A 57,671-nucleotide genomic window follows, 5' to 3' on the forward strand; every position below is an offset into this window, starting at 1 on the left:
CCGTACGAAGGCATAGGAGCGGGCCTCGTCCGGCACCGGCACGATGTTCTTGGCCGCGGAGTTGAACGCCACGGTGCGGCCGTCGGCGCTGATCAGCGGGTCGGTGGAGCCCGAGGTGGCGGGCGCGCCGTCGGCGGTGGTGTCGATCTGCCGCTGCTCGCCGGTGCGCAGGTCGGCGAGGTGGATGTCGGCCCAGTCGCGTTCGCCGCCGGGACCGCCGCCGCGGCGGCTGCGCTCCCGGTAGACGGCCTTGGCGCCGTCGGCGCTGATACGCACGGAGTCGTAGCCGCGCCCCTCCTTGGTGGGGACCCGGCTGACCCGGCGCGTCATCCCGGTCCTGCGGTCGCGTACGTAGATCCGGCTCATCTCCTCCTTCTCCGGCGGGACGGTGGACTGCCGGCCGACGTAGGCGACATAGCGGCCGTCGGCGCTGAGCGCGGGCGCCTCGCCGCCGGTGAAGCCCGCGTCCATGTCCAGGTCGGCGCGCTCCAGTCGCCCGGTGCGGATCTCGTGGACGTAGACGTGGTACTGGCCGTCCGTCTCGGCGTCGAAGGCGACGTACCGGCCGTCCGCGCTGATCGCGGCGAAGTCGGCGTTGCCGTGGCCGAGCGGGGCGTTGAGGCGGCGGGTGGTGCCGGTGCGGCGGTCGCGCAGGAAGACGTCGCGGACGAGGGTGCCGTCGTTGTCGTCGCCCGGCACGAGGTTGCCGGCCTCCGAGTCGAAGGCGACGTACCGGCCGTCGGCGCTGATCGCGGCGTTGAACGAGCCGCCGCCGACCGCCTCGGAGCCGTCGGGGGCGGTGTTCACCCGCTCGGTGCGCGGCCCCTGGCCACCGGCCGCCGCGGGCGGGCCGCCGGCCGCCACCGCCCCGACGAGCACGGCGGCCACGACGGCCCCCGCGGACGCGCGTCTGCCCCCGCCCCTGTCTCTTCTCCTGTCTCCGCCCCTGCCCACGCCCATGCTTCCCCCCGGAAACATCCGCCTCCGGCCCTGCGCCGGAGCGCGAGGGGATACAACCGCGTCTCCGGCGACAGGGTCAATGCGCTCTTTTCCGTACAACCGGTACGAGAGTCAGGGCGTCCGCTCAGCCCTCAAGGCACAGTCGGAGCGCCTGCCGGCGTCAACGCCTCGTCCAGGAACTCCGCCACGTGCCGCAGCACCTGCTCCCGGTCCAGCCCCGGCAGGCCGACGACGAGGTGCGTACCGAAGCCGTCCAGCAGCGCGCGCGTACGGGTGGCGAAGCGCTCCGCGTCCACCGCCCGCAGCTCGCCCTTCGAGGCGCCCTCGACCAGGAGCGCCACCAGATCGCGGTGCCAGGCCAGTTCCAGGTCGAGCTGGCGCTCGCGGGCCGCGTCGTCCGCGTTCTGCGAGCGGTTCCACACCTCCAGCCACAGGGCCCAGCGCGGGTCCCGGCGCCCATCGGGCAGGTACAGCTCCACCAGCGCGTCGAGCCGCTCGCGGGCCGGGACACGGCGGGCGAGCGTCGCCCGCCGCCGGGCGCCCAACTGCTCCTCGCTCCACTGAAGGGTCTGGAGCAGCAGCTCGTCCTTCGTACCGAAGTAGTAGAGGATGTGCCCGCTGCTCATGCCGACCTCGCGGCCCAGCCCGGCCATGGTCAGCCGTTCCAGGCCCGCTTCGGCGATGGTGGCCATCGCCGCGGCGAGGACCTGCTCGCGGGGCTGGGCGAGCCGCCGCCGGGGTCGGCGGACCGGTCCGGACACAGAAACCTCCGGGTACGTCACACGGTGCCCACCTTGGGCTGCTGCTGGGTGATGCAGTGGATGCCACCGCCAGCTGCAAAGATCGTACGGGCGTCGGCCTGCACCACCGCGCGCTCCGGGAACAGCCGCCGGAAGATCGCGGCTGCCTCCTCGTCGCGCGGGTCATCGAACGCGCACAGCACCACGCCGCCGTTGCACAGGTAGTGATTGATGTACGAATAATCCACCGGCTCGCCGTCCGTCTCCACCACGGTCGGCGCGGGCACCTCGACCACCTCCAGCCGTCGGCCGCGCGCGTCCGTAGAGGCACGCAGCAGCTTGACGATCTCCTCGCACACGGCGTGGTCGGGGTGGGCAGGGTCGGGCTGGGTGTGCGCGACGACGACGCCGGGGCGGGCGAAGGCCGCGACGATGTCCACGTGCCCACGGGTGCCGAAGCGCCCGTAGTCGGCGGTCAGTCCGCGCGGCAGCCAGACCGCCTTCGTGGTGCCGAGGCAGGCATGGACCTCCGCCTCGACCTCCTCCCGGGTACGGCCCGGATTGCGCCCGGGATCGAGTTGCACGGTCTCCGTCAGCAGAACGGTCCCCTCACCGTCCACGTGCAGCCCGCCGCCCTCGTTCACCAGCGACGAGCGGTACGCACGGGCCCCGGCCAGCCCGGCCACGTACCCACCGATCTGCGCGTCCCGCTCCCAGCGCGCCCAGTCCTGCCCGCCCCACCCGTTGAACACCCAGTCCACAGCGGCCAGTTGCCCGCCCCCGCCGGTCAGAAAGGTCGGCCCGACATCCCGCATCCAGGCGTCGTCCAGCGCCCGCTCGACGACCTCGATTCCCGCCCCGAGCAGCAGCCGCGCCCGGTCCGTCTGCCCGGGACTCGCCACCACCGTGACCGCCTCGAACCGCCGCACCGCCCGGGCCACACCGGCCCACGCCCGCCGGGCCCGCGCCAACTCCTCGCCGCCTTCCGCACCGAAGGTGGCATTGGGCCCCGGCCAGGCCATCCAGGTCCGCTCATGCGGAGCCCACTCGGCAGGCATACGGAAGCCGTCGGCGGCGGGGGTGGTCATGGGGTCCTCCGGGATGGGGGCGGGGAAGGCCGAGGGGCGGGGCGGCCCCCGTCCGGGCCGCCCCGCGGTTGGAGGCGCCGATCAAGCGGCGCTTTAGTGCGTCACTCTAAACGGGTGCTCGCGAGCAGCCAAGCATGTAGCCGCATTACTGCGCACACATTTAGTGCAAGCCTCAAACAGGTGCGGCCACATGCCCCCGGAACGCCGAACGGCCCGGGGAATGCCGAAACGGCCCGGGGAACGCCGAACGGCCGCCCGGTCAGCACCGGACGGCCGTTCCATGAAACGAGGCTCGGGTCAGCCGAGCGGATGCATCCACCCGTGCGTGTCCGCCGTAGCCCCCGTCTGGAGGTCCAGGAGGGCCTTGCGGAGCTTCATGGTGACCTCGCCGGGCTTGCCGTCGCCGACGGTCCAGGAGGCGGCCTCGGACTTGACCGAGCCGACGGGGGTGATGACGGCGGCGGTGCCGCAGGCGAAGGCCTCGGTCAGGGAGCCGTCCTCGGTGGCGGCCTTCCAGTCCTCGACGGAGATGCGGCCCTCGGCGGCCTCGTAGCCGAGGTCGGTGGCGATCTTCAGGAGGGAGTCGCGGGTGATGCCGGGGAGGAGGGAACCGGAGAGCTCCGGGGTGACAATCTTGTTCCCGTACACGAAGTACAGGTTCATGCCGCCCATTTCCTCGATCCAGCGGCGCTCGATCGCGTCCAGCCAGACGACCTGGTCGCAGCCGTGCTGGGCGGCCTGGGCCTGGGCGACGAGGGAGGCGGCGTAGTTGCCGCCGGTCTTGGCGGCGCCGGTGCCCCCGCGCACGGCGCGCACGTACTCCTGCGACAGCCAGACGGAGACCGGCTTGACGCCGCCGGTGAAGTAAGCGCCGGCCGGCGAGGCGATGACGATGAACAGGTACTCGTTGGCGGGCCGGACGCCCAGGCCGACCTCGCTCGCGATCATGAAGGGGCGCAGGTAGAGCGATTCCTCACCGGAGGCGGGCACCCAGTTCTTGTCCTGCCGGACCAGGGCGTCGCAGGCCTCGATGAAGGTCTCGACGGGCAGTTCGGGCATGCCCAGGCGGCGGGCGGAGGCCTGGAAGCGGCGGGCGTTGGCGTCCGGGCGGAAGGTGGCGACGGTGCCGTCGGGCTGGCGGTACGCCTTCAGGCCCTCGAAGATCGTCTGCGCGTAGTGCAGCGTCATGTTGGCCGGGTCCATGGACAGCGGCGCGTACGGCACCAGCTGGGCGTCGTGCCAGCCGCGGCCCTCCGTCCACTTGATCGTCACCATGTGGTCGGTGAAGTACCGGCCGAAGCCGGGGCTGGCCAGGATCTTCTCCCGCTCCGCGGCGGGCAGCGGGTGGGCGGAGGGCTTGAGCTCGATCGTGGGCGTCGTCATGGGTGCGTGTCCTTCACCGGTGAGGTTATGGGGCCGCGCTCACGAACTCCTTGCCGTTACAGGTCGTCCGGTACTCCCCTCGTACGGCGGCTCCACGTTCGATTATCGCTCCCGGGGTGCCGGGGAGGAAACGCCGTGCTGCGGAGGACGGGACGCCCCGGCTCCGGAATCGGACCCGTGTGCGCTGGCCAGGGGTCGATGGTCGCACCGAATCCGGCGGCAGCACAGTCGCGGGCATGGGTGACAGCGCCGGGGCGGCGGGGCCCCGGCGCTGTCGGCGGCCGGTCGCTCTCAGGACCGGCCGCTCTTGGGGTCGGTCGTTCTCAGGACCGGCCGCTCTTGGGGTCGGTCGCTTCCAGGGCCGGGGCCTCAGCCCGCCACCCGGGCGGCGAGGGCGTCGCCGATCTCGTCGGTGGTGCGGGGAGCCGTGCCGCGGGCTTCGAGGTCGGCGGCGACGGCGCTCTCGATGCGGGCCGCCTCGGCTTCGTACCCGAGGTGGCGCAGGAGGAGGGCGACGGACAGCACGGTGGCCGTCGGGTCGGCCTTGCCGGTGCCCGCGATGTCCGGCGCCGAGCCGTGCACCGGCTCGAACATGGACGGGAAGGCGCCGGTGGGGTTGATGTTGCCGGAGGCGGCCAGCCCGATGCCGCCGGTCACGGCGGCGGCGAGGTCGGTGAGGATGTCGCCGAAGAGGTTGTCGGTGACGATCACGTCGAACCGCTCGGGCTGGGTGACGAAGAAGATCGTCGCGGCGTCCACGTGCAGATAGTCGGTGGCGACCTGGGGGTACTCCTGGCCCACCGTGTCGAAGATCTTCTTCCACATGTGGCCGGCGTGCACCAGGACGTTGTTCTTGTGGACCAGCGTCAGCTTCTTGCGCGGCCGGGCGGCGGCCCGCTCGTACGCGTCCCGGACCACCCGCTCCACGCCGTACGCGGTGTTCAGGCTGACCTCGGTGGCGACCTCGTGCGGGGTGCCGGTGCGCAGGCTGCCGCCGTTGCCCGTGTACGGGCCCTCGGTGCCCTCGCGGACGACGACGAAGTCGATGTCGGGACGGCCGGCGAGCGGCGTCGCGGTGTTCGGGAAGAGCTTCGACGGGCGCAGGTTGACGTAGTGGTCGAAGGCGAAGCGCAGCTTCAGGAGCAGGCCGCGCTCCAGGACGCCGGAGGGCACGGACGGGTCGCCGATCGCGCCGAGCAGGATCGCGTCGTGCTCCTTGAGGGACTCCAGGTCCGCGTCCGGCAGCGTCTCGCCGGTGGCGTGCCACCGCCGCGCGCCGAGGTCGTACTCCTTGGTTTCCAGCTTGACGTCCTGCGGGAGGACCGCGCCGAGGACCTTCAGTCCTTGGGCGACGACCTCCTGGCCGATACCGTCACCGGGAATCACTGCGAGGCGAATGCTGCGAGACATGCCTGGACCCTACTCTTCGTCCCAGTGCTTGACACGTGCCGTCCGGGATACGGACACATGAGGAGCCGGTCACCCGCCGTTCACCCGCAGGGCCCCTACGCGTCGAACGGCGATGCGACGTTGCGCAGCATGGACACACCACGCGTGGGCATTCCCGAACCGCTGGCGAGCCGCCTGAGCATGCCCGAGCAGCACGAGTACCTCCGGACGAAGCTGACCCGCCGCGGACTGCTGCGCACCTCCGCCGCCACGGCGGGCGCCGTCGCGGGCGGCGGGCTGCTGGCGGGCCCCGCCCAGGCCGCCTCCCCCACCCTGCTCTCCTCCCCCGCCACCGGCGCGGTCCACGGCTCGCTCGTCGCGCCGTTCGGCCGGCACCTGGCGTTCGGCGCGGATCCTCGGCACCAGATGCGCGTCTCGTGGCAGGTGCCGTTCGCGGTCAAGCGGCCGTTCCTGCGCGTGGGGCTGCGGCCGTGGGACCTGAGCCGGAAGATCCAGGCCGAGGTACGGGACCTGCACACGCCGTCGCTGAGCAAGAAGCTGCCCGCGGTGGACCAGTACTACCTGCACGCGGCGCTGGACGGGCTGCGGCCGGGCACCACGTACTACTACGGCGTCGGCCACGACGGCTTCGACCCCGCCGACGCCCGGCACTTCGGCACCCTCGGCACGTTCCGCACCGCCCCGGCCCGCGCCGAGCGGTTCGTCTTCACCGCCTTCGGCGACCAGGGCGTCAGCTACCACGCGCTCGCCAACGACCAGCTCATCCTGGGCCAGAACCCGTCCTTCCACCTGCACGCGGGCGACATCTGCTACGCGGACCCGGACGGCAGCGGCACCGACCACGACACCTACGACGCGCGCCAGTGGGACCAGTTCCTGGCGCAGACCGAATCGGTGGCCAAGACGGTGCCGTGGATGGTGACGACCGGCAACCACGACATGGAGGCGTGGTACTCCCCCAACGGGTACGGCGGCCAGAACGCGCGCTGGACCCTGCCGGGCAACGGGCCGGACGCGCAGAACGCGCCGGGCGTCTACTCCTTCACGTACGGGAACGTCGCCGTCGTCGCGCTCGACGCCAACGACGTCTCGTACGAGATCCCCGCCAACCTCGGCGTGACCGGCGGCAGGCAGACGAAGTGGCTGGACCGCAGGCTCGGCGAGCTGCGCGCCACCCGGGGGATCGACTTCATCGTGGTGTTCTTCCACCACTGCGCCTTCTCCACCACCAACTCGCACGCCTCGGAGGGCGGGGTGCGCGACGCGTGGCTGCCGCTGTTCGAGAAGCACCAGGTGGACCTGGTGGTCAACGGCCACAACCACGTCTACGAGCGGACCGACGCGATCAAGGGCGGCCGGGTCTCCAAGAAGGTGCCGATCGGCGAGACGGTGGACTCCACGCGCGAGGGCATCGTGTACGTGACCGCCGGCGGCGCGGGCAAGTCGCTCTACGACTTCCCGGTGCCGGACAGCTACGAGGGCCACGTCGAGGACCTCGACCACGTGGACACCTACCACTGGGCCAAGGGCCGGGAGAAGGTCAAGGAGACGGTGCAGTGGTCGCAGGTGCGCTACACCGGCTACTCCTTCATCGCCGTCGAGGTCCTGCCGGGCCACCGGCCGCGGATGAAGGTCACCGCGCTCGCCGAGTCCGGTGCGAGCGTCGACCGCTTCGAGATCACGCGGCGCCGCTGAGCGCGGGCGCGGGCGGGTGCGGCCGCGCGCTCAGCGCGCCGCCGCACCCCCGCCCGCCGGGCGGCCCCGGGCTCAGTGCCCGGTCGAGCCGCCGTTGTCCCGGCGGTCGAGCGCCCGCTGGAGCGCGGCGGCGGCGTTCTTGCGGTCGGCCTCGTTGGTCGCACGGGCGGAGTGCCGGATCCTGCGGACAGCGGTCTTGGTCATGATGCGCCTCCAACGCCAAAGCCCCGAGAAATGAAACGGAAGCGTCCTTCCGGAAACGGCCGAAAAGCGCGGGGGCCTCGGCACAGCAGGGATCACCTGCCCACACAGCCGGGCCGCACCCGCCACCGCTCGATCGAGCGGAACGTTCGGCTTCTACAACGCTAAGCCAGCGAGGCCGTGCTGTCTGCACAATTACTTGGGCTTCCTACTATTTGAGACGGGCGATGGCCTGAGGTGCACGATCGGGTGATCGGTCGAGGTCGGGGCGCGGGCGGGGACACGACTCCGTAGCGTGACCGGCGTGCCTTGTGCCACGGGGCCAAGCGCGCCCACACTTGAGGAGGAGGTGCTACGCCATGACTGCTCTTGCCCATGAGACCCCCTGGGGCTTCGCCCCCGAACCGTCCGGCCAGGAGGTTCCCAGGCCGGATCTGGATGAGGTCCTGTGGCAGGCGTGGGAAGCCATGGAACTCCCCGAGGGCTTCCACGCTGAGATCATCGAGGGGTTCATCGAGGTGTCGCCGACAGGCTGTTACGCGCACAGCCAGATCGCCAACAAGCTGCGCCGCGCCGCGGACAAATATTTGGCCGACGGACCGTACGCGGGTCACCAGGACACTAATGTGATCCACGACCGCAAGGTCTGGATTCCCGACGTGATCATTGCTCTTGAGGATTTCGAAGCGCAGGACGTCATCGAACACGGAGTCGGCGTCAAAGCGTCCGCTGTCGAGGTGGCCGTCGAAGTGGTCTCCCCTGGCCACAACAGCGTCACGCGCGACCGCGTCCGCAAGCGCCGCGCCTACGCCCGTGCCGGCATCCCCGTCTATGTCCTCGTCGACGACCATGATCTCCGCGGCATCGTCACCGTGTTCACCTCCCCCATGCCCGAGAAGGGCGACTACGCCGCCGAACACCGCGTCCCCTACGGCACCGACATCACCATCCCCGAAGGCCCCGCCAAGGGCTTCGTCATCGGCGAGGCGATCACCGGCCCCCCACGCGCCGACCGCTGACCGCACGCCGACGGCCCGGCACCCCACCAATGGGGCGCCGGGCCGTCGGCGTACTACAGGGCTACAGATCAGCCCATGTGCGGGTACCGGTAGTCCGTCGGGGCGACCATCGTTTCCTTGATGGCGCGGGGGGACATCCAGCGGATGAGGTTGAACTTGGAGCCGGCCTTGTCGTTGGTGCCGGAGGCGCGGCCGCCGCCGAAGGGCTGCTGGCCGACGATGGAGCCGGTGGGGCGGTCGTTGAGGTAGAAGTTGCCGGCCGCGAAGCGCAGCTTCTCCGAGGCCTCGACGAGGACCTGGCGGTCCTGGGCCAGGACGGCGCCGGTCAGGGCGTACGCCGAGGCGGACTCCATCTGCTCCAGCATCGTGTCGAAGTCGGCGTCCTCGTAGACGTGAACGGCGATGATCGGGCCGAAGTACTCGGTCTTGAAGACCTCGTTCTCCGGGTCGGAGCAGACGATCACGGTCGGGCGCACGAAGTAGCCGACCGAGTCGTCGTACGTGCCGCCCGCGACGATCTCGCAGGTCGGGTCCTGCTTGGCGCGGTCGATCGCGGCCTTGTTCTTGGCGAAGGAGCGGTCGTCGATGACGGCGCCGATGAAGTTCGACAGGTCGGTGACGTCGCCCATGGTCAGGCCCTCGACCTCGGCGACCAGGTCGTCCTTGAAGCCGCCCTCCCACAGGGAGCGGGCGATGTAGGCGCGGGAGGCCGCGGAGCACTTCTGGCCCTGGTACTCGAAGGCGCCACGGGTGATGGCGGTCTTCAGGATCGCCGGGTCGGCGGTCGGGTGGGCGACGATGAAATCCTTGCCGCCGGTCTCGCCGACCAGGCGCGGGTAGGAGCGGTAGTTGGTGATGTTCTCGCCGACCGCCTTCCACAGGTACTGGAAGGTGGCGGTGGAGCCGGTGAAGTGGACGCCGGCCAGCTCCGGGTGCGGCAGCGCGACCTCGGAGACCTCCTTGCCGTCGCCGGTCACCAGGTTGATGACGCCCTTGGGCAGGCCGGCCTCCTCCAGGAGCTGCATCAGCAGGATCGCGGAGTGGGTCTGCGTCGGGGACGGCTTCCAGACGACGACGTTGCCCATGAGGGCGGGCGCGGTCGGCAGGTTGCCGGCGATGGCGGTGAAGTTGAAGGGCGTGATCGCGTAGACGAAGCCCTCCAGCGGGCGGTGGTCCAGGCGGTTCCAGACGCCGTTCGGCTGGATGGGCGGCTGCTCCTGGAGCAGCTCGCGCGCGAAGTGGACGTTGAAGCGCCAGAAGTCCACCAGCTCACAGGGCGCGTCGATCTCGGCCTGCTGGGCGGTCTTGGACTGGCCGAGCATCGTGGAGGCGGCGATGGTCTCGCGCCACGGGCCGGACAGCAGGTCGGCGGCCTTGAGCAGGATCGCGGCGCGGTCGTCGAAGGACATGGCGCGCCAGGCCGGGGCGGCGGCCAGGGCGGCGTCGATGGCGTCCTGGGCGTCCTGGCGGGTGGCGTTGGCGTAGGTGCCGAGGACCGCCGTGTGGTTGTGCGGCTGCACGACGTCGAACCGCTCGCCGCCGCCCATCCGCTTCTCGCCGTTGATGGTCATCGGCAGCTCGATGGGGTTCTCGGCCAGCTCCTTGAGCTTGGCCTCCAGGCGCGCCCGCTCGGGGGAACCCGGTGCGTAGCCGTGCACCGGCTCGTTGTACGGGGCGGGGACGTGGGTCACGGCGTCCATGTCGGCCGTCTCCTTCGGTCGGGGGTGTGCGGGTGCGTCAAGTTGTGGGGCGCCGGGCAGCGGGGGCGGCCCGGCGCGTGCGGTCCGGCCGGGGCCGGACGCCTGGCTCAGCCCTTGGTGACGAGCGAGCGCAGGAAGAACGCGAGGTTGGCGGGGCGCTCGGCGAGGCGCCGCATGAAGTAGCCGTACCAGTCCGTGCCGTACGGGATGTAGACGCGCATCCGGTGGCCTTCCGCGACCAGGCGCTGCTGCTCGGACTCGCGGATGCCGTAGAGCATCTGGAATTCGTACTCGGCGGGCTTGCGGCCGAAGCGGCGGGCCAGCTCCTGGCCTATCGCCACCATCCGCGGGTCGTGCGACCCGATCATCGGGTAGCCCTCGCCCGCCATCAGGATCTTCAGGCAGCGTACATATGCCTTGTCGACCTCCCGCTTGTCCTGGAACGCGACCGTCGCGGGCTCCTTGTAGGCGCCCTTGACCAGGCGCACACGGGAGCCTTCCCCGGCCAGCGCGTGGCAGTCGTCCTCGGTGCGGAACAGGTAGGACTGGAGCACCGCGCCGGTCTGCGGGAAGCGGGCGCGCAGCTCGCGGAGGATCGCCAGGGTGGAGTCGACCGTGGTGTGGTCCTCCATGTCCAAGGTAACCGTGGTGCCGGCCTCGGCGGCGGCCTCGACGACCGGGGTGACGTTCTTCAGCGCCAGGTCGTGGCCGCCGGGCAGCGCCTGCCCGAAGGCGGAGAGCTTGACCGACATCTCGGCGCGCTCGCCGAGGCCCAGGTCCTTCAGGGCGGCGGTCAGCTGGAGGTAGGCGTCGCGGTTGCGCAGCGCCTCGGCCGGGTCGGTGATGTCCTCGCCGAGGTGATCGAGGGTGACCTCCATGCCGCGGTCCGCCAGGGACCGGACGGCGGCCATGGACGCGTCCAGCCGCTCGCCGGCCACGAAACGGTCCACGACCGGGCGGGTGACCGGAGCGGCCGAAACGATACGGCGGATGCTGTCGCTGCGCGCTGCTGCGAGAAGCACGGGACCCAGCACGGGGCACCTCCACGATTCAGGATGACATTGCCGGACGGGCGCCGGGCAGGCGGGCGCGACGGCAAGATGAGCCACCTGAAACTTAAGGATCTCGCTACTTCCCGGCCATCGACAGCTGTCTGGCCTTCGTGGCCGGGATCTCAGACAGATGTATGAGAATGGAGGACGACCACAACGGCACCGGTGGACACCCGTCCACCGGTGGCCGCACGGACACCGGCGGCGCACGGCCCCGGGGAGCGAAGGAAAGGAGCCGCGCGGCGCATGCGGGGCGATTACCAACAGCTCGTGGACGAGATCTCGGCCGCCCTGGGCGCCCCGGCCACCCTTGAGGACCGCGATTTCGGGCTGATCGCCTTCGGCGCCCATGAAGGCGACGACGACCTGGTGATGGACCCGGTACGGACCCGGTCGATCCTCCAGCGCCGCTCGACGGCGGCCGTACGGGCCTGGTTCGAGGCGTTCGGCATCGCCCGCGCGACGACCCCGCTGCGCATCCCGCCGGACCCGGCGGCCGGGGTCTTCAAGGGCCGCATCTGCCTGCCCGTTCGCCACCGCGGCGTCGTCCACGGCTACGTCTGGCTGCTGGACGACGGCCACCTGACCGACCTGGAGCTGGGCGGCGGCGGAACGCCGCCGGACCCGCGCATCGAGCAGGCGATGGAGTCGGCCGCGGGCATCGGCGCCCTGCTGGCGGCGGAGGCGCGCGCGGGCGCCGAGCTGGGCGACCTGCTGCGCGCGCTGCTCCAGTCGCGGCCCGGGGAGCGGCCCTCCGCGGCGGCGGCGCTGCGCGACGGGCTGCGCTCCGCCGCGGACGCGTCCCTGGTGGTGGTCGCGGTGACGCCGTGGGACGTCCCGGAAGCCGATCAGGCGCCGCTGCCCAATCTGCCGGGGCTGCTCGCCGCCTGCGCGCTGCCCGCCGCGAACGGGGCGGCGGACGGCGCCGAGTCCCCGCACCTGGCGCTGTCCGCCGCCTCGTCCGCCCCGGCGGCACGCCGCGCCGCTCCCGCCCCGCCACCGCGCGCGACCGCCGACGCCCCGTCCCTGGCGGCTCTCGTACGGCTGCGCTCGCCGTCCTCCCTCGCCGCGGCGCACACGGTGGCCGAGCACCTGCTGCGCTCCCCGCGCGCGGGCGGTGGCCTGGCGCCGTCCGGGGCCGATTCCCGTACGTTGCCGGGCGCCGCCGGGCTCGGTAAGCCCGTACGGGAGTTGGCCGGATTGCCCATCGCCTGGCAGGAGGCGCTCGCCGCGGCGCGGGCCGCGCGCGCCGAGCCGCGGCTGGGCCCGGTGGCCGAATGGGACGCGATCGGCTCGTACCGCCTGCTGACCGGCCTGCCGCCGGCCGAACCGGACGCGACCGTCCGTCCCCTGCTGACGCCCGCGCACAGTGAACTCGCCCGTACTGCCGAGGTGTTCCTCGACTGCGCGGGCCAGGCGGGCCGCGCCGCCCAGGCGCTCGGCATCCACCGCCAGACGCTCTACTACCGGCTCGGCCGCGTCGAGAAGCTGACCGGTCTGGACCTGGACGAGGGCGGGGACCGGCTGCTGCTGCACATGGCGCTGAAGACGGCGCGCTTGTGACACCGGCTCCGGGGTGGCGGGCGCCGGAGCGGGCGGACCGCACGCGAATACGGGTTGTTGAGTACTGGACAGGCGGCGGGTCCGGACGCACGATGTGAGTCTGTGGGGTCCCGGACATCCGACGGGAGGCCGGCTGCCCGCGCAGGGTGCGGCCGCCGCCGGGAGAAGAACCGGAACCGGCGGCGACCGGCTACCGGGCGACGGGGCTCCTCTTCCCCCTCACCCGGCACTGACCGCCCTTCCTGGTGGGCCGGGGCGCGCGGGAGGGCCCCTGGCTGGACAGGCCGGGAAGGGCGGGGCCGGAGTCGCTTCGTTCGCTGCGTGGCGCGGATCTCCGGCCGATCGTGGGCGGGAACTGCTCGGCGACCTCTGGGTCTGGGAGATCCGGGCCCGGCGGCAGCTGCTGCCTGGTCCCGTACGGCGAGCCTAGAACCTGGCGGCGCGTCCGGACAAGTGGCGAACGGTCAAATACCGAACGCTATCGGCCGGTTGACCGGCGCGGCCGGACGGGGCGCGGACCGCCGGGCGGTCCGTCGCACCGCCGGGAACCGGCCGGTCCACCGCCGGGCCCGAACCGTCCCGGCCCCGGCACCGCCGTACCGGCACCGCCCGTCCCGGCCCCTCCCCCGGACCCCTCTCATCCGTCGCGCCGCCGCCGCGCCGACCGCGCTGTCCGGTACGCCCGCGAAGACCGGCGCCTCATCCGGCTGTCCGACCGCGGTACGCCGGTATCCGTAGGCGCCCGGCCCGTACCGCACGCGGCACACCCGTACCGTACGGAACCGGCCCGCCGCACACGCGGTGCGGCGGACCGGTTCCCTCCGTACGGCGGAACCGCCGGAAGCGGCGGCGCCTCGTGTGCCGGGCCTACCGGCCCGGCCCGGGCCCCATGCCGCGGCCCTGCTCCGGGCCGCCCCGGTCGCGGCGGCCGCGCCGACCGGTGCCCTTGCCGTCGTCGAACTCCACCTCTTCCCGGTGGACTTCGGTGTTGACCTCCTGCTGCTCGGTGACCCGCTCGGTCTCCAGCCGGATCCGCTCGACCGGCACGTTCTCCTTGCGTACGACGGCCTGCTCCTCGTAGAGCGTGACCTCGACCTCGCCGTCACCGAGCTTCTGCTGCCCGGTCCGGCCGGTGCGGCGCTCTTCGTCGCTGATCTTCTCGCGGACGATATGGGCCTCGTCGTGGCTGACCGGTACGGTGCGGTGCACCTCCTCGGTCGTCACATGCTTGCGCAGCCGCGCGTGACCGGCCTCGTGCGCCTCGGTGCCCAGCTCGACGCGCTCCTCGGAAATGATCATCTCCGGGTTCTGCTCCTTGGAGCGCGCGTCGGTGTCCCGGCCGCGGGACATGGCCATGGCACCCGCCCCGGCGCCCGCCAGCGGCCTGGACTCGGCCCGCTCCCGGCGGCGCTCCTCCGGCGGACGCATGCCGGGCGCCCCGGCGGCTCCGGCGGTGCCCATTCCGGCACCGGTGGTCGTCGTGGTGCGGCCAGGCACCGTGCCGGAGGGCGCTGTCCCAGGACGCGCTATCCCGTAGTGCCGGTACAGCCGCTCCTCCTCGCCCGGTTCCAGGTGGCCGTCCGCGTCGATCCGCGGCGCGTCCTTGATCTGGTCCTTGGTGTACGGGACCTGGCACTCGTCACCCACACGCCGGGCGCCGGCGAGCGGTACGAAGGTCTCCTTCATGCCGAACAGACCGGTGCGCACGGTGATCCACTCGGGCGCGTCGGTGGCGTCGTCCCGGTATATCTGCTGGATCGAGCCCACCTTGGTGCCCTGCTTGTCGACCACGTTCTTGCCGGTCAGATCCTGAGGGTTCTCACCCAGGGGTGCGTTCATGGCGTCGCTCTCCTTCCGCACGCGCCGGCAGGGGGCACGCGCACTTCCCATTGCGCGTCGCCCCGCGAAGCGCAGCGAGTCGGAAAACCCCCGCAGCACCGGTCCGGCGGCGTGTTTCCGGGGCGCCCGGCATCGCCCCGCGCTACGCCGAACGGGTGAATCGTTGCAGGATCACCCACCGGGCCCGACGCCCGTACGACAACGGGCCACGACGCCCGTACGACAACGGGTCACCACACCCGTACGCCAACAGGCCACGACGCCGGTACGGCACCGGGCCCGGACTCCCGCCGCAGCGGGGGTCCGGGCCCGGTGGTGCACGGTCCGGCCGTGGCGTCAGTCCGCGAGGTTGACCGCGCGCGCCGAGGTGGCGCCGATCTCCTCGGCGATCTCGCCCAGCACCGCCGTCGGGATCGTGTCGTCCACGGTCAGCGCGACCAGCGCCTCGCCGCCCGCGTCGGCCCGGGACACCTGCATGCCCGCGATGTTGATGCCCGCCTCGCCGAGGATCCGGCCGAGCGTGCCGACGACGCCGGGGCGGTCGCCGTAGCGCAGGAAGGCCATGTGGTCGGCGAGCGCGAGGTCGATGGAGTGCTCGCCGACCGCGACGATCTTCTGCTGGTTCTTGTTGCCGGCCAGGGTGCCGGAGATGGAGATCTCGTCGCCGCCGGCCAGGGTGCCGCGCACCGTGACCACGTTGCGGTGCTCGGCCGACTCGCTGCTGGTGGTCAGGCGCACCTCGACGCCGCGCTCCTGCGCGAACAGCGGGGCGTTCACATACGAGACGGTCTCGGCGACCACGTCCTCGAACACGCCCTTGAGCGCGGACAGTTCCAGCACCTTGACGTCGTGCTGGGTGATCTCGCCGTACACCTCGACGTCGAGGCGGACCGCGACCTCGCCGGCCAGCGCGGTGAAGATCCGGCCGAGGCGCTCGGCCAGCGGCAGCCCCGGCTTGACGTCCTCGGCGATCACGCCGCCCTGCACGTTGACCGCGTCCGGCACCAGCTCGCCGGCCAGCGCCAGGCGCACCGACTTGGCGACCGCGATGCCCGCCTTCTCCTGCGCCTCGCCGGTCGAGGCGCCCAGGTGCGGGGTGGCGACGACCTGGTCGAACTCGAACAGCGGGGAGTCCGTACAGGGCTCGGTGGCGTACACGTCCAGGCCGGCGCCGGCCACCCGGCCCTCCTTGAGGGCGCTGGCGAGCGCGGTCTCGTCCACGATGCCGCCGCGCGCGGCGTTGACGACGCGTACCGTCGGCTTGACCTTGCGCAGCGCGTCGTCGCCGATCAGGCCGATGGTCTCGGGGGTCTTGGGGAGGTGGACGGTGATGAAGTCCGAGACCTCCAGCAGCTCGTCCAGGGAGACCAGCTTGACGCCCATCTGCGCGGCGCGGGCGGGCTGCACGTACGGGTCGTAGGCGACGATCTTCATGCCGAAGGCGGACATCCGCTGCGCGACCAGCACGCCGATCCGGCCGAGGCCGACCACGCCGAGGACCTTCTCGGACAGCTCGACGCCGGTGTACTTGCTGCGCTTCCACTCCCCGTTCTTCAGGGCGGTGTTCGCCTGCGGGATGTTGCGGGCGGTGGCGATCAGCAGGCCGCAGGCCAGCTCGGCGGCGGTGACGATGTTGGAGGTCGGCGCGTTGACGACCATCACGCCGGCCTTGGTGGCGGCGGACACGTCGACGTTGTCCAGGCCGACGCCGGCGCGGGCGATGACCTTCAGCTTGCGGGCGGCGGCGATGGCCTCGGCGTCCACCTTGGTGGCGCTGCGTACGAGGATCGCGTCGACATCGGCGATGGCGGGCAGCAGCTCGGCGCGGTCGGCGCCGTTGCAGTGCCGGATCTCGAAGTCCGGGCCCAGGGCGTCGACGGTGGCCGGCGAGAGTTCCTCGGCGATCAGAACGACAGGTTTCGAGCTCACGTGGTCTTCATCCTCACTAGTCCTGGGGGCCCCTCCCGTGCCCCTTGCGGCAACGGGCGAGGACGGCCGTCCCGACGGCCGAAGGCGGTGAAGGGGGCAGCCGCGTGGAAGACGCACGACGCTGTGAGCCTGACGCGCTTGTGCTGTGCAGTGTAGTGGCGGGCCCCTTCCGTTCATCCGCCGTTTCGGAAGGATCACCCGGTAGTGGTGTGACGGGATGGACAACACCGCGCCGCGGGTGAGCCCGGCCGGTCATGGCGAACGGGGCCGCGGCGGCTGCCACGGCCCCGTGCCGGACGGCTTACTGCTCCTCGTCGACCCAGCTCATGAGCTTGCGGAGCTTCTTGCCGGTGGTCTCCAGCAGGTGGTCCTCGTCGGCCTTCTTGTACTCGTTGTACTTCGGCAGACCGGCGTTGTACTCCGCCATCCAGTTGTTCGCGAAGGTGCCGTCCTGGATCTCGGCGAGCACCTTCTTCATCTCGGCCTTGGTGGCGTCGTTGACGATCCGCGGGCCGGTGACGTAGTCGCCCCACTCGGCGGTCTCGGAGACCGACCAGCGCATCTTCTCCAGGCCGCCCTCGTACATGAGGTCCACGATCAGCTTCAGCTCGTGGAGGCACTCGAAGTACGCGATCTCCGGCTGGTAGCCGGCCTCGACCAGCGTCTCGAAGCCCGCCTTGACCAGCGCCGAGGCGCCACCGCAGAGCACCGCCTGCTCACCGAAGAGGTCGGTCTCGGTCTCCTCGGTGAAGGTGGTCTTGATGACGCCGGCGCGGGTGCCGCCGATGGCCTTGGCGTACGACAGGGCCAGCGCGAAGGCGTTGCCCGAGGCGTCCTGCTCGACGGCCGCGATGCACGGCACGCCGCGGCCCTCCTCGTACTGGCGGCGCACCAGGTGGCCCGGGCCCTTGGGGGCGACCATGCACACGTCGACGCCCTGCGGGGGCTTGATGAAGCCGTAGCGGATGTTCAGGCCGTGCCCGAAGAACAGCGCGTCGCCGTCCTTGAGGTGGTCCTTGACCGACTCCTCGTAGACCTTGGCCTGGATCGGGTCCGGCACCAAGATCATGATGACGTCGGCCTCTTCGGCCGCCTCGGCGGGGCTGACCACGCGCAGCCCCTGCTCCTCGGCCTTGACCTTCGACTTGGAGCCCTCGTGGAGGCCGACGCGCACGTCGACGCCCGAGTCGCGCAGGGAGAGGGCGTGGGCGTGGCCCTGGCTGCCGTAGCCGAGAACCGCAACCTTGCGGCCCTGGATGATGGACAGGTCGGCGTCGTCGTCGTAGAACAGCTCGGCCACTTCGGGTATCTCCTTGGATCTAGCTGGTTGCCGACACATTACGTCGGGCTCGTGAGAAATGGTTCAGGGGTCTCGCGATACGGTCCGTACGGGCCCGTACGCTCAGGCGGAGCGGTCGAGCGCGCGCAGCGAGCGGTCCGTGATGGACCGGGCGCCGCGCCCTATGGCGATGGTGCCGGACTGCACCAACTCCTTGATGCCGAACGGCTCCAGCATCTTGAGCATCGCTTCGAGCTTGTCGCTGCTGCCGGTCGCCTCGATCGTCACCGCGTCCGGGGAGACGTCGACGGTCTTGGCGCGGAAGAGCTGCACGATCTCGACGATCTGCGAGCGGGTCTCGTTGTCGGCGCGCACCTTGGCCAGCACCAGTTCCCGCTGGACCGCGGAGCCGGGTTCCAGCTCGACGATCTTCAGGACGTTGACGAGCTTGTTGAGCTGCTTGGTGACCTGCTCCAGGGGGAGCGATTCGACACTCACCACGATGGTGATGCGGGAGATGTCGGGGTGCTCGGTGACGCCGACGGCGAGCGAGTCGATGTTGAATCCGCGGCGGGAGAACAGCGCGGCGATCCGGGCCAGGATGCCGGGGGTGTTCTCCACCAGGACGGAGAGCGTGTGCTTGGACATGGTCGGTCTTCTTCCTTCTATCCGCGAAACTCGCGTCCCGGTCGCTCAGTCGTCTTCGGAGTCGCCGAAGTCGGGGCGGACGCCGCGGGCCGCCATGACCTCGTCGTTGGAGGTGCCGGCCGCGACCATCGGCCAGACCTGGGCGTCCTCGTGGACGATGAAGTCCACCACCACCGGGCGGTCGTTGATCGCGTTCGCCTTGGCGATCACCGCGTCCAGCTCGGCCGGGTCCTCGCAGCGCATCGCGACGCAGCCCATCGCCTCGGCCAGCTTGACGAAGTCCGGCACGCGGGTGCCGGCGCCGGCCACCTCCGCCGTGGCGGCGCAGTCCTCGGGGCCGCTGTGCAGGACGGTGTTCGAGTAGCGCTGGTTGTAGAACAGCGTCTGCCACTGGCGGACCATGCCGAGGGCGCCGTTGTTGATGATGGCGACCTTGATCGGGATGTTGTTCAGCGCGCAGGTGACCAGCTCCTGGTTGGTCATCTGGAAGCAGCCGTCGCCGTCCACGGCCCAGACCGTACGGTCGGGACGGCCGGCCTTGGCGCCCATCGCGGCCGGGACCGCGTACCCCATCGTTCCGGCGCCGCCGGAGTTCAGCCAGGTGGACGGCGTGTCGTAGTCGATGAAGTGGGCGGCCCACATCTGGTGCTGGCCGACGCCCGCCGCGTAGATGGTGCCCTCGGGGGCCAGCTCGCCCAGGCGCTGGATGACCTGCTGCGGGGCCAGGCTGCCGTCGTCCGGGTGGGTGTAGCCGAGCGGGTAGGTCCCGCGCCAGCGGTCGAGGTCCTTCCACCAGGCGGTGTAGTCGCCGGTGTGGCCGGCCGCGTGCTCGGCCTGGAGGGCGACGACCAGGTCGGCGATGACCTCGCGGGCGTCACCGACGATCGGCACGTCGGCGGCGCGGTTCTTGCCGATCTCGGCCGGGTCGATGTCCGCGTGCACGATCTTGGCCAGCGGGGCGAAGGAGTCCAGCTTGCCGGTGACGCGGTCGTCGAAGCGGGCGCCGAGCGCGACGATCAGGTCGGACTTCTGGAGGGCGGTGACGGCGGCGACCGTGCCGTGCATGCCGGGCATGCCCAGGTGCTGCGGGTGGGTGTCGGGGAAGGCGCCCAGCGCCATCAGGGTGGTGGTGACGGGCGCGCCGGTCAGCTCGGCCAGCACCTTCAGCTCGGCGGTGGCGCCGGACTTCAGCACGCCGCCGCCGACGTACAGGACCGGGCGCCGGGCCTCGGTGATCAGCCGGGCGGCCTCGCGGATCTGCTTGGCGTGCGGCTTGGTCACCGGGCGGTAGCCGGGCAGGTCGGTGTGCGGCGGCCAGGAGAAGGTGGTCTGCGCCTGGAGGGCGTCCTTGGCGATGTCCACCAGGACCGGTCCCGGGCGGCCCGTGGAGGCGATGTGGAACGCCTCGGCGATGGTGCGGGGGATCTCGGCCGCGTCGGTGACCAGGAAGTTGTGCTTGGTGATCGGCATCGTGATGCCGCAGATGTCCGCCTCCTGGAAGGCGTCGGTGCCGATCGCCTTGGAGGCGACCTGGCCGGTGATCGCGACCATCGGGACGGAGTCCATGTGGGCGTCGGCGATCGGTGTGACGAGGTTGGTGGCACCGGGCCCCGAGGTGGCCATGCAGACGCCGACCTTGCCGGTGGCCTGCGCGTAGCCGGTGGCGGCGTGGCCCGCGCCCTGCTCGTGGCGGACCAGGACGTGGCGGACCTTCGAGGAGTCCATCATCGGGTCGTACGCGGGGAGGATGGCGCCTCCCGGGATGCCGAACACGGTGTCGGCCCCGACCTCTTCGAGCGAACGGATGAGGGACTGCGCGCCCGTGACGTGCTCCACGGTGGCGGGCGCGTGCGCCCCGCCGGAGTGACGGGCCCGCGGCTGCGGATGGTGGGCCCCGGTGGCCTGCTCGGTCATCTGCGTCTCTTCTCGAAGCTGAGGGTTTTGGTGGGGTATGGGGGCGGTTATGCAACAAAAAACCCCTCGTGCCGTGAGGCAAGCGAGGGGAGCGCGCCGGTGCGGAGCGCTGGGCTTCTCAAGTGACCCAGCTTCAGCCGACGCGCTTTCCAAGTACGAGAATTCGGGTGCGCATGGAACTGACCCTCCCCCCGGGGCCAGCCGAGTGTCAAGTGGGTGGGACGGAGGTCTCACTATTTGGGCGCAGCGGAGGCCGTGCCAGGGCCGCTTCCGCTCCGTCCCGGCCGTCTCCCGGCGCGAATCGTCTGGGCAGTTCGCCCAGCACCCGTCCGGGTGACACCGGTTCGCGCCCCTTCTTGACGTGCCGTACGGGCAGGCCCGTACCGCTGAGCACCACGGCCCGGCCCTCGCTGCCCGGACCGGGCACCGGATAGCAGCCCTGGGTCAGCGCGCGGCGCAGCCGGTGTTCGTCCAGCGGCCCGGAGAAGGCCATGCCCTGGCCGTGTGTGCAGCCCATCGAGCGCAGCGCGACGACCTGCTCGGGCAGGTCGACGCCGTCCGCGACGGACTGCATGCCGAGGTCGGCGGCGATCCGCAGCAGCCCCGATGTGATCTTGTGCAGCCGGGCGGAGTCCACCACCCCGTCGACCAGGTCACGGTCCAGCCGCAGTACGTCCACGGGCAGCCGGCGCAGCGCGCCGATGGCGGCCGCGCCGCTGCCGAAGCCGTCCAGGGCGATCCGCACCCCCAGGCGGCGCAGGGCGACCAGGCGCCGCTCCAGCTCCTCCAGAGGTATCCGCGGATCGGTGTCGGCCAGCTCCAGGACCAGCGACCCGGACGGCAGGCCGTGCCGGGACAGCAGCGCCTCGATGCTCTTGGGCGGCAGCGCGCGGTCCAGCAGCCGGTGGGCGGAGATGCGCACGGCCACCGGGACCGGATGGCCCGCCCGGTGCCGGCCGGCGGCCTGCTGCACCGCCTCCTCCAGCTGCCAGCGGCCCAGCTCGGCGGTGCGGTCGCCGTCCTCCTTGAGACGGCCGCGGTCGCCGACCCGCAGGAACTCGGCGGGCGTGAAGAGTATGCCCTGGGCGGAGCGCCAGCGGGCGAGCGCGGCGACCGCCGTGATCCGGCCGTCGGCCAGCTCCACCACGGGCTGGTGCAGCAGCGCGAACTCGCCGTCGTGCAGCGCGGTGCGCAGCTTGGTGGCCAGCTCGGCGCGGCGCACCACGTCGGCCTGCATCTGGGGTGCGTACAGCTTGACGCAGCCCTTGCCCGCCTGCTTCGCGCGGTACATCGCCAGGTCGGCGTTGCGCATCAGGGGGCCGGGGGTGATGCCGGGCTCGGCGAAGGCGACGCCGATGCTGGCGGCGACCCGGACGTCCCGCCCGTCGATCTTGTACGGGTCGGAGAGGCGGATCCGCAGCCGGTCGGCGACCTCCAGGATGCGGTGCTCCCGGGCGGCGTGGTCACGGGTGCCGTCGCCCATGATCAGCGCGGCGAACTCGTCGCCGCCCAGCCGGGCCGCGGTGTCCCCGGCCCGTACGGATTCGGCCAGTCTGCGGGCGGCCTGGACGAGCAGTTCGTCACCCGCCTGGTGACCGATGGTGTCGTTGACCTGTTTGAAGCCGTCCAGGTCGATGTAGAGCACGGCCGTGCCCCGGTCGGTGGCGCGGCGGCCGGTCAGCGCCTGGCTGACCCGCTCGGTGAACAGGGCCCGGTTGGGCAGGTCGGTGAGCGCGTCGTGCGAGGCGTTGTGCTGGAGCTGCGCCTGGAGGCGGACGCGTTCGGTGACGTCGCGGGAGTTGAAGATGAGGCCGCCGTGGTGCCGGTTGACCGTGGACTCCACATTGAGCCACTTCTCCCCGCCGGGGCGGTTCTCCCCCGCGCGGAACCGGCACTCGATGCGGGTGGTCGGTTCCTCCTCGGGCCGGGCCGCGAGGAATCTGCGGACCTCGTGCACCACGCGCCCCAGGTCCTCGGGATGGATGAGGGAGGCCAGCTCGGAGCCGACCAGTTCCTCCGCGTCCCGGCCGTAGACCCCCGCGGCGGCGGGGCTGACGTAGCGCAGTATCCCGGTCGGCGCGGCGATCATGATGACGTCGCTGGAGCCCTGGACCAGGGAACGGAAGTGGTTCTCCTTCTGGGCCAGTTCCTGCGTGAGGGTGATGTTGTCGAGCAGCATGATGCCCTGCCGCACGACCAGGGCGAGGACGACCGTGCAGCCCGTGAAGAGCACCACGCGGTCGATGCGGCGGCCGTCCAGGACGTTGTACAGGATGCCCAGGGTGCACACGGCGGCGGCCAGGTACGGGGTGAGCGCGGCGAGCGAGCCGGCGATGGGCCGGGTGGCCGCGGAGGTGGCCGGCGGGGTGCGCGGCGCGGCGCGCTCGGGGGCCGCGGCCGAGGTGTCGCCGCCGGGCAGCCGCCGGGCCACCCACGGCGCGTACGTCAGCAGCATCGAGCCGGCGAACCAGCCGGCGTCCAGGATCTGGCCGGAGCGGTAGTGCTCGCGCAGCAGCGGCGAGCTGAACAGCGCGTCGCACAGCACCGTCAGGGCGAGCGCCGCGATGGCGGTGTTGATCGCCGAGCGGTGTGCCGAGGAGCGCTTGAAGTGCAGCGCGAGCACCATGCTCACCAGCACGATGTCCAGCAGCGGATAGGCCAGCGCGAGCGCGCCCTGCGGCACGCTCTGGCCCTGGAAGTGCGCGGTGTGCGCGAGCGCCAGGCTCCAGGACAGCGTCAGCAGCGAGCCGCCGATCAGCCAGGCGTCGAGCCCCAGGCACACCCAGCCGGCCTTGGTCACGGGCCTCTTGGCGAGGACGAGCAGGCCGACGATGGCGGGTGGTGCGAAGAGCAGGAAGCAGAAGTCGGCGAGCGACGGGCTCGGGACCGGCTCGCGCAGGACGACTTCGTACCATCCCCAGATGCCGTTGCCGAGCCCCGCCATCGCGGAGGAGGCGGCGAACAGCAGCCAGGCGGGTCGAAACCGGCCGTGGTGCCTGCGGGAGTACAGGAAGCAGGACCCGGCGGCGGTGAAGGCGGCCAGGCTCAGCCCGAAGTCACCCATGAACAGGGCGAGTTCGGAGGATCCCCAGCCGAGCGCGGCACCCAGGGCGTAACCGCCGCAGACCACCGCGAGCACGACCTGCGGCACCACCCCGGGGGCCCCGCCGGCCTGCACCGGCGGCCGGGAGAGGACCGCACCCGTGGCGCTCACCGCTCTCTCCTCCCGTGCGCCACCGGGCATCGTCGTGGTCGGTGCGCGCGTGACACCCGGCGCGCCCCGGGCCCCGGAGGTGTCCCTCCGAGTGATCGCGGAGTGCTTGTTTCGCGATTCGTCCATCGGCCGTACATCGCCCGTCGCCCCCCTCGGTTCCGGTCTTTCGCGCTGCGCCGCATCACCGCCGGCGCGGTCCCCGCTCGGACGATACACCAGGTTCGTCACTCAGGGACATAGCTCCTCTACGCAGCGTGACTGTCGGTGGGATGCCGATACCCAGTGCAGTCGTACGGCCCCGTAGAGCTACCCGCAAGGGGTCCGGGCAGGATTCACCCGGCCGTAGCCACGACGTTGCGCAAGGGTTCGCCGGTGGCGAAGCGGGACAGCTGATCCCTCAGGAGACGCTTCGCGCGGGGCAGGAAGGCAGAACTGGGGCCGCCTACGTGTGGAGTGATGAGCACGCCGGGAGCGTGCCACAACGGGTGCCCGGCGGGCAGCGGTTCCGGATCGGTGACGTCGAGGGCGGCGCGCAGCCGCCCGGATTCCAGCTCCGTCAGCAGCGCCTTGGTGTCCACCACGGCGCCGCGCGCGACGTTCACCAGCAGCGCCCCGTCCTTCATGCGCGCCAGGAAATCACTGCCGACCAGGCCACGGGTGGTGTCGGTGAGCGGCGTCGCGATGATCACGACGTCCGCCTCGGGCAGCACGGCGGGCAGTTCGGCGAGCGGAAGCACGGGCCCGCGCACGGTCTCACGTGCGGTGCGCGCAATGCGTGCCACCCGCGCACACTCGAACGGTGTGAGCCGGTCCTCGATCGCACTGCCGATCGAGCCGTAACCCACTATGAGCACCGTCTTGTCGGCGAGGGCGGGCCGGAAGCCGGCCAGCCACCGCTCCGCGTCCTGGCCGCGGACGAAGTCCGGGATGCCGCGCAGCGCGGCGAGCGTGAGGGTGAGCGCCAGTTCGGCGGTGCTGGCGTCGTGCAGCCCGCGGGCGTTGCACAGCCGGGTCCCGGGAGGCATGTGGGGCAGCGCGGGCAGCATGTGCTCGATGCCGGCGGTCAGCGTCTGTACGGCCCGCAGGCCGGTCATCTCCGGCAGCGGCCGTACGGACGCCTCCGCGCTCTTCATGTAAGGGACCACATAGAAGGCGCAGCGGGCGGGGTCGGCGGGGAACTCGGGCCCGGCGTCCCAATGGACGTAGCGGAAGCCGTCCGGCAGTCCGCCGACTTCGTCAGGAGGGATCGGGAGCCATACGTCGTTCGCGGTGGTGCGCGGGTCCTCGGATGCCATGGCCCGAGGCTATGCGATGGCCCTCCGTGCCCAGACGTTAGTTTGGTCAGGCCCTTGATCGGGGGCGAGGGGATGGAGGCACGACCGCGTGGAGCGCAGGACAATCGGGGCTACAGCGCTCGAAGTGGGTGCTATCGGACTCGGCTGCATGCCGATGAGCTGGGGGTACACCGAGTCGCAGCGCAACGGGGAGGGCTCGCTGCGCGCCGTGCACGCCGCGCTCGACCGGGGCTGCACACTGCTGGACACCGCCGACATGTACGGGCCGTTCACCAATGAACTGCTGGTCGGCCGGGCCCTGAAGGAGCGCCGCGCGGAGGCTTTCGTCTCGACCAAGGTGGGGCTGCTGGTGGGCGAGCAGCACATCGTCGCCAACGGGCGGCCCGGGTACGTCAAGCGCGCCTGTGACGCCTCGCTGCGCCGTCTCCAGACCGATGTGATCGATCTCTACCAGCTGCACCGGACCGACCCCGAGGTGCCCATCGAGGAGACCTGGGGCGCGATGGCGGAGCTGGTGGCGGCCGGGAAGGTGCGGTCGCTGGGGCTGTGCGCGGTGGGCGCGCGCGCCGGACGCCGCCGGGGCGCGCGGCTGTACGACGGGACGCTGCGCCAGCTGGAACGCGTCCAGCAGGTGTTCCCCGTCAGCAGTGTGCAGGCCGAGCTGTCGGTGTGGTCGAAGGAGGCGCTGGAGCAATTGCTGCCGTGGTGCGTCACGCGGGGCGTGGGTTTCCTCGCCGCGATGCCGCTGGGCAACGGCTTCCTCACCGGCACGCTGACGCCCGGCCAGGGCTTCGAACCGGAGGACATACGGGCCCGGCACCCGCGCTTCACGGCCGAGATGATGGCCGCCAACCAGCCGGTGGTGGCCGGCCTGCGCCGGGTCGGCGCGCGCCACGGGGCCACGCCGGGGCAGGTGGCGCTGGCGTGGGTACTGGCGCAGGGGCGGCACGTGGTGCCCGTACCGGGTACGAAGAAGGAACGTTGGGCCGCCGAGAACGCCGCGGCGGCCGGCCTGGTGCTGGACCGCCGCGACCTGGCGGAGATCGCGGCGCTGCCGCCGGCGCGGGGGTCGTGGGACTAGGCAGCGCGCTGTCGTCAACCTAGCAGGGCCGGGAGGGGTGGGGCCGGGGGCGGTTTGGGGGTGGCGGTTTGGGGACGGCGGTGGCTGGTTGGCGGGTGCGGGGCGGCAGCGGCCCGTTGTGCCGGGCGGCAACGGCCGGTCGTGCCGGGCGGCAACGGCCGGTCGTGCCGGGCGGCGACGGCCGGTCGTGCCGGGCGGCGACGGCCGGTTGGCGGGTGCGGGGTGGTGGTCCGGAGTGGGGGCCTGACTTGGCGGGTGGGGTGTGGTGTCGTAAGGCGGGTTCCGTCGACGAGAGGACTTCGCCGTGCAACGACGCTCCGTGACCTCCGTGTTGGCCGCCGCCTCGCTGCTGCTCGCGGCGGGGTGCTCGTCCGGCGGCGCGCCGGGCGGGGCCGGCTCCGCCGCCGCCTCGTCCCCGGGCGGCCCGCGGCCCTCAGCCTCGGTCTCCGCCTCCGTCTCCGCCCCGCCCGCCAAGGGCTCGGCGACGGTGACCGGCACCCTCACCACGGATCTCACCTCACCCTGGGGAGTGGCCGCACTGCCGGACGGTGACCTGCTGGTGTCCTCGCGCGACACCGGCAAGATCTTCCGGGTGGCGGCGGACGGCGGCCGCAAGACCGAACTGGGGACGGTGCCGGGGGTGGCGCCGGGCGGCGAGGGCGGTCTGCTGGGGCTCGCGGTGGCGCCGTCGTACGGCCGGGACCACCAGGTGTACGCGTACTTCACCACCGAGTCCGACAACCGCGTCGCCCGCATGCGCTACGACGAGAAGAAGCTCGCGGGCCAACAGCTGGGCGCGCCCGACACGGTGCTCAATGGCATTCCGAAGGGGCAGGTCCACAACGGCGGCCGGATCGCCTTCGGCCCGGACGGGATGCTCTACGCGGGCACCGGCGAGACCGGCGACACCGGCCTCGCGCAGGACAGGAAGTCGCTGGGCGGCAAGATCCTGCGCATGACGCCGGACGGCGCGCCGGCACAGGGCAATCCCGACGCCGGTTCGGTGGTCTACAGCTACGGGCACCGCAATGTGCAGGGTCTGGCCTGGGACGCCGAAAGGCGGCTGTGGGCGGCCGAGTTCGGCCAGAACACCTGGGACGAGCTGAACCTGATCGAGCCGGGCAGGAACTACGGCTGGCCCGAGGTGGAGGGCAAGGGGCGGGGCGACGCGCGGTTCGTGGACCCGGTGGCGCAGTGGGCGACGGCGGACGCCTCGCCGAGCGGTATCGCGTACGCCGAGGGGTCGATCTGGATGGCGGGGCTGCGCGGCGAACGGCTGTGGCGCATCCCGCTCGCCGGGCGGGAGACGTCGGCGCCGCCGCAGGCGTTTCTCCAGGGGGAGCACGGGCGGCTGCGTACGGTCGTGCCGGCCGGGGACGGCGGGCTGTGGCTGGTGACCAGCAACACGGACGGGCGCGGGGAACCGAAGAAGGGCGATGACCGGATTCTGCGGCTGAAGGTGAGCTGATGACTGGAGGTGAGCTGACGGCTGAAGGGGAGCTGATGACTGGCGGGGCGGGGACGGCCTGCCGGGGGGCGCGGCGATCGGCTCGCGTCCGGGCCCGCCCGGTCCGTATCCGCCCGGTCCGTACCCACCCGGCCTGAACCCGCCCGATTCGCACCCACCCGACCCGTACCGCCCGGCCCGTACCCGCCCGTTTCGTTCCCTTGGTGCCTACACTCGTCGTACGGGGCCGGCCACGTCGTCAGGGGGCGGGATGTTCAACCTGGTGGAGGAACTGTTCGCGCCGGGGCGCAAGCACACCGACGAGGAACGGCGGCGGCTGACCCTGGTGGTCACGGACACCGGCGACAGCGATCCGGGCAAGGGGCCGATAGATCTGTCCTCGGGCAAGGTCACCATCCGCCTACCGGAGCAGGAACCGCCGCCGGACTCCTGACGGGGCAGCCGTCCTCGCGCCCGGCCGGCCCTCGCGCGCAGCTGGCCCTCGCGCGCGGTCCGTCCCGGCACCTGGCTCGCCCCTCGTGCCCAGCCCGTCCTCGCGCCCAGCCCGTCCTCGCACCCGGCCCGCTCACCCCGCGCCGCTACCCCGCCGACAGCTCCGTCGGCGACTCCGCCGGGGCGAACAACCGCAGCCGGTGGGCCATCGCGCCCGCCTCGCCGCGGCCGGAGACGCCCAGCTTGGCCAGGATGTTGGAGACGTGGACGCTGGCCGTCTTGGGCGAGATGAACAGCTCGTCGGCTATCTGGCGGTTGCTGCGCCCGGCCGCGACCAGGCGCAGGACGTCGCGCTCGCGCGGGGTCAGGCCGAACGTCTCGGCGGGCGGTGTGACGGCGGCCCGCTCCTCCGTGGGCCGCGCGGCATCCGGCTCCGGCCGCCCCGCCAGGGGTATTCGGGCGCGCTGGGCGAGCCGTTCGATCCCGTCGGTGAGCGACCGGGCGCCCATCCCGCCGGCTGCGTCGCGGGCCTGGACGAGCAGCAGCGCGGCGGCCTCGCGCGGCGTGCGGCCCTTCAGCCCGGCCGTTGCCCGCGCGGCGTCGTGGAGCAGCGCCTCGGCCCAGCGGTAGGCGGCCACGGCGAGTTCCCACGGGCGCTCCACCTGCTCGAAGGCGGCCACCGTGGCGGCCCAGGCGTCCGGTGCCGGGCGGCCGGCGGCGCGCAGCAGCTCGGCCTCCACGGCGCTGCCGTACGCCACCCAGACGGGTGATACGGCGGGCGTGCCCTTCGCGGCCTGCCGGATGCGCGCGAGGGTGGCGGGCCGCCCCGGCTCGGCGGCGGGCAGACCGCGCAACTCCGACTCGGTGGTGGCCGCCGCCCACAGCAGCGGCCAGACATACCGCTGGGTGCCGGGCGGAAAACCGGTTTCCAGGGCCTGCCGGAGGATGTCGCGTACGTCCGCGACGCGGCCCCGGGCGGCGGCGATCTCCAGGGCGTACCGGGTGAGGGGGAGGGAGTGCTGCGGCTGGAGGTCGTGGGTGCCGTAGTGCTCCCGGGCGACGGCCAGATGCCGTTCCGCGCGGTCCACGTCGCCCTCCTTCAGGGCGAGGTCCGCGAGGCGGTTGGTGGCCAGGGCGCGGGAACGGGCGCTCAGCGAGCGGCGGCGGGCGGCCAGGGCCGCTTCCCGCGCCTGCTCCCAGCGGCCCAGTGACTGGAGCGACTCGGCGCGGTTCCCGCTGACCCAGCTCGTGCTCTCCTTCAGGCCGTAGTGCTCGGTGAGGGCGAGGCCCCGGTCCGCCACCTCGACGGCTTCCGCGGAGCGGCCCACGCCTTCCAGTGCCGAGGAGAGGTTGATGTGCCCGCGGGCGACCACCGAGGAGCAGCCGCGGGCCACCGCCCGCTCCAGGACGGCGCGCAGCTGCTCCAGTCCGCCCTCCACATCGCCCGAGTCGACCCGCAGGCCGGCCAGGGTGACCAGCGAATTCAGCTCCTGCTCCGTGTCGCCGACGAGCCGGGCCAGCTCCACGGCGCGCTCGGCCGTGGCGAAGCTCTCGGAGCCGGGGGTGTGCAGCATCGCCCAGGACGCGGACTGGGCGAGCACGGCGGCGTGCACCGAGGACGGCGGCAGGCCGCGCACCAGCTCCTGGGCACGGGCCAGTTCGGTCCAGCCGTCGCCGCGGCCGGTGCCCTGCACGAGGCGGGAGCGCTGGAGCAGGAACCACGCCGTGCGCAGCGGGTCCTTCTCCGCGTCGAGGGAGCGCAGGGCGCGCTTGGTGATCGTGAAGGCGCGCTCGGTGTCCCCGGACAGGCGCGCGGCCACCGCGATCTCGGCGAGCAGATCCATGAAGTGCAGCGCGTCATCGTCGCAGCCGCAGGCCGGGTACGCCTCGGCGTAGTCCGCCGGGCGCACGGCGCGGCGGACCTCCTTGGGCGCGTCGTCCCACAGCTCCAGTGCGCGGTCCAGCAGCCGCAGTTGCTCGGTGTGGGCGTGGCGGCGGCGGGCCTGGACGGAGGCGGCGAGGACGGCGGGCAGCGCCTTGGCCGGGTCGTGGGCGTGGTACCAGTAGCTGGCCAGGCGGGCGGCGCAGGTGTCGGCGCGGACCAGCGAGGGGTTGGCCTCCAGGGCTTCGCCGTACCTGCGGTTGAGGCGGGTGCGCTCGCCGGGCAGCAGGTCGTCGACGACGGCCTCGCGGACCAGGGCGTGCCGGAAACGGTAGCCCGTGCCGTCCCGGTCGGGCACCAGGGTGTTGCTGCCGACGGCCGCCCGCAGCGCCTCGATGAGGTCGTCCTCGGGCAGGCCGCAGACGGCGGCGAGCAGTTCGTGTTCGACCGTGGAGCCGCCCTCGGCGGCCACCCGCACGACCCGCTGGGCGTCCTCGGGCAGCGCCTCGACCCGGACGAGCAGCAGGTCGCGCAGCGGGTCGCTGAGGCCGGTCAGACAGCCGTCCCCGATGCCGCGGGCCAGCTCCTCCACGAAGAAGGCGTTCCCCTCGGAGCGCTCGAAGACCCGGTCGACCAGGGCCTCGTCGGGGTCGCGGCCGGTGATGCCGGCGATCTGGGTGCGCACCTCGGAGCGGTTGAAGCGGGCCAGTTCGACGCGGTGGATCGTACGCATACGGTCGATCTCGGCCAGGAAGGGGCGCAGCGGGTGGCGGCGGTGGATGTCGTCGGAGCGGTAGGTGGCGACGAGGAGGATGCCGGCGTCGTTCAGGGCGCGCAGCAGGTAGGAGAACAGCTCCCGGGTGGAGCGGTCGGCCCAGTGCAGGTCTTCGATGACGACGGCGAGCGGGCGGTGGGCGGCCAGGCGCTCCAGGAGCCGGGCGGTCAGCTCGAAGAGGCGGGCCCGGCCCTGCTCGTCGTCGTGCGCCTCGCGGGCGGGCTCGCCCAGCTCGGGCAGGATGCGGGCCAGTTCGCCCTCCTGGCCGGAGACGGCGGCGGCCAGTTCCCCGGGCAGCTGGGCGTTGAGCAGGTGCAGGACCGCGGAGAACGGGGCGAACGGCAGGCCCTCGGAGCCGATCTCGATGCAGCCGCCGATCGCGACCAGGACGCCGTCGGCCCGCGCGGCGCACGCGAACTCCTCGATGAGCCGGGTCTTGCCGACCCCCGCCTCGCCGCCGATGAGCAGCGCCCGGGGCTCGCCCGACTCCTTGATGCGGGCGAGAGCGCCGCGCAGTGTGCCTAGCTCACTGCCGCGGCCGACGAACACCGGACTGACGGACCTGGTTTCCACGCCGCTGAGCATCGCACAGGGGTCTGACAACGCGGCAGTGGTCATGGTCACGCGAGACGGCTCCCGGGGCCCCGGTCGGGCCACGGGAGCCGTGTCGGTCGAACGGCTCACCGGCCGGCCCGCCGGTCAGGCGGCCCTGGTGAACCGGTCGGGCGAGCCACTCACCCGCCTTTCCGGGCCGTCGGCCCCGGAGCCGCCCCGGCGCGCGCGGCGGGCCTTGCGGGCCTCGTTGGCAAGTCGCTCGCGGTCGGCCTGGCGCCGCAGTTCCTCGTAGCGGGCGCGGAGTTCGAGTTCCCCGTAGAACATGGTGTGCTCCCTGGTTCCGGCGTGGGCACGGTGACACCTGAGGGCGGTGTCCTGTTGACGTGCTCCAGCCTGCTCGCCCAGAGGGGCGCGCCACATCGGGCAGGTTCCCGATCTTGGGGAGTACGGGGGCCTTAGCCGCGCGGGGCCCCGGAGCGGCGGATCCTTAGGCGGCCGCTCACGGCCTTAGGGAATGCCGGGTTCCGGGGCCCGCCGAGGCGTCGGTACCTCAGGACCCGGAGGCCCCGGCCCCGCCGCTCTTGGGCAGCGTGGGCAGGCTCGCGAACAAGTCGAAGTACATGCCCGCGGAGACGATGATCCCCAGCACGCCGAGGGCGATTCCGCCCCAGGCCACGGCCCGTACCCAGGCCGGGCGGGTACGGGTGAGGACCAGGCCCGCGACCACCACGGCGAGCAGCGCGAACAGGCCGTTCACCAGGGCGTGGGTGTGCCAGGGGGCGCCGTAGACGGTGCCGATCTGGTCGGTGGCCTTGCCGGTCTGGAGCTTGATCTGGCCGAGCAGCGTCTGGCGCTCGGCCAGGACCGTGCCCATCCAGGTGCCGGTGAGCGAGGCCAGGCCCAGCCCGGCGGCGACGACGGCGCCGGCGCCGGACGCCACCGAGCCGGTCGCGGTGGCGGCGGCCGGCGGCGCGTCCGCCTCGGCGTCCTCGGTGTCTTCCCGGTCCTCGTCGGCGGCGTCGGTGCCGCGCGGGGCGTCCTCGTCGACCGTGGCGCCGGCGGGCGGCTCCCCGTCCGTCTTCCCGGCCCCGGGAGCCTCGGACGTGCCGGTGGCCTCCGTCGTACCGGGGGCCTCGGCGGCCTCGGCCGCCTTCGTGTCGTCGGTGCGCGCTTCGGTCTTCGTCGTGTCCATGGGCGCGACCGTAGGTGCCGCGTCTGAGAGACCTATGAGAACGCCCGTGACGCGGGGGAAACCGGCCACACCGGTGGACGTACGAGCCGTCCGGGACTGCGCGGCCGGCCCGCCCGGCCCGGGACCGCCCGTCAGCGCCGTACCAGCCCTTCGCCGCCCTGCCGCTGTCCCGGGACGGCAAGCGGAACCGCAACCGGAACCGCCGGCCCGTCCGCCCCGGTGCCCGGCACCGGCCCGCGGTCCGGCGCTGCTTCCGGCGGCTCGATGCTGATCCGCGGCAGCCGCCGCTCCAGCCACCCCGGCAGCCACCAGTTCGCGCCGCCGAGCAGGTGCATCAGGGCGGGGACGAGCAGGGTGCGCAGGACGAAGGCGTCCAGGGCGACGGCGGCGGCCAGGCCGATGCCGAACATCGCGACGATGCGGTCGCCGCTGAGCACGAACGCCGCGAAGACCGCGATCATGATGACCGCCGCCGAGTTGATCACCCGGCCGGTCTCGGCCAGCCCGACCCGTACGGCGCGGCGGTTGTCGCCGGTGCGCCGCCACTCCTCGTACATCCGGCTGACCAGGAAGACCTGGTAGTCCATGGAGAGCCCGAACAGCACGGACACCATGATCACCGGCAGGAACGGCTCGATCGGGCCCGCGCTGCCCAGCCCGAGCGGTTCGCTCCCCCACCCCCACTGGAAGACCGCCACCACGATCCCGAACGAGGACGCGACGGCCGCGACGTTCATCGCGGCGGCCTTCAGCGGTATGCCGATGCTGCGGAAGGCGAGGAGCAGCAGGACGCAGCCCAGGCCGATGACGGTGCCCACGAAGAGCGGCAGTTTGCCCACGATGACGGCGGCGAAGTCGTCGTAGCTCGCGGTCACCCCGCCCACGTGGACCTGCATGCCGGTGCCCTCGGCGGCCTTCGGCAGCACCTCGTCGCGCAGCCGTTCCACCAGGTCGGAGGTCTGCCGGGACTGCGGGGAGCCGTCCGGTACGACCGTGATCACGCCGGTGCTGCCACTGCCGTCGAACTCCGGGCCCTGTACCTGCGCCACACCCGGGGTGCTGCGCAGTTCGGCCGGCAGCCGGTCGAAGGCGAGCCGGTCCTTGGCCCCGTCGAGGTCGCCGACCAGGGACAGCGGCCCGTTGGAGCCCGGCCCGAAGCCCTTGGCGAGCAGGTCGTACGCCTGGCGGGTGGTGCTGGTGGCGGGGTTGTTGCCCTGGTCGGAGGTGCCCAGGTGCAGGGAGAGCGTGGGCAGTGCCAGCAGCAGCATGAGGGCTGCGGCGGCCGCCCCCAGAAGCTTGGGATGACGTTCGACGAAGCCGGACCAGCGCGCGGCGAAACCGGCGGGCGGCTCGGGAAGGGGCCCCTCGGCGGCCAGCCGCCGCCGTTCGCGCCGGCTCAGCGCCCGCTCCCCGATCACGCCGAGCAGCGCCGGGAGCAGGGTGATCGAGGCGGCGACGGTCAGGACGACGGTGAGCGAGGCGGCGAGGGCGACACCGTTGAGGAAGCCGAGCCGCAGCACGAACATGCCGAGCAGGGCGATGCAGACGGTGGCCCCGGCGAAGACCACCGCACGCCCGGAGACGCTGACCGCGCGCTCGGCGGCCTCCCGTACGGAGAGGCCGGATTTCAGCCCTCTGCGGTGCCGGGTCACGATGAAAAGCGCGTAGTCGATGCCGACCCCGAGGCCGACGAGCATGCCCAGCATCGGGGCGAAGTCGGCCACCGTCATGGCGTGGCCGAGCAGCGCGATGCCCGCCGAGGCGGTGCCCACGCTCACCACCGCCGTGACCAGCGGCAGGAGGGTGGCGGCGAGCGATCCGAAGGCGAGGAAGAGGACGACTCCGGCGGCCGCGAGGCCGATCGCCTCGGCGAGGTGCGTCCCCGAGGACTCGGTGACCGCGATGTCCGCGCCGCCCAGCTCCACCTGGAGTCCGTCGCCCGCGGCGGCCCTGGCGGTGTCCACGACGCGCTGGACCTGCGCCTTGTCCAGGTCCCCGGAGCCGTTGGCGGGGGCGTCGAAGGACAGCTCCGCGTAGGCGGTGTGCCCGTCCCGGCTGATCTGGCCCGCGCCCTGGGGGCCGTACGGGCTCTGCACGGACGCGACCCCGGGCATCCGGGCGATCGTGTCGAGGGTCTGCTGGAGGTCTTTCTGCACGGCGCCCGCGCGGACGGTGCCGGACGCGGTGTGCCACACGATGGTGTCGCCGCCCCGGGCCTGGTCCGGGAACGCCCGCGCCAGCAGGGCTCCGGCCTGCCCGGATTCGGTCCCGGGGACGTCGTAGCGGTCGGAGTAGGCGGAGCCGGCGGTCCCGGCCGCGGCGGCGGCTCCCGCGAAGGCGGCGAGCCAGAGCACGATCACGACGATGCGGCGCCGCAGGCACCACCGGGTCAGTGCGGTCATGGAGCTCTTCGTCTGCTTCCCGGGTCAGGCGCCGATGTCTCCCGGGATGTACCCGTGGTGCCGAACGCGTAATGGAGGGGGAAGCACGGGACCGCCGCCTGCCGACGAAGGAGCGACGGGCCCGTACCTCTTGCAGAGTGACAGCAGGAAAAGATCCTTTGACCCTTTTGTGGACTTCCCCACAAAGGGACCGGGAAGTGGAACTCCGGCCGGGGATCACCGGGCGACCGGAAGGCACCCGGTTCCGACCGGGAGGAGCCCGGTCCCGCCCCAGAGGCGCCCGGTTCCGACCGAGAGGGGCCCGGTCCCGCCCCAGAGGTGTCCGTTCCGCCCGCTCCGGTCAGCCGGTGATCGATTCCTTCCCGTTCTCGATGTGGCCCATGAAGCGGCGGTGGAAGGACGCGTCCTGCGCGACGGACAGGTCCAGGTCGTACCAGCCGTGCCCGGCCGCCGCGGCGTGCGCGACGGTACGGGTGCTGCCCGCCCGTACGGTGATCGTGCGCGGGGCCGCGTCGCTGTACGCCAGCGGCTTCAGCGTGAAGGTGAGGTCCGCGTGGCCCTTGTTGACGAGCGTGAGGTGCAGTTCACGGCGGTGCGCGTCCAGGCGGGTGCCGATCCGGACCTCGGCTGCCGCGCCGGCGGCCGTGCCCGCGTGCTCGCGCCGGAACCCGTTGGGGCCCGTAAGGGTGAATCGGTACGCGCCGTCCTTGACCGGCACCTCCCAGTCGGCCCGGCCCAGCACGTCGCGGTGCTGCGGCGTGCCGTACTCCCCCGCGTACGGGTACAGCGCGAAGTGCGCGCTCGCCCGGCCGGTGTTGCGCACCGCGAGCCGGAAGCGCTTGCCCTGCGCGTCGTAGGCGCCGTCCGCGTCGGGCTGGTACGGCAGCGGACGCGCGGGCCGGGTGCCCTCCTCCTGGCGCGGCAGCCGCTGCTCGCGCGGCGGGCGCGGGGACCAGCGCCCGCTGAACGGCGGGATCGCGCCGGGCCGCTCCACGGCGGGCTGCCGGCGCCCGCGCGAGAAGTCGAAGGCAGTGGTGAGATCACCGCAGACGGTGCGCCGCCAGGCGCTGATGTTGGGCTCGCGCACGCCCGTCCAGCGCTCCAGGAAGCGGACGATGGAGGTGTGGTCGAAGACCTGCGAGCAGGCGTAGCCGCCCACCGTCCAGGGCGAGATGACCAGCATCGGCACGCGTATCCCGAGCCCGGTCGGCTTCCCGTCCCAGAACTCGCCCTCCGTGCCCTGCGGAGGCACCGGCGGCGGCACGTGGTCGAAGAAGCCGTCGTTCTCGTCGTACGTGAGGAACAGCGCGGTGTGCCGCCACACGTCCGGGTTCTTGCCGAGCGCGTCGAGGACCTTGTAGACGATGGTCGCGCTGGCGACCGGTGAGGACGAGCCGGGGTGTTCGGAGTCCGCGGCGGAGGGGACGATGTAGGACACCTCGGGCAGCTTGCCCGCGGCGACATCGGCGGCGAAGGCGGTGGCCGTGGAACCCGGCTCACCACGGCGCAGCGCGCGCTCGAAGAGGCTGCGGTCGGCCGCGCTGAGCGCCCGTACGCCCTCGTCCAGCAGTCCTTGCAAGCGCTTGCGCTCCGCTTCCCCGGCCGCCGCCACCTCCCCGTAGAACGCGGTCATGTTCTGCACGCCACCGCCCACCTTGGCCAGCGCCTTCTTCATGACGGCCTTGAAGGTGGCGAAGAACTCCAGGTTGTTGTCGGTGAAGTTGTCCCACTCCTGGTAGACGCGCCAGCTGTGCCCGGCCTTCTCCAGGCGCTCGGCGTACGTGGGCCAGGCGTAGCCGGGGTGGGTGTCCTCCGCGTAGGCGTCGTTGCCCACCGCGCGCTTGCCGGAGCCCGGCTCGGGCCCGGTCCAGCCGCTGACCAGGTGGTTGCGGTTGGGGCTGGTGGAGGAGTGGATCGAGGAGTGGTAGGCGTCGCAGACGGTGAAGGTGTCGGCGAGCTCGTAGTGCAGCGGTACGTCCCGGCGGTCGTAGTGGGCCATGGTGGCGGCCGTCTTGGCGGTCACCCAGTTGTCCATCCACCCGTCGCGCCACGCCTTGGCGCCGCCGGACCAGTCGTGGTTGAGCGCGCCGATGTACTGGAGGTCCTTCTTCTGGGCCGCCGCGGCCTCGCGTACGGAGAAGGGCAGCACGGTCCCGGTGCCGGCCGCGCCCGACTGCTCGAAGACGCTCCGGCCGTTCGGGAGCCGGACGGCGTTGCGGTCGGCGTAGCCGCGTACGCCGCGCAGCATGCCGAAGTAATGGTCGAAGGAACGATTCTCCTGCATCAGCACCACGACGTGCCGGATGGCGTCGAGCCCGCCCCGGCCATGCCCGTGCCCGCGCCCCTCGACGGCCGGTCCGGCGGCCAGCGCCTGCTGCAACGACGGCGGCAGCAACGACGCGGCGGCAGCCGCACCGGCCGCCGCCGCACCAAGTCCCATGACCCGTCTGCGAGATACCTCGGATGCCACGCTCGACCTCCCAGTCGACTGCCCACGGTCGGGCAATGGTTCGCCGCCGGCCCATTGGCGGGGGCGAGCGGGACGGTAGTGGAGCATCGTGGCGTCGGATAGGTATCGGGGTGACAAGTTGGGGAACAGATGGGTCCGGTTCCGGTTACGGACGTGGCCTCACCCCGCCGTCGGCGCTCACGCCGCGCCGTCGAGTACCGCCCGGACTTCCGGCACGTCCCGGTATCCCTCCAGCCGCTCCCGTACCACGCGAACCCGCGCGGCCGTACGGTCGCTGGTCACGGTCTCGCTCAGGGTGATGACCCGTTCCGCTGTCGCTGCCGCCTCTTCCGGTTCGTTCGCGTCGGCCAGCGCGACGGCCAGCCACGACAGGTACAGGGCGAGTTCCCGGGTGTGTGTCGTGTCGTAGCGGCTGAGTACGTCCCGCAGCAGGGGGACCGCCCGCAGAGGCCGGCGCAGCTCCGTGTAGACCCGGCTTTCCATGACCCGTAGTTCCCCGGCGTCCACCCAGTACAGGTAGGCGGGAGACTCGACGCCCGCGCCGTCCGCGGCCAACGCCTCACCGGCCTCTCCGAGTGCCCGCATGGCAGGCTGGGCTTCCCCTGCCTTGGTGTGGGCCCATGCCACCCGATCGAGGTACAACGCGCGGGCCTTCGGAGGCGCGTCCGGCCCCGCCCCGTCGAGGGCTGCCTGTGCGAGCCGGGCCCCGTCAACCTCCTCGCCGGTGTTGCTCAGTTGATAGGCCAGCGATCCAGCGAGGTTTCCGGCCAGCGTCCGGTCGCCCGCCTGCGTCGCCGCACTGATTCCGAGCCGGTAGACGCGTTCCGCATCCGCGTGCTGCCCGGCGTCACTGGCAATCCATCCCGCGATCTGCGCCAACTCGCCGATCTGCCGGAGAAGAGCACACCCCACCTCCCCGGAGTGGGCGCCTTCCTTGTACAGCCGTACAGCGGCGCGGAGTTCCCGCAGAGCGGGCCGGATCAAGTCGCCCCCGGCCAGCACGTCATCTGCGAGCCGGAGCCCGTGTACGCGCTCTCGCAGGTCACCGACCTGCCCCATACCGATACGTCGGCCCTCGCGGGCGCTGAGCGGGGCCAGAGGGTCGTCGTCGGGCAGGAAGTCCGCCAGGGTCGGCAAGGGTGGTTCATCCGGCTTCTGCGGCTCCATGAGCACGTCCATGGACACACCGAGGGCAGCAGCGATGAACGGCAGCCACTGACGGGGCGTGCGCTTCCCCTGCTCCCACCGGCTGACCTCCTGGCGGCCGACCGGTCCACCCATGACCCCGGCGCCCCGGCAGACCTCACGCCCCAAGCGCTCCTGACTCCACCCGAGGCGGCTCCGCTCACGCCGGATGTTGGCCCCGATGCAGCTTCCCATGGGGCCAGCCTGGCCGACACCTGGCCTACATGGGGCCGCTGGTGGCCACGCCGCTCCCCGGCTGGGCGGGTCGGGGTCCTTTCCCATGCCATGGACGAGGTCCCCGTCGTACGCTCGAAGCATGAGCACTGCGGGGCAGAGGGTCAAAGAAGTCCGCAAGCGTCGCGGGCTGTCACAACGTGAACTGGCCGATGCGTCGGGAGTCTCGCTCTCGTCCATCCGGAAGCTCGAACAAGGCGAGCGGGAAACTGCTCGCCTGGAGACACTGCGCAAGCTCGCACACGCGCTGAGGGTGCCGACGATGCGCCTGGCCGGCGGACCGAACCCGGAGGATGCCGGCGCCGACACAGTGGATCGCTGGGCGGCCGTCCGGGAAGCGCTGGTACGTCCCCCCGTCGCACCGGGGCTGAACGACGAGCCGCCGACCGTCAGCGGAATACGCGACTCCCTCCGCGAGGCAGCTCCCCTCTTCGCCCACGACCAGTACACGGCACTGGCGGTACTGCTGCCGTCCCTGCTGCGGGACGCCGAAGCGCTCGGCTCGGAGGGCCGGGCAGTAAGGGTGCGGCTCTTGCAGCTCGCCGGGTGGCTCATGGTTCAGACCCGGCAGTTCACGGCCGCCGAGACAGCCCTTGAACGCGCCCTGGACGACTCGGCCGACCGCATGGAAGGTGCGGCCACAGTCAACACGCTGTGCTGGCTGCTGCTGCGCCAGGGTGAGTTGGGCAAGGCGTACGACCTGGCCGTGAAGTGGGCCGACGAGACCGAACCCCGGGTGTCCCGCGCGACTCCGGCAGAGCTGAGCACCTGGGGCTGGATGCTGCTCCGCGTGTCCGCTGCCGCCGTCCGGAACTCGCAGCCGGGCGACGCCGAGGACGCCTTGAAGTTCGCCACGGCGGCAGCCGTCGCCCTCGGACGCGAGCATGCCCCGAACAACGACTTCCTCCGTACGTTCGGGCCGACCACGGTCAAGCTCAAGGCCGCCGAGAACGCCGGTGTGATCGACCGGCCCGACATGGTGCTCCGCATCGCCGAGCGGGTGCCGGTCTTCAGCCTCAAGCCCACGTCGAACAACCGGAACCGGCACTTGCTGGACGTGGCCGACGCCTACGCCAAAACGGGTGAATACGCCGAGGCGTTCGGCAAGCTGGAGCAGATCCGTTCCGACAGCCCCGAATGGCTGCCGAATCAGCGCTATGCCCGTGACATCCTCGGCCGGGTGGTCCGGGGGCGCCGGACGTTGACGGCGGACATGCGGACGATGGCCGACGTGGTGGGCCTGCCGCTCTAGCGTTTGTGGCACTTCCCGCTACCGGCCTCACAAAGTGCCACAGACAGCGGGAAGTTGCCGTTCCTACCGTGGATGCCATCGGACCACGAGGGGACGGCGATGAACTATGGCCTACGACTGGGCCCCCACCACGGGCACGTACGCGGTGGACATGACGAACGACAGGATCGGCGAGGTGCGCAGGCGGCTCGAAGGGGCCGTGTACCTCGTCCCGCCTGGTGGCGGACGTGAATGGGCGGTGCGTCCCGACCACCTGCGCAAGCCCACCGGCGAGGAGCGCGCGCGGGCGCTGACCTGGACGCGTCCGGTCAGGAGCCGGCCGTGAACCGCTCCTACTCCGCACCACGCCGCAGCTATCCGGAACCGCCGGTCGATCCCCCCATGCGGTCCCCGTCACTCGAACCCGTGCCGGTCCAGGGGTGCGAGGTGTGCGCACATGCCGCGGCATGGCGGCGGGCGTACCGGACGGGAAGGGGCACGGCGGACGCTTGCACCAACCACTCGGCGGCCCTGGACTGCTCCCTGGAGATCCGCAACCACCCGCACGAGCCGCGCGTACTGGGGCTACCGGTCAACGCCCCGGCGGTACGCCGATGAGCCCCCGCAGCGTGATCCGCGCCGTGAAGCACACCATCGGCACCCACCCGCAAAGCGAGATCACCGTATCGGCGTGCTGCCTGACCGGTGGATGCCCGTGGACGCTGACGGAGACCGCCGACCTGAAGGCGGCCGACCTGGCGGCGATGGCGCATACAGGCCGTACGGGGCATCCGACGTTCGCCCGGACGTTCCAGGACGTGGCGCTCGTACGCCGCCTGGAACTGAACGAGGGGCAGGCGGAGGTCCCGCCGCTTCAGGCGCCTCGTTGAGCCCCGGCAGAGAGGGGAGGGTGTGGACGCGGCCATCGCCACCACCTTCCGGAAGACCGACCCGGGACCCGGCCGACGTGCTGATGGTGGCCCGGCTCGGGGCTTCGTCGTCCCGACCGGCGAGAACTGACCACCACCAGCACGGCAACCGCCCCGGGCACGGGTCATGTCACCCCGGCAACCGCACCGACAGCCCGTGCCGGAATTCGTTCCGCGGGTCCCAGCGAGCCTTGACGCGTTGCAGTCGCGGGTAGTTGTCCTTGTAGTAGATGGTGTGCCACGGCACGCCGGAGGTGTTCTGGTGCGGGTCGGCCAGGTCACGGTCCGGGTAGTTGATGAAGGAGCCGTCGCTGACCTCGCCCGGTACGGGCACGCCGCCGGTGTCCGCGTACACGTCGCGGTAGAAGGCGCGGAGCCAGGCCAGCGGCTTCGCCCCGGCCGCCTCCTCGCCCTCCCAGCCGGTCATGTAGATCGCCTTGAGGATCGAGTCGCGCTGGGCCACGGCGGTCGCGTCCGGTGCGACGGTGTTGACCTTTCCGCCGTACGAGACCAGCCACAGCGACCCGGAGATGTTCTCCGACGCCGGGCCCGCCAGGTGCCGGTGGAGCGCGGTGATCTGCCGGTCCGTGTAGCCCTTGCGCAGGTAGCCGCACTTGACCTTGAACGGGGCCGGCTCGCTCTCCTGGACGAGGGCGACCGCCTCCAGCCAGGGACGGACGTGGTGCCGGATGTCCGGCTTGGCGCCCGTGCCGCGTCCGACGGCGTCCACGTAGGCGCGCATCCGCCGCTCGGTGTCCGGCGTGGTGGCGTCCAGGTGGCCCACCAGGGTGAGGGTGCCGGTGTTGCGGGTGTTGAGCATGAGCACGCTGAACAGGTCGGCGTACGAGCTGTCCGGGGCGCTGTTGTGCTGGTACCAGGTGTTGTGGTTGCGCACCAGGCGGGCGAACGCGCGCTCGTCGAGGTCCTTCCAGTTCCAGGTCGCGATGAAGCTGAGGACGGACGCCGGGGCCTTGGGCAGCAGCCGGGCGGGGTCGTCGCCCTCGGCGGCCGGGTCGCGGAACCAGTAGCAGGTGACGATGCCGAAGTTGCCGCCTCCGCCGCCGGTGTGCGCCCACCACAGGTCGTGGTTCGGGTCCTTGGGGTCGCGGGTGGCCACCACGCTGCGGGCCCGGCCCGACCGGTCGACCACGACGACCTCGACGGCGTACAGGTGGTCGACGGACAGCCCGTACCGCCGCGAGAGCGTGCCGTAGCCGCCGCCGAGGACGTGCCCGCCGACCCCGACCTCCGCGGTCGCGCCGGCCGGGATGGAGACCCCCCAGCCGAGGAAGAGGGCGCGGTAGACCTCGCCGAGCAGGGCGCCGGGCTCGACGGCGAACGCGCGGCGGGCGGTGTCGTAGCGGACCGCGCGCATGGGTGAGGTGTCGATCAGTACGCGGACGGACGGGTCGTCGACGAAGTTCTCGAAGCAGTGGCCGCCGCTGCGTACGGCGATGCGCTTGCCGTCCCGTACGGCCTGCTGTACGGCGGCGACGACCTGTCCGGTGGTGCGCACGACGTGGACGCGCTCGGGCTTGCCGACGAAACGGCTGTTGCTGCCGCGGCGGGTGAGGGAGGAGTAGCGCGGGTCGTCCGGGCCGAGGGTGACGGGAGCCGGGGAAGCGGCGGCGGCCCCGGGGGCGGCGGGCGCGGCTGCCGCGATGCCCGGCGTCGCCACGGCCGCGGCCGTGCCGCCGAGCGCCGCCGCGCCCGCGAGCAGGGTCCGGCGCTTCACTTCGGCCATGGTCCGCTCCCGTAACTGTGCTGAGGTTGACGGTGGTTGGTCGTGATTCACCCTTCCACCATCGGGCCCGCACGACCCCGGAGCATCGTCCGCCGAGACCAACTCGCCCCTAGGGAGAACGGTGTACGGACGCGACTGCCCGCCCTCCCTCAGGAGGGCGCGCGACCGGCCCGCGTCATCCGAAAGAACGGTTCTCCCGGGCACCCCTCCAAGGGACGCCCATCCATGAACACTTCACAAACTCTTGACAACCGCATTGGTCTGGACCATTTTGTGCTTGCGCGACGCCCGCCCGGTTCTCCGGACCCGGCGGGCGGCCCTTCCGGGCTCATCACTTGGAGACAGCCATGCCGCACCCCCTCATGTCCCGCACCCCCCGCTCCCGGCACAGACGGTGGATCGGTACCGCCTTCACCGGGCTGGCGGCCGCCGCCCTCGCCGTCACCGGCACCGCGGCCGGCGCCTCGGCGGCCCCCCACGCCGCCGCCTCCGGTGCCGCCACCGGAGCCGCCGCCGACGTCAACAACGCGAAGAACCCCGGGTTCGAGTCCGGGCTCTCCGGATGGACGTGTTCGGCGGGCGCCGGTTCCACCGTGTCCTCCCCCGTGCACGGCGGCACCTCGGCCCTGAAGGCCACGCCCTCCGGCACGGACCAGGCCAAGTGCTCGCAGACCGTGGCGGTCAAGCCCAACTCGACGTACACGCTCAGCGCGTACGTCCAGGGCTCGTACGTCTACCTCGGCGCGAGCGGCACCGGCACCACCGACGTGTCCACCTGGGCCCCCGGCGCCACCACTTGGCAGCAGCTGAAGACCACCTTCACCACCGGCCCCTCCACCACCTCCGTCACCGTCTACACCCACGGCTGGTACGGGCAGGCCGCCTACTTCGCCGACGACATCAGCGTCTTCGGGCCGGACGGCGGGGGCAACGGCGACCCGGGCGACCCGGTCCCCGACGCGCCCACCGGGCTGACCGCGGGCGCCGTCACCTCGTCCTCCGTGGCGCTGTCCTGGAACCCGGCCAAGTACGCCACCGGCTACCACGTCTACCGCGACGGCGCCAAGGTCCAGGCGGTCACCGGCACCTCGGCCACCGTGACCGGCCTGAGCCCCTCCACCGCGTACCGCTTCCAGGTCGCCGCGACCAACGCGGCGGGCGAGTCGGCCAAGTCCGCCGAGGTCACCGCCACCACGTCCCCGGGCGGCGGCAATCCCGGCCCCTCGGTACCGAAGCACGCGGTCACCGGCTACTGGCAGAACTTCAACAACGGCGCGACCGTACAGAAGATCAGCGAGGTGTCCGACCAGTACGACATCATCGCGGTCTCCTTCGCCGACGCCACCACCACACCCGGCGCGATCACCTTCAACCTCGACTCGGCGGGTCTGGGCGGCTACACGGTCGCGCAGTTCAAGGCCGACATCAAGGCGAAGCAGGCGGCCGGCAAGAACGTCATCCTGTCCGTCGGCGGCGAGAAGGGCACCATCTCCGTCAACGACGCCGCCTCCGCGAACAACTTCGCCAACAGCGCGTACGCGCTCATGCAGGAGTACGGCTTCAACGGCGTCGACATCGACCTCGAAAACGGCATCAACCCGACCTACATGTCGCAGGCCCTGCGCTCGCTGTCCCAGAAGGCGGGCAGCAAGCTGGTCATCACCATGGCCCCGCAGACCATCGACATGCAGTCCACCCAGGGCGGCTACTTCAAGACCGCGCTGAACATCAAGGACATCCTCACCGTCGTCAACATGCAGTACTACAACAGCGGTTCGATGCTCGGCTGCGACGGCAAGGTCTACTCGCAGGGCACGGTGGACTTCCTCACCGCGCTGGCCTGCATCCAGCTCGAAGGCGGCCTCGACCCGTCCCAGGTGGGCATCGGTGTCCCGGCCTCGCCCCGGGCCGCGGGTGGCGGTTACGTGTCTCCCAGCGTCGTCAACAGCGCGCTGGACTGCCTCACCAAGGGCACCGGCTGCGGCTCCTTCAAGCCCGCCAAGACCTACCCGTCCCTGCGCGGCGCCATGACCTGGTCCACCAACTGGGACGCGGCGTCCGGCAGCGCCTGGTCGAACGGCGTGGGCCCGCACGTCCACAACCTGCCGTAAGGCAGCGGAAGGGGCGGCACACCACCGGTGTGCCGCCCCTTGCCGCGTTACCGGACGTCAGCCCTCGACGCCCAGCTTCTCCAGGATCAGCTCGCGGACCCGGGCCGCGTCGGCCTGGCCGCGGGTGGCCTTCATGACCGCGCCGACCAGGGCGCCGGCCGCGGCCACCTTGCCGCCGCGGATCTTGTCGGCGATGGCGGCGTTGGACTCGATGGCCTCGTCCACGGCCTTGCCCAGCGCGCCCTCGTCGGAGACGACCTTCAGGCCGCGCTTCTCGACGACGGTGTCCGGGTCGCCTTCGCCCGCGAGGACGCCCTCGATGGTCTGGCGGGCCAGCTTGTCGTTGAGGGAGCCCTCGGCGACCAGCGCCGCCACCCGCGCGACCTGCTCCGGGGTGATGGGCAGGGCGGCGAGCTCGACGCCGTCCTCGTTGGCGCGGCGGGCCAGTTCGCCCATCCACCACTTGCGGGCGGCGGCGGAGTCCGCGCCGGCCTCGATGGTGGCGACGATCAGGTCCACGGCGCCGGCGTTGAGGATCGACTGCATGTCGTGCTCGGAGACGCCCCACTCCTCGCGCAGCCGGTTGCGGCGTACGCGCGGCAGCTCGGGCAGGCCCTGGCGCAGCTCCTCGACCCACTCGCGGGAGGGGGCCACCGGGACCAGGTCGGGCTCGGGGAAGTAGCGGTAGTCCTCCGCCTCCTCCTTAACCCGGCCGGGGGTGGTGGAGCCGTCCTCCTCGTGGAAGTGGCGGGTCTCCTGGATGATGGTGCCGCCCGAGGAGAGCACGGCCGCGTGCCGCTGGATCTCGAAGCGCGCGGCGCGCTCGACCGACCGCAGCGAGTTGACGTTCTTCGTCTCGGAGCGGGTGCCGAACTTCTCGGTGCCCTTGGGGCGCAGCGAGAGGTTGACGTCGCAGCGCATCTGGCCCATCTCCATGCGGGCCTCGGACACGCCCAGCGCCTTGATCAGCTCACGCAGCTCGGCGACGTACGCCTTGGCGACCTCGGGGGCCCGCTCGCCCGCGCCCTGGATGGGCTTGGTGACGATCTCGATGAGCGGGATGCCGGCGCGGTTGTAGTCCAGGAGGGAGTGGGACGCGCCGTGGATGCGGCCGGTGGCGCCGCCGACGTGCGTCGACTTGCCGGTGTCCTCCTCCATGTGGGCGCGCTCGATCTCCACGCGGAAGACCTCGCCGTCCTCCAGCTGGACGTCCAGGTACCCGTCGAAGGCGATGGGCTCGTCGTACTGCGACGTCTGGAAGTTCTTCGGCATGTCCGGATAGAAGTAGTTCTTCCGGGCGAAGCGGCACCATTCGGCGATGGAGCAGTTCAGCGCCAGGCCGATCTTGATCGCGGACTCGACGCCGACCGCGTTGACGACCGGCAGCGAGCCGGGCATGCCGAGGCAGGTGGGGCAGGTCTGCGAGTTGGCGTCGGCGCCCAGGGCGGTCGAGCACCCGCAGAACATCTTGGTCTTGGTGCCGAGTTCGACGTGCACCTCAAGACCCATCACGGGGTCGTAGGTGGCCAGCGCGTCCTCGTACGACACCAGTTCAGTGACGGTCACGAAACTAACCTTTCAGTCCCGCTCAGCCCGCGAGCACGTCGTCGCTGTTGAGACGGCGCAGATCGCGGATCAGCAGCGCGACTCCGGTGGCGATGGCGGCGGCGGAGACGACGGCATCGAGGAGCTGGAGCTTGTCCTGCTCGCCCTTGGCCGCCTTCGCCTGCTTGACGACGCTCACCGCACCGAACAGCGTGGTGCCGATGGACAGATACGTACCGGCCTTGGACTTCTTGAAGCCCTTGGCCTTCGCGAGCTTTCCACTCACAGGGACGGTGCCTCCTCAAGCAGCGGGTGCCCCCAACGGGCGGTGAACGCGGCCTCGACCGCGGCACCGACCTTGTAGAGCCGGTCGTCGGCCATGGCAGGAGCGATGATCTGCAGACCCACCGGCAGCCCGTCCTCGGGAGCCAGGCCGCAGGGCAGCGACATGGCCGCGTTGCCTGCCAGGTTGGTCGGGATCGTGCACAGGTCGGCGAGGTACATCGCCATCGGGTCGTCGGCGCGCTCGCCGATCGGGAAGGCAGTGGTGGGCGTGGTCGGCGAGACCAGCACGTCGACCTGCTCGAAGGCCTTCTCGAAGTCCCGGGTGATGAGCGTGCGCACCTTCTGGGCGGACCCGTAGTACGCGTCGTAGTAGCCGGAGCTGAGGGCGTACGTGCCGAGCATCACGCGGCGCTTGACCTCGGGGCCGAAACCGGCCTCGCGGGTCAGCGCGGTGACGTCCTCGGCCGACCGGGTGCCGTCGTCGCCGACCCGCAGGCCGTAGCGCATGGCGTCGAAGCGGGCCAGGTTCGAGGAGCACTCGGACGGCGCGATCAGGTAGTACGCGGCGAGCGCCATGTCGAAGGACGGGCAGGAGATCTCCACGATCTCCGCGCCCAGCTCGCGCAGCAGCTCCACGGACTCGTTGAAGCGCTGCATGACGCCGGCCTGGTAGCCCTCGCCGGAGAACTCCTTGACGACGCCGATGCGCATGCCCTTGACGTCGCCGTTGCGGGCCGCCTCGACGACCGGCGGGACCGGCGCGTCGATGGAGGTCGAGTCCAGCTCGTCGTGGCCGGCGATCACCTCGTGCAGCAGGGCCGCGTCCAGGACCGTACGGGCGCAGGGCCCGCCCTGGTCGAGGGACGAGGAGAACGCCACCATGCCGTAGCGGGAGACCGCGCCGTAGGTGGGCTTGACGCCGACGGTGCCGGTGACGGCGGCGGGCTGGCGGATCGAGCCGCCGGTGTCCGTGCCGATGGCGAGCGGGGCCTCGTAGGCGGCGAGGGCGGCGGAGGAGCCGCCGCCGGAGCCGCCGGGGATGCGGGTGAGGTCCCAGGGGTTGCCGGTCGGGCCGTAGGCGCTGTTCTCGGTGGAGGACCCCATGGCGAACTCGTCCATGTTGGTCTTGCCGAGGATGACGACGTCGGCGGCCTTGAGCTTCTTGGTCAGCGTCGCGTCGTACGGCGGCAGCCAGCCTTCGAGGATCTTGGAGCCGACGGTGGTGGGAACGCCCTCCGTGGTGAAGATGTCCTTCAGCGCGAGCGGCACACCGGCCAGCGGGCCGAGCTTCTCGCCGCGCTCGCGCTTGGCGTCCACGGCTCGGGCCTGGGCGAGCGCGCCCTCGCGGTCCACGTGCAGGAAGGCGTGCACCTTCTCGTCGACGGCCTCGATACGGGCCAGGTGCGCCTCGGTGACCTCGACGGCGGTGACCTCACCGGCGGCGATCTTGGCCGCGATCTCGGCGGCCGTGAGCTTGATCAGATCTGCCATGTCGGTCACTCCTCCCCCAGGATCTGCGGCACCTTGAAACGCTGCTGCTCCTGGGCCGGGGCGCCGGACAGCGCCTGCTCGGGCGTCAGCGACGGCCGGACCACGTCCGGGCGCATGACGTTGGTCAGGGGCAGCGGGTGGGAGGTCGGCGGTACGTCTTGGTCGGCGACCTCGGAGACGCGGGCGACCGCGCCAATGATGTCGTCGAGCTGTCCGGCGAAGTGATCGAGCTCTTCGTCCTTCAGCTCCAAGCGCGCCAGCCGGGCGAGGTGGGCGACCTCCTCGCGCGTGATGCCAGGCATGCAGCGATCCTCAGGGTGAGTGTCTTGGCTGTTCTTCCAGATGTCCGGGCCAATCCTATGGCGTACGCAATAGAGGGTCGAAACGCATTCCCGGGAGCGCCTGGGGTACGGGGTGGGCCGTACGGGGCCGGGGGCTCGTCCGTACGGGGTGCGGGGCCGTACGGGAAGGGGCCCGCACGGGTCCCGGCCCCGTCAGGTCACCCGCTGGTCGGCTTCCTCGACCGCCGCGGCGCGCTCGTGCTGGGGCTCCGTGACGGACCGCTCCGTCTCGCGCTGCCAGCCGCGCTCGCCGCGGGCCCGCAGCCAGGCGGTGGTCTCGTCCGGCGGCATCGCGGCGGCGACCAGCCAGCCCTGCACCGCGTCGCAGCCCAGGTCGCGCAGCCGCTCCCAGGTCTCGTCGTCCTCGACGCCCTCGGCGACCACCAGCAGGCCCAGCGAGTGGGCCAGGTCCAGGGTGCAGCGGACGATCTCGGCGTCCTCGTTGTCCACCGCCAGCCGGGCGACGAAGCTGCGGTCGATCTTCAGCTCGCTGACCGGGAGGCGGCGCAGGTGGACGAGGGACGAATAGCCGGTGCCGAAGTCGTCCAGGGACATCTTGACGCCGTGCCCGGTCAGCCCGGCCAGGGTGTCGGCGGCCCGCTGCGGGTCCTCCAGCAGCACATGTTCCGTTATCTCCAACTGGAGCGAACCGGGCGGTACTTGATGGCGGGCCAGCCGGGCGGCCACCGCGCCGGCGAAGCCGGGGGTGTGCACGTCGCGGGGTGAGACGTTGACCGCGACCGGCACCTCCAGGCCGGAGGCGCGCCACCGGGCCACCTGGGCGAGCGCGGTCTCCAGCACGTACTCGGTCAGGCGCGGCATCAGCCCGGAGGACTCGGCGATGGCGATGAACTCGTCCGGCGGAACCCTGCCGCGCTCCGGATGGACCCACCGGACCAGTGCCTCCAGCCCGGCCACATGCCCGTCGAAGCCCACCTTGGGCTGGTAGTGCAGCTCCACGTCACCGGCGTCGAGCGCGCGGCGCAGGTCGCCCAACAGGCCCAGCCGGTCCGGGGTGTTGCCGTCGCGCTTGGCCTCGTAGACCTCGACGCCGCTGCGGTCCCGCTTGGCCTGGTACATGGCCACGTCGGCCCGGCGCAGCAGTCCCTCGGCGTCCAGGGCGTGGTCGGGGAAGACGGCGACCCCGGCGCTGGCCTCCAGCACGAGGGTGAGTCCGTCCAGGTCGAGCGGCGAGCCGAGGGCCGCGACCAGGTTGCGGGCCACCCGCTGGGCGCTGGTCAGGGAGTCGGCGGTGGGCAGCAGCACCGCGAACTCGTCGCCGCCGAGGCGGGCGGCCTCCGCGCCGCGCGGCAGCGCGTGCCGCAGCCGGTCGGCTATCTGGAGCAGCAGCCGGTCGCCGGCCAGGTGGCCGAGGGTGTCGTTCACCGAACGGAAGCGGTCGAGGTCGATCAGGACCAGGGCGGAACGGGCGCCGATGCGCTCGGCGTCGTCCAGCGCGGTCCAGGTGCGCTCCAGCAGCCACTGCCGGTTGGGCAGGCCGGTCAGCGGGTCGCGCAGCTGCTCCTCGGCGCGGGCGCGGGCGATCCACAGGGTGGAGTCCAGGGCGATCAGCGGGACGGCGAACATCGGCAGCAGGAACGGGGCGTGCACGGCGGCGACCACGATCAGCGGCGAGATGCCCAGCAGCGCCACGCCGACCAGGGCCTGCCGGGCCAGCGCCGTGCGGGCGATGGTGGGCAGGCCGCCGCTGCGCGGCGCCATCGTGAACCACAGCAGGGAACGGGTGACGAGGAGGTAGGCGAGGGCCGCTACCAGGATGTCCGGCAGGACGGACAGGTCCCAGGCCGCGGGCTGCCACGGGTGCTCGATGGTCGGGACGACGTGGAAGGCGGCGAGGCCCAGCGCCGCGGCGCCGATGCCGAGGACGTCCACCGCGCCGTGCAGCAGGGCCTGTCGCCAGCGGTGCCGGCGGGCCGCGCCGACCAGGACGACGACGGCCACGCTCACCAGGACGGCGGGCACCCAGCCGTACAGCAGCAGGACGGCGAGGGCCAGGGCGGCACCCGATCCGGTGCCGCCCCACCAGCGGTCGCGGCCGAGCGCGACCAGATGGCCCACGATCACCCCGGTCAAGATGGCCAGGGCCCAGCCGACGGCGCCTTCCGGGAAGAGCGCCCGGCCGGCGCCGAGCGTCCGGACCACTCCCACCGCGAGCGCGCCGCCCGCCGCCAGCACGACGGCCGCGGGCAGCGCGGGCGCGACGAGCCGGCCAAGCCGCGACGCCGGAGCGGCGCTGTCGGTCGGTTTCATTCCGATACCTCTCACAGCCGGCTGTGCCCGCGCCACGGCAGGCGCACACCTCAACAGTAGGCCGCAGAAGGCCGCCACGGGCAGCGATCGGCAGCGGTTGCCCGAATGCGACCCGGCCATCCGGAACCATCTGCTATGCGCCGATGAGGTGACTCCTCACTCGCCCTCAGGCGGAGTGACAGCTACCGCTCGTGCTTCATCGGGACCCTGCTCCAGCAGCACCGCGAAGCCGTCATCGTCCAGCACAGGCACCTTCAACTGCATGGCCTTGTCGTACTTCGAACCAGGATTGTCTCCCACCACCACGAAACCGGTCTTCTTCGATACGGAACCGGTCACCTTCGCTCCGAGACGCTGCAGGGCTTCTTTCGCGCCATCTCTGGTGTGTGACTGAAGTGTGCCCGTTACAACGACGGTGACGCCTTCCAGAGGGCGCGGGCCTTCATCTTCGGCAGATTGCTCTTCCATGCGGACCCCGGCGGCCCGCCACTTCTCCACGATCTCGCGGTGCCAGTCCTCGGCGAACCACTGCTTGAGCGAGGCCGCGATGGTCGCGCCGACGCCCTCGACGGCGGCCAGCTCCTCCTCGCTCGCGTCCCTGATCCGGTCCAGCGAACGGAACTCCATCGCCAGCGCCTGGGCCGCCACCGGACCCACATGACGGATCGACAGGCCCGTCAGGATCCGCGCCAGCGGGCGCTCCTTGGCCGCCTGGATGTTCTCCAGCATCGCCAGGGCGTTCTTCTTCGGCTCGCCCTTCTGGTTGGCGAAGAAGGTGACGACCTTCTCCTCACCGGTCTTGGGGTCGCGCTTGGGCAGGCCGCTGTCCGGGTCCAGCACATGGGACTTGATGGGCAGCAACTGCTCGATGGACAGGTCGAAGAGGTCGCCCTCGTCCTTCAGCGGCGGCTCGGCGGGCTCCAGGGGCTGGCTCAGCGCCGTGGCCGCCACATAGCCGAAGTTCTCGATGTCCAGGGACTTGCGGCCGGCCAGGTAGAACAGGCGCTCGCGGATCTGGGCGGGGCAGGAGCGGGCGTTGGGGCAGCGCAGGTCGACGTCGCCCTCCTTGGCGGGCTGGAGCGCCGTGCCGCACTCGGGGCACTCGGCGGGCATCACGAACTCCCGCTCGCTGCCGTCGCGCAGGTCCACCACCGGGCCCAGGATCTCCGGGATCACGTCGCCCGCCTTGCGCAGCACGACCGTGTCGCCGATGTAGACGCCCTTGGCCTTGACCACGTCCTGGTTGTGCAGCGTGGCGAACTCGACCTCGGAGCCCGCCACCGTGACCGGCTCGACCACGGCGTACGGCGTGACGCGGCCCGTACGGCCGACGCCGACGCGGATGTCCACCAGCTTGGTGTTGACCTCCTCCGGCGGGTACTTCCAGGCGATGGCCCAGCGCGGGGCGCGCGAGGTGGAGCCCAGGCGGCCTTGCAGGGCGATCTCGTCGAGCTTGACCACCGTGCCGTCGATCTCGTGGGCGACGGCCGTGCGCCGGGTCTCCGGGTCGCCGTAGCGCTTGATGAAGTCGCGCACGGCCTCCAGGGAGTCCACGACCTCGTTGTGGTCGGAGGTGGGCAGGCCCCACTCGCGCAGCAGGCCGTACGCGTGCGACTGGCAGTCGATGTCGAAGCCCTCGCGGGCGCCGATGCCGTGGACGACCATGTGGAGCGGGCGGGTGGCCGTGACCTTGGGGTCCTTCTGGCGCAGCGAGCCCGCGGCGGCGTTGCGCGGGTTGGCGAACGGGGGCTTGCCGTCGGCGACCAGCCGCTCGTTCAGTTCGAGGAACTTCTCCATGGGGAAGTAGACCTCGCCGCGGACCTCCACCAGCGCCGGGACGCGGTCGCCCTTGAGGCGGTCCGGGATCTCGGTGATGGTGCGGACGTTGGGCGTGATGTCCTCACCCGTACGGCCGTCGCCGCGGGTGGCGGCGCGGGTGAGCCGGCCGTGCTCGTACGTCAGGTTGACCGCGAGGCCGTCGACCTTCAGCTCGCACAGGAAGTGGTAACCGGCGCTCTTCGGGTCGCCGCCCAGCTCCGTCGCGATCCGCTCGGCCCAGGCCGCCAGCTCCTCGTCGTCGAAGGCGTTGTCCAGCGAGAGCATCCGCTCGCGGTGGGCGACCTCGGTGAACTCGGTCTCGTACTGCCCGGCGACCTTCTGGGTCGGGGAGTCGGGGGTGCGCAGCTCCGGGTGCTTCTCCTCCAGGGCCTCCAGCGACCGCAGCAGCTTGTCGAACTCCGCGTCGCTGATGACGGGGGCGTCCCTGACGTAATAGCGGAAGCGGTGCTCCTCGATCTGCTCGGCCAGATGGGCGTGCTCTTCCCGCGCCTTCGCGGGCACCGCGTGCCCCGCCTGCTGCTCTTCGCCGGCCACCGTTACGTCCTCCCGTGGTCCTTGAGTGCCGTCACTCAGGGTTGTCTGCGAGCGATCTCGCGGCCCGGACGCAGTGGGCGAGGGCCGTACGGGCATATGCGGGCGAAGCGCCCGCCAGTCCGCACGACGGGGTGACCACCACGGACTCGGCGAGAGTCCCCGGCGACAGCCCCAGCCTGCGCCACAGCGTCCTGACACCCATGACGCTACCGGCAGGGTCTGACAATGGGCCGTCCACGCCCGGCACCACGCCCGCCAGCAGTGTCGTGCCGCCCTCGACGGCCTCGCCGATCGCCTCTTCCTCACGCTCGGTGAGCAGCCCGAAATCGAACGAGATGCCGGACACGCCAGCCCGGCGCAGCAGGGCGAAGGGGACGTCCGGCGCGCAGGAGTGGACGATCACCGGTACGTCACCGGCGGCCGTGACCAGATCGCGCAGGGCGCCCTCCACGACGGCGCGGTCCACCGCGCGGTGGGTGCGGTAGCCGCTCGCCGTCTTCACGCTGCCCCGCAGGACGGCGGTCAGGGACGGCTCGTCCAGCTGGAGCACCGGGCGCGCGCCGGGCACCCGGCGCCGTACGTCGGCCAGGTGCGCGCGCAGGCCCTCGGCCAGCGACGCCGTCAGGTCCCGGCAGGCGCCGGGGTCGCCGAGGGCGGCCTCGCCGTTGCGCAGCTCCAGGGCGGCGGCCAGGGTCCAGGGCCCGACCGCGGAGACCTTCAGATCGCCCGCGTAGCCCTGGGTGAACTCCTCCAGCGCGTCGAGGTCCTCGCCCATCCAGGACCGGGCGCGCCGGGTGTCCCGGCCGGGCCGGTCGCTGATCCGCCAGCCGCTCGGCTCCACGTGGGCGTACACCTCGACGAGGAGGCCGGCGGTGCGGCCGATCATGTCCGCGCCGGGCCCCCGGGCGGGCAGCTCCGGCAGGTACGGCAGCGTCTCCAGCGAGCCGGTCACGGTCCTGGCGGCCTCGCGGGCGTCGCCGCCCGGCATCGAGCCGATGCCGGTGGCGGTGCCGGTGCCGGCGTCACCGGCGAGGCGGGCGGGGGTGTTGTTCTCGGTCACCGTCCGAGGGTAAGTGGTCGGGCGGTGCGGCCCACGGCCGCGGGGGCCGGGCGGGCCGGCGGGGTTACCGCCCCGGACGCACCGTCAGGTCGTTGATCTCCGCGTCCCGCGGCAGGTCGAGTGCGGTCAGGATGGTGGTGGCCACCGACTCCGGGTCGATCCACTGCGAGGCGTCGTACTCCCGGCCCTCCTGGCGGAAGACGCTCTCCTGCATGGGGGTGGCGGTGCGGCCCGGGTAGACGGAGGTCACCCGCACGCCGTTGCCGTGCTCCTCGGCCCGCAGCGAGTCGGCCAGCGCCTTCAGGCCGTGCTTGCTGGCGGCGTACGCGCCCCACTGGGCGTTCGCGTTCAGGCCGGCGCCCGAGTTGACGAAGATCACATGGCCCTTGGCGGTCCGCAGCTGCGGGAGGAACTGGCGGGTCAGCTCGGCGGGCGAGAGCAGGTTGGCGGCGAGCGTGCGCTGCCACGCCTTGGGACCGAGGTCGCCGATCGCGCCCAGTTCGACGACGCCCGCGATGTGCATCAGGGAGTCCAGCCGGTCCGGCAGCGGCTGCTTGCCGAAGGCCCAGTCCAGCTTCTCGGGGGCGGCGAGGTCGCCGACCACCGTACGGGCCCCGGGGAACTGCCCGGCCAGCTCCTTGGCGCGGCCGGCGTCGCGCGCCAGCAGCCACAGCTCCTCGCCGCGGTCCGCGAGCCGCCGTGCGACCGCCGCTCCGATGCCCGATCCTGCGCCCGTGATCATGTGCGTACCCATGGGGCCGATCCTAACGACGGGCGGCGGGCCGTCCCCGGCGCGGGGCCCCGGCGCGGGGTGTCAGCCCTGGATGCCCGCCTGCTCCTCCAGGTACGCCAGCGCGCCGGCCCCGTCCTCCGCGAAGAACACCAGCTCCGTGAGCGGCAGCGGGAGGAAGCCCTCGTCCTCCATGCGCTGGAACTGCTCCTTGAGGCCGTCGTAGAAACCGGCGGTGTTCAGGAGCACCACGGGCTTGGTGTGCAGGCCGTGCTTCTTCAGCTCCAGGATCTCGGTGGCCTCGTCCAGCGTGCCGGTGCCGCCGACCATGACGACGATCGCGTCGGCGCGCGCCAGCAGCTCGGCCTTGCGCTCGGCGAGGTCCTTGGTGATCACCATGTCGTCGACCCCGGGCCGCACCTTGTGCGCGAGGAAGTCCACCGAGACGCCGACGAGCCGGCCGCCCGCCGACTCCACGCCGTCGGCCATGACCTTCATCAGGCCGCTGTCCGAGCCGCCCCAGACCAGCGCGTGCCCGCCCTTGCCGATCAGCTCGGCGAACTCCCGGGCGGCGGTGGTGTAGCGGGCGTCGAGGTCGGCGGCGGAGCAGAAGACACAGATGTTCATACCGGTCACTCTACGAGCCGCCACCGACAGCACCCCGGCACCCGGCCCGGGCCGGTCGTCAGATCAGCCCCTGGGCCATCATCGCCTCCGCGACCCGCTCGAACCCCGCGATGTTCGCGCCCGTCACGTAGTCCCCGGGCACCCCGAAGCGCTCCGCCGTCCCGGCGCACGTGTCGTGGATGGTGCGCATGATCGTCGCGAGTTCGCCCTCGGTGCGCTCGAAGGTCCAGGACTCGCGGCCGGAGTTCTGCCGCATCTCCAGCGCGCTGGTGGCCACGCCGCCCGCGTTGGCGGCCTTGCCCGGCCCGAAGGCCACCCCCGCCTCCTGGAAGAGGGCCACCGCCTCGGGCGTGGTGGGCATGTTGGCGCCCTCGGAGACGGCCTTGACGCCGTTGCGCACCAGGACGCGCGCGGCGTCCGCGTCCAGCTCGTTCTGGGTGGCGGACGGCAGCGCCACATCGCACGCCACGTCCCACACCCGCCCGCCCGGCACGTACCGGGCCGACGCGCCGCGCCGGTCGGCGTACTCCTCGATACGGCCCCGCTCGACCTCCTTGACCTGCTTGAGCAGGGCGAGGTCGATGCCCTTCTCGTCGATCACACAGCCGCCGGAGTCCGAGCAGGTCAGCACGTTCGCGCCGAGCGCCTGGGCCTTCTCGATGGTGTAGATCGCGACGTTGCCGGAGCCGGAGACCACGACCTGCTGCCCGTCCAGGTCCTCGCCGCGCCGCCGCAGCATCTCGGCGGTGAACAGCACGTTGCCGTATCCGGTGGCCTCGGTGCGCGCCGTGGAGCCGCCCCAGCCGAGGCCCTTGCCGGTCAGCACCCCGGCCTCCCAGCGGTTGGTGATCCGCCGGTACTGGCCGAAGAGGTAGCCGATCTCCCGGCCGCCGACGCCGATGTCGCCCGCCGGTACGTCGGTGTGCTCGCCCAGGTGCCGGTGCAGCTCCGTCATGAACGACTGGCAGAAGCGCATCACCTCGGAGTCGGAGCGGCCGCGCGGGTCGAAGTCGCTGCCGCCCTTGCCGCCGCCGATGTTCAGGCCGGTGAGCGCGTTCTTGAAGATCTGCTCGAAGCCGAGGAACTTGACGATGCCGAGGTTGACGGACGGGTGGAAGCGCAGCCCGCCCTTGTAGGGCCCGAGCGCGCTGTTGAACTCCACCCGGAAGCCGCGGTTGATGTGGACGGTGCCCGCGTCGTCCTGCCACGGCACGCGGAAGACGATCTGGCGCTCCGGCTCGCAGAGCCGTTCCACGATCTTGGCCTCGGCGTACTCGGGACGGGCCGCCAGCGCCGGGGCGAGGGTGCCCAGCACTTCGAGGGCGGCCTGGTGGAACTCGGGTTCCCCGGGGTTGCGGCGCACCAGTTCGCGGTGCAGCCGCTCCAGTGACACCGCTGTTCCGCGGCCGGCCGCACCGGTTCCGGCGTGAACTGTCGACATGTCTTTCTTCCCTTCGTGGCCGGCGAAGGGCCTCCGGCGGCCCGGACCGCGCGCGAGCGCCGCGGTCCGGCCGGGCGGCCCTCGGGCGTCCCGTCGCTGCCGCCGAGCCTATGGGCAGCCGGGCCGCCGGGGGCCACCGGGGCGGAAGTCGCGATCCGTGAAGTCCTGGGTTTAGGTTGCCGTCATGGTGGAGGGAACGCGTACGCATACGCACAGGAAGAGCACGGGCGGGAACATCGGGGACGAGGGGGCGAATGCCGCGTCAGAGGCCGGTCCGGGAAGCGGCAGCGGCGGGACGGCGGGTGACGGAGCCGGGGCAGCGCCCTCCGGCGGCCTGCGCCGCTCCTCGCTCCTGATGGCCGCGGGCACGGTCGTCTCCCGGGCGACGGGCCTGTTCCGGGGCGTCCTCCAGGCCGCCGCCCTCGGTACGGGGCTGCTGGCCACCACGTACAACACGGCGAACCTCGTCCCGATGAGCCTGTACACGCTGCTGATCGGCGGCGCGCTCAACGCCGTGCTGGTGCCGCAGCTCGTCCGGGCCCGGGCGGAGCACCCGGACGGCGGACGGGCACACGAACAGCGGCTGGTCACCCTCGTGCTGACGGTCCTCGGCATCGGCACCCTGCTCGCGGTGTGGGCGGCGCCCGGGATCGTCAGCCTGTACACGACGGACACGCCGGAGAACCACGCCGCCTACGAACTGACCGTGGTCTTCGCCCGCTTCCTGCTGCCGCAGATCTTCTTCTACGGGGTGTACGGCATCCTGGGGCAAGTCCTCAACGCGCGCGGCAGGTTCGGCGCGATGATGTGGACGCCGGTGCTCAACAACGTCGTCCTGATCGCCATGTTCGGCGCGTACGTGGGCCTGCTGACCGTTCCGGAGACGG

General features: G+C 72.1%; 43 protein-coding genes (2 of these 43 only partly in view). 11 read left to right on the forward strand and 32 right to left on the reverse strand.

The window, feature by feature from the left end; translation table 11 throughout:
- From CP973_RS31845 to CP973_RS31865, 5 genes are all read right to left on the reverse strand, one after another.
- On the reverse strand, positions 1-888 hold the 5' portion of the coding sequence (locus tag CP973_RS31845) for a TolB family protein (protein WP_150247288.1). 321 nt of this gene lie to the left of the window's left edge; 888 of the gene's 1,209 nt are visible here — the first part of the coding sequence; the start codon lies at positions 886-888; its stop codon lies off the left edge, out of view.
- A 203-nt stretch (positions 889-1,091) separates the two neighbouring features.
- Positions 1,092-1,721 carry a TetR/AcrR family transcriptional regulator gene (locus CP973_RS31850; RefSeq protein ID WP_150247289.1) on the reverse strand — a complete coding sequence of 210 codons (630 nt, stop codon included), beginning with the start codon at positions 1,719-1,721 and terminating at the stop codon, positions 1,092-1,094.
- A 17-nt stretch (positions 1,722-1,738) separates the two neighbouring features.
- Positions 1,739-2,788, reverse strand: coding sequence for an agmatine deiminase family protein (locus CP973_RS31855; protein WP_150247290.1), 1,050 nt, complete (start codon positions 2,786-2,788; stop codon positions 1,739-1,741).
- A gap of 297 nt (positions 2,789-3,085) precedes the next feature.
- Positions 3,086-4,171 (reverse strand): branched-chain amino acid aminotransferase, encoded by a 1,086-nt coding sequence (locus CP973_RS31860; protein WP_150247291.1) that lies wholly within the window; start codon positions 4,169-4,171, stop codon positions 3,086-3,088.
- A gap of 369 nt (positions 4,172-4,540) precedes the next feature.
- Positions 4,541-5,581 carry a 3-isopropylmalate dehydrogenase gene (locus CP973_RS31865; protein ID WP_150247292.1) on the reverse strand — a complete coding sequence of 347 codons (1,041 nt, stop codon included), beginning with the start codon at positions 5,579-5,581 and terminating at the stop codon, positions 4,541-4,543.
- A 129-nt stretch (positions 5,582-5,710) separates the two neighbouring features.
- On the opposite strand from CP973_RS31865, the gene CP973_RS31870 reads away from it, so the two are divergent.
- Positions 5,711-7,276: a purple acid phosphatase family protein gene (locus tag CP973_RS31870; protein WP_150247293.1), complete on the forward strand. Its 1,566-nt coding sequence runs from the start codon at positions 5,711-5,713 to the stop codon at positions 7,274-7,276.
- 72 nt (positions 7,277-7,348) lie between these two features.
- Here CP973_RS31870 and CP973_RS41500 read toward each other — a convergent pair whose 3' ends face one another.
- Positions 7,349-7,480 (reverse strand): hypothetical protein, encoded by a 132-nt coding sequence (locus CP973_RS41500; protein ID WP_003985226.1) that lies wholly within the window; start codon positions 7,478-7,480, stop codon positions 7,349-7,351.
- A 356-nt stretch (positions 7,481-7,836) separates the two neighbouring features.
- Between CP973_RS41500 and CP973_RS31875 the strand changes: the two genes are divergently transcribed.
- A complete protein-coding gene (locus CP973_RS31875; protein WP_150247294.1) occupies positions 7,837-8,496 on the forward strand; it encodes a Uma2 family endonuclease in 660 nt (219 codons plus the stop codon).
- 68 nt (positions 8,497-8,564) lie between these two features.
- Here CP973_RS31875 and pruA read toward each other — a convergent pair whose 3' ends face one another.
- A complete protein-coding gene (gene pruA / locus CP973_RS31880; protein ID WP_150247295.1) occupies positions 8,565-10,196 on the reverse strand; it encodes an L-glutamate gamma-semialdehyde dehydrogenase in 1,632 nt (543 codons plus the stop codon).
- Between the two features lie 107 nt (positions 10,197-10,303).
- Positions 10,304-11,230 carry a proline dehydrogenase family protein gene (locus CP973_RS31885; protein WP_150247296.1) on the reverse strand — a complete coding sequence of 309 codons (927 nt, stop codon included), beginning with the start codon at positions 11,228-11,230 and terminating at the stop codon, positions 10,304-10,306.
- 264 nt (positions 11,231-11,494) lie between these two features.
- Here CP973_RS31885 and CP973_RS31890 point away from each other — a divergent pair, with 264 nt between their 5' ends.
- Positions 11,495-12,811, forward strand: a complete 1,317-nt coding sequence (locus CP973_RS31890; RefSeq protein WP_150247297.1) for a PucR family transcriptional regulator — start codon at positions 11,495-11,497, stop codon at positions 12,809-12,811.
- 867 nt (positions 12,812-13,678) lie between these two features.
- On the opposite strand, the gene CP973_RS31895 is transcribed toward CP973_RS31890, so the two are convergent.
- The 7 genes from CP973_RS31895 to CP973_RS31925 all read right to left on the reverse strand — a co-directional run bounded on the left by CP973_RS31895 (position 13,679) and on the right by CP973_RS31925 (position 24,929).
- Positions 13,679-14,650, reverse strand: a complete 972-nt coding sequence (locus CP973_RS31895) for a PRC and DUF2382 domain-containing protein (RefSeq protein ID WP_150247298.1) — start codon at positions 14,648-14,650, stop codon at positions 13,679-13,681.
- A 336-nt stretch (positions 14,651-14,986) separates the two neighbouring features.
- On the reverse strand, positions 14,987-16,579 hold the full coding sequence (serA, locus tag CP973_RS31900) for a phosphoglycerate dehydrogenase (RefSeq protein ID WP_150247299.1): 1,593 nt from the start codon (positions 16,577-16,579) through the stop codon (positions 14,987-14,989).
- Between the two features lie 301 nt (positions 16,580-16,880).
- Positions 16,881-17,879 (reverse strand): ketol-acid reductoisomerase, encoded by a 999-nt coding sequence (gene ilvC / locus CP973_RS31905; protein WP_030592820.1) that lies wholly within the window; start codon positions 17,877-17,879, stop codon positions 16,881-16,883.
- A gap of 102 nt (positions 17,880-17,981) precedes the next feature.
- Entirely contained in the window at positions 17,982-18,506 is a 525-nt protein-coding gene (gene ilvN / locus CP973_RS31910) for an acetolactate synthase small subunit (protein WP_003986033.1), read from the reverse strand.
- A gap of 45 nt (positions 18,507-18,551) precedes the next feature.
- Positions 18,552-20,420, reverse strand: coding sequence for an acetolactate synthase large subunit (locus tag CP973_RS31915; RefSeq protein ID WP_150247300.1), 1,869 nt, complete (start codon positions 20,418-20,420; stop codon positions 18,552-18,554).
- A 208-nt stretch (positions 20,421-20,628) separates the two neighbouring features.
- Positions 20,629-23,634 carry a putative bifunctional diguanylate cyclase/phosphodiesterase gene (locus CP973_RS31920; RefSeq protein WP_425282042.1) on the reverse strand — a complete coding sequence of 1,002 codons (3,006 nt, stop codon included), beginning with the start codon at positions 23,632-23,634 and terminating at the stop codon, positions 20,629-20,631.
- Between the two features lie 332 nt (positions 23,635-23,966).
- Positions 23,967-24,929: a 2-hydroxyacid dehydrogenase gene (locus tag CP973_RS31925; protein ID WP_150247302.1), complete on the reverse strand. Its 963-nt coding sequence runs from the start codon at positions 24,927-24,929 to the stop codon at positions 23,967-23,969.
- Between the two features lie 88 nt (positions 24,930-25,017).
- On the opposite strand from CP973_RS31925, the gene CP973_RS31930 reads away from it, so the two are divergent.
- From CP973_RS31930 to CP973_RS31945, 3 genes are all read left to right on the forward strand, one after another.
- The gene (locus CP973_RS31930; RefSeq protein ID WP_150247303.1) at positions 25,018-26,010 is read left to right on the forward strand and encodes an aldo/keto reductase; all 993 of its coding nucleotides are present in this window, start codon (positions 25,018-25,020) and stop codon (positions 26,008-26,010) included.
- Between the two features lie 319 nt (positions 26,011-26,329).
- Positions 26,330-27,478, forward strand: coding sequence for a PQQ-dependent sugar dehydrogenase (locus CP973_RS31935; RefSeq protein WP_244410143.1), 1,149 nt, complete (start codon positions 26,330-26,332; stop codon positions 27,476-27,478).
- A gap of 250 nt (positions 27,479-27,728) precedes the next feature.
- On the forward strand, positions 27,729-27,911 hold the full coding sequence (locus CP973_RS31945) for a DUF6191 domain-containing protein (protein ID WP_150247305.1): 183 nt from the start codon (positions 27,729-27,731) through the stop codon (positions 27,909-27,911).
- A 145-nt stretch (positions 27,912-28,056) separates the two neighbouring features.
- On the opposite strand, the gene CP973_RS41505 is transcribed toward CP973_RS31945, so the two are convergent.
- From CP973_RS41505 to CP973_RS31975, 6 genes are all read right to left on the reverse strand, one after another.
- Positions 28,057-31,152: a helix-turn-helix transcriptional regulator gene (locus CP973_RS41505; RefSeq protein ID WP_150250573.1), complete on the reverse strand. Its 3,096-nt coding sequence runs from the start codon at positions 31,150-31,152 to the stop codon at positions 28,057-28,059.
- Positions 31,153-31,266: 114 nt separating this feature from the next.
- Positions 31,267-31,446, reverse strand: coding sequence for a hypothetical protein (locus CP973_RS31955; RefSeq protein WP_150247306.1), 180 nt, complete (start codon positions 31,444-31,446; stop codon positions 31,267-31,269).
- Positions 31,447-31,672: 226 nt separating this feature from the next.
- A complete protein-coding gene (locus CP973_RS31960) occupies positions 31,673-32,314 on the reverse strand; it encodes a hypothetical protein (protein ID WP_150247307.1) in 642 nt (213 codons plus the stop codon).
- Between the two features lie 131 nt (positions 32,315-32,445).
- Complete coding sequence (locus tag CP973_RS31965; protein ID WP_150247308.1) at positions 32,446-34,716, reverse strand: MMPL family transporter; 2,271 nt, start codon at positions 34,714-34,716, stop codon at positions 32,446-32,448.
- 340 nt (positions 34,717-35,056) lie between these two features.
- Positions 35,057-37,186: a phosphocholine-specific phospholipase C gene (locus tag CP973_RS31970; RefSeq protein WP_150247309.1), complete on the reverse strand. Its 2,130-nt coding sequence runs from the start codon at positions 37,184-37,186 to the stop codon at positions 35,057-35,059.
- A 177-nt stretch (positions 37,187-37,363) separates the two neighbouring features.
- Positions 37,364-38,566: an NsdA family TPR-like regulatory protein gene (locus CP973_RS31975; protein ID WP_150247310.1), complete on the reverse strand. Its 1,203-nt coding sequence runs from the start codon at positions 38,564-38,566 to the stop codon at positions 37,364-37,366.
- A gap of 121 nt (positions 38,567-38,687) precedes the next feature.
- On the opposite strand from CP973_RS31975, the gene CP973_RS31980 reads away from it, so the two are divergent.
- The 3 genes from CP973_RS31980 to CP973_RS31990 all read left to right on the forward strand — a co-directional run bounded on the left by CP973_RS31980 (position 38,688) and on the right by CP973_RS31990 (position 40,726).
- On the forward strand, positions 38,688-39,857 hold the full coding sequence (locus tag CP973_RS31980) for a helix-turn-helix domain-containing protein (protein WP_150247311.1): 1,170 nt from the start codon (positions 38,688-38,690) through the stop codon (positions 39,855-39,857).
- Between the two features lie 151 nt (positions 39,858-40,008).
- Positions 40,009-40,182 carry a hypothetical protein gene (locus tag CP973_RS31985; protein ID WP_244410145.1) on the forward strand — a complete coding sequence of 58 codons (174 nt, stop codon included), beginning with the start codon at positions 40,009-40,011 and terminating at the stop codon, positions 40,180-40,182.
- Between the two features lie 268 nt (positions 40,183-40,450).
- Positions 40,451-40,726, forward strand: a complete 276-nt coding sequence (locus tag CP973_RS31990) for a DUF7848 domain-containing protein (protein ID WP_150247313.1) — start codon at positions 40,451-40,453, stop codon at positions 40,724-40,726.
- Positions 40,727-40,895: 169 nt separating this feature from the next.
- Here the strand turns inward: CP973_RS31990 and CP973_RS31995 are convergent, their stop codons facing one another.
- Positions 40,896-42,509, reverse strand: coding sequence for an FAD-binding oxidoreductase (locus CP973_RS31995; RefSeq protein ID WP_150247314.1), 1,614 nt, complete (start codon positions 42,507-42,509; stop codon positions 40,896-40,898).
- A 347-nt stretch (positions 42,510-42,856) separates the two neighbouring features.
- On the opposite strand from CP973_RS31995, the gene CP973_RS32000 reads away from it, so the two are divergent.
- A complete protein-coding gene (locus tag CP973_RS32000) occupies positions 42,857-44,620 on the forward strand; it encodes a chitinase (protein WP_425282043.1) in 1,764 nt (587 codons plus the stop codon).
- A gap of 57 nt (positions 44,621-44,677) precedes the next feature.
- On the opposite strand, the gene gatB is transcribed toward CP973_RS32000, so the two are convergent.
- From gatB to gdhA, 10 genes are all read right to left on the reverse strand, one after another.
- Entirely contained in the window at positions 44,678-46,186 is a 1,509-nt protein-coding gene (gene gatB / locus CP973_RS32005) for an Asp-tRNA(Asn)/Glu-tRNA(Gln) amidotransferase subunit GatB (protein ID WP_150247315.1), read from the reverse strand.
- Between the two features lie 22 nt (positions 46,187-46,208).
- Entirely contained in the window at positions 46,209-46,451 is a 243-nt protein-coding gene (locus CP973_RS32010) for a hypothetical protein (protein WP_150247316.1), read from the reverse strand.
- Entirely contained in the window at positions 46,448-47,941 is a 1,494-nt protein-coding gene (gatA, locus tag CP973_RS32015; protein ID WP_150247317.1) for an Asp-tRNA(Asn)/Glu-tRNA(Gln) amidotransferase subunit GatA, read from the reverse strand. Before gatA ends, CP973_RS32010 begins: the two co-directional genes overlap by 4 nt.
- A 5-nt stretch (positions 47,942-47,946) precedes the next feature.
- On the reverse strand, positions 47,947-48,243 hold the full coding sequence (gene gatC / locus CP973_RS32020) for an Asp-tRNA(Asn)/Glu-tRNA(Gln) amidotransferase subunit GatC (RefSeq protein WP_003984986.1): 297 nt from the start codon (positions 48,241-48,243) through the stop codon (positions 47,947-47,949).
- A 192-nt stretch (positions 48,244-48,435) separates the two neighbouring features.
- Complete coding sequence (locus CP973_RS32025; protein ID WP_150247318.1) at positions 48,436-50,553, reverse strand: putative bifunctional diguanylate cyclase/phosphodiesterase; 2,118 nt, start codon at positions 50,551-50,553, stop codon at positions 48,436-48,438.
- Between the two features lie 156 nt (positions 50,554-50,709).
- Positions 50,710-52,926 carry an NAD-dependent DNA ligase LigA gene (ligA, locus tag CP973_RS32030; protein ID WP_150247319.1) on the reverse strand — a complete coding sequence of 739 codons (2,217 nt, stop codon included), beginning with the start codon at positions 52,924-52,926 and terminating at the stop codon, positions 50,710-50,712.
- 31 nt (positions 52,927-52,957) lie between these two features.
- Entirely contained in the window at positions 52,958-53,986 is a 1,029-nt protein-coding gene (locus CP973_RS32035) for a methionine synthase (protein ID WP_150247320.1), read from the reverse strand.
- A 64-nt stretch (positions 53,987-54,050) separates the two neighbouring features.
- Complete coding sequence (locus tag CP973_RS32040) at positions 54,051-54,740, reverse strand: SDR family oxidoreductase (protein ID WP_150247321.1); 690 nt, start codon at positions 54,738-54,740, stop codon at positions 54,051-54,053.
- A gap of 60 nt (positions 54,741-54,800) precedes the next feature.
- Positions 54,801-55,343, reverse strand: a complete 543-nt coding sequence (locus tag CP973_RS32045; protein WP_150247322.1) for an LOG family protein — start codon at positions 55,341-55,343, stop codon at positions 54,801-54,803.
- Between the two features lie 58 nt (positions 55,344-55,401).
- Positions 55,402-56,784, reverse strand: a complete 1,383-nt coding sequence (gene gdhA, locus CP973_RS32050; protein WP_150247323.1) for an NADP-specific glutamate dehydrogenase — start codon at positions 56,782-56,784, stop codon at positions 55,402-55,404.
- Between the two features lie 184 nt (positions 56,785-56,968).
- Between gdhA and murJ the strand changes: the two genes are divergently transcribed.
- Positions 56,969-57,671, forward strand: the 5' portion of a protein-coding gene (gene murJ / locus CP973_RS32055; protein WP_150247324.1) for a murein biosynthesis integral membrane protein MurJ. The gene runs 1,037 nt beyond the window's last position; the window shows 703 of its 1,740 coding nt (coding positions 1-703); it begins with the start codon at positions 56,969-56,971; the stop codon falls past the right edge of the window.

The sequence above is a fragment of the Streptomyces albofaciens JCM 4342 genome (genome assembly GCF_008634025.1).
GTDB lineage: Bacteria > Actinomycetota > Actinomycetes > Streptomycetales > Streptomycetaceae > Streptomyces > Streptomyces albofaciens.

Excerpts from the sequence above, each read along its gene's own strand:
- CP973_RS31870 (WP_150247293.1), top strand. The coding sequence starts at position 5,711 with ATGGACACACCACGCGTGGGCATTCCCGAACCGCTGGCGAGCCGCCTG.
- CP973_RS32025 (WP_150247318.1), bottom strand. The coding sequence starts at position 50,553 with ATGAAACCGACCGACAGCGCCGCTCCGGCGTCGCGGCTTGGCCGGCTC.
- CP973_RS31890 (WP_150247297.1), top strand. The coding sequence starts at position 11,495 with ATGCGGGGCGATTACCAACAGCTCGTGGACGAGATCTCGGCCGCCCTG.
- CP973_RS31960 (WP_150247307.1), bottom strand. The coding sequence starts at position 32,314 with ATGGACACGACGAAGACCGAAGCGCGCACCGACGACACGAAGGCGGCC.
- CP973_RS32000 (WP_425282043.1), top strand. The coding sequence starts at position 42,857 with ATGCCGCACCCCCTCATGTCCCGCACCCCCCGCTCCCGGCACAGACGG.
- gatC (WP_003984986.1), bottom strand. The coding sequence starts at position 48,243 with ATGCCTGGCATCACGCGCGAGGAGGTCGCCCACCTCGCCCGGCTGGCG.
- CP973_RS31855 (WP_150247290.1), bottom strand. The coding sequence starts at position 2,788 with ATGACCACCCCCGCCGCCGACGGCTTCCGTATGCCTGCCGAGTGGGCT.
- CP973_RS41505 (WP_150250573.1), bottom strand. The coding sequence starts at position 31,152 with ATGCTCAGCGGCGTGGAAACCAGGTCCGTCAGTCCGGTGTTCGTCGGC.
- CP973_RS32045 (WP_150247322.1), bottom strand. The coding sequence starts at position 55,343 with ATGAACATCTGTGTCTTCTGCTCCGCCGCCGACCTCGACGCCCGCTAC.
- CP973_RS31875 (WP_150247294.1), top strand. The coding sequence starts at position 7,837 with ATGACTGCTCTTGCCCATGAGACCCCCTGGGGCTTCGCCCCCGAACCG.
- CP973_RS32040 (WP_150247321.1), bottom strand. The coding sequence starts at position 54,740 with ATGGGTACGCACATGATCACGGGCGCAGGATCGGGCATCGGAGCGGCG.
- CP973_RS31990 (WP_150247313.1), top strand. The coding sequence starts at position 40,451 with ATGAGCCCCCGCAGCGTGATCCGCGCCGTGAAGCACACCATCGGCACC.
- gdhA (WP_150247323.1), bottom strand. The coding sequence starts at position 56,784 with ATGTCGACAGTTCACGCCGGAACCGGTGCGGCCGGCCGCGGAACAGCG.
- CP973_RS31860 (WP_150247291.1), bottom strand. The coding sequence starts at position 4,171 with ATGACGACGCCCACGATCGAGCTCAAGCCCTCCGCCCACCCGCTGCCC.
- CP973_RS31980 (WP_150247311.1), top strand. The coding sequence starts at position 38,688 with ATGAGCACTGCGGGGCAGAGGGTCAAAGAAGTCCGCAAGCGTCGCGGG.
- CP973_RS31945 (WP_150247305.1), top strand. The coding sequence starts at position 27,729 with ATGTTCAACCTGGTGGAGGAACTGTTCGCGCCGGGGCGCAAGCACACC.
- CP973_RS31965 (WP_150247308.1), bottom strand. The coding sequence starts at position 34,716 with ATGACCGCACTGACCCGGTGGTGCCTGCGGCGCCGCATCGTCGTGATC.
- CP973_RS31895 (WP_150247298.1), bottom strand. The coding sequence starts at position 14,650 with ATGAACGCACCCCTGGGTGAGAACCCTCAGGATCTGACCGGCAAGAAC.
- CP973_RS31955 (WP_150247306.1), bottom strand. The coding sequence starts at position 31,446 with ATGTTCTACGGGGAACTCGAACTCCGCGCCCGCTACGAGGAACTGCGG.
- CP973_RS41500 (WP_003985226.1), bottom strand. The coding sequence starts at position 7,480 with ATGACCAAGACCGCTGTCCGCAGGATCCGGCACTCCGCCCGTGCGACC.
- pruA (WP_150247295.1), bottom strand. The coding sequence starts at position 10,196 with ATGGACGCCGTGACCCACGTCCCCGCCCCGTACAACGAGCCGGTGCAC.
- CP973_RS31865 (WP_150247292.1), bottom strand. The coding sequence starts at position 5,581 with ATGTCTCGCAGCATTCGCCTCGCAGTGATTCCCGGTGACGGTATCGGC.
- CP973_RS31975 (WP_150247310.1), bottom strand. The coding sequence starts at position 38,566 with ATGGGAAGCTGCATCGGGGCCAACATCCGGCGTGAGCGGAGCCGCCTC.
- CP973_RS31995 (WP_150247314.1), bottom strand. The coding sequence starts at position 42,509 with ATGGCCGAAGTGAAGCGCCGGACCCTGCTCGCGGGCGCGGCGGCGCTC.
- CP973_RS31985 (WP_244410145.1), top strand. The coding sequence starts at position 40,009 with ATGACGAACGACAGGATCGGCGAGGTGCGCAGGCGGCTCGAAGGGGCC.
- gatA (WP_150247317.1), bottom strand. The coding sequence starts at position 47,941 with ATGGCAGATCTGATCAAGCTCACGGCCGCCGAGATCGCGGCCAAGATC.
- CP973_RS31925 (WP_150247302.1), bottom strand. The coding sequence starts at position 24,929 with ATGGCATCCGAGGACCCGCGCACCACCGCGAACGACGTATGGCTCCCG.
- ilvN (WP_003986033.1), bottom strand. The coding sequence starts at position 18,506 with ATGTCCAAGCACACGCTCTCCGTCCTGGTGGAGAACACCCCCGGCATC.
- CP973_RS31915 (WP_150247300.1), bottom strand. The coding sequence starts at position 20,420 with ATGACCGAGCAGGCCACCGGGGCCCACCATCCGCAGCCGCGGGCCCGT.